Raw genomic sequence first — 53,486 nt, 5'->3', positions numbered from 1 at the left:
GAAGAAGAAGGTGATAACCATTTAACTTCATAAGCTATTAATTTGGAGACAAAGATAACAATTTATATATTTAACCCTCAGGGTTATTCATTGATCCATCTTTATCTATCCTCAGCCGGATTCTGTCTTCCCGCTTTTGCCCAGCCAGATTAACAAATAAGTTAAAGTATAATTGACTAAAAGAAAGCTCGGAATGATCATAAGTTATATCAAATGTCCAGGTCCTGCGAAATGAATCAAAAGTAGCAAAAGACTGTTCCCCTCCTTTACACATAAAGACTTCCGGGAAAGACGCTGGCGGATAAGACTGGAATAAACCGGCCAGTTGAGCATAAACATAATCAATCATCCATTCATCGTCGGTTAAAGTTAACTCTCCCTTTAAACGAAGTTTAATGGCATAACTAGCAGTAGCATCTGCGGAAGTATAAACAGGAATCTGGCTTTCTACCGGATAATTACCGTCTTTGTAACCGAGGCTCATAGTCAATACGGATTTACCTACACCATTGAACTCTGCAACCTCCCGGGTTCCCGACTGATTTTTCAGATTAATCATAAACGTCAGCTTGCCAAGAGTCGGATCACCCGGATACTGCGCAAGCGTATCCAATACATAATCCTCTTCATTATAGCTCTCAGCCACCAAAATACTATTAGATCCTACTTCCAGAGCCGGACCGCCTTTTTCAATATCCACATTACCCACAGGATAATATATCGCATCATTATCCTTCACACAACTGCAAAAACAAAGCAGCAATACAGCCGCTCCTATAATTTTATTCATCATCGCCTACATCTTGATTTTAAGTACAAAGATACATCTTTTTTGTGCCACACTTGATTTATGTCAACCGTTTTTAGTATTTTTGCACACATCAAGACAAAAAAGAAATGGACACACTATTAAGAGAGACAGTAAACGCCGTTGTAAACTCCCGCTTTCCGGAGATGAGTATAGAGGGAAGAAGGCAGATCGAAAACATTCTCATTCGTGAAGAATATCCGAAAGGAGCAATAGCACTGAATGAAGGAGAAGTAGCCCATGAAATTGTTTTTGTCGGCAAGGGAATGCTTAGGCAGTATTACTATAAGAACGGAAAAGATGTTACCGAACATTTCTCTTACGAAGGATGTATCGTGATGTGTATTGAAAGTTTCCTGAAACAAGTACCGACAAAACTAATTGTAGAAACATTAGAGCCTGTTGTTCTTTACATGTTTCCGCGGGATATGCTATTTAAGTTAGCCAAAGAAAATTGGGAAATCAATATGTTTTATCAAAAAATACTGGAATACTCTTTAATCGTATCCCAAATCAAAGCGGACTCATGGCGCTTCGAATCGGCACGTGAACGTTATAACCTCCTGCTCGAAACGCATCCGGAAATCATCAAACGAGCTCCATTGGCACATATCGCCTCTTACCTACTGATGACGCCGGAAACACTAAGCCGGGTACGTTCCGGCGTCTTATAGTAAAAAACAACGCACAATGAAGACAAAACATATATGATAACAGAATATTCCGTTATCGGCTTTTGCGGTATTCTTTAGGAGACATACCGGTATAATGCTTAAAATATTTCCCGAAGAAAGACTGGTTTGCAAAATTGAGCCGGTCGGCAATCTCTTGTATATTCATACTCGAAGAATTCAGAAGCGCTTTTGCCTCCAGAATCACCAGCTCATCAATCCACTCCCCCACCGTTTTACCACTGACTTCTTTCACCACACCTGAGAGATGTTTCGGTGTCAGACACAACTGGTCGGCATAAAATTTCACACTACGTTCCGATTGATAAGATTCTATCAGAGATTCATAGAAACGCTCGAATATATACTCTTTCCGACTTTTATTCTTCACCGTAGCGGCGGCAGTCGGAGCATGGCTATTAAAGATATTGCAAAGTTCGAAGAAAAAACCTTGCATCAGTCCCATTACGACTTCTCTACGATACAAGTCCTCCTTATTCTTCAATCTTTTCCTGATAAAGCTATAATATTCCCGGATAATATCCTGTTCATGCGGCGTAAGGTCAAAACAAGGATAATCTTTCAAATAAAAGAACAGAGAAAGTACATTCCCCACTTTAGGCAATGCTTCCAGCAAATTCTTTGATACCGCAAAGAAAATAGCCTTGAAATCAGGACTAAACCACCTATGCTCGATAATCTGATTCGGCAAGACAATCACCATTCGTCCCGGAACTATTTCATACTCGCGTAAACTAATATTAAATTTACTACCACCTCCCAAACAGAGGGCCACTGTAACTACCTCCAGCTTACTAGGTCCGCTATACAAGGAAACAACGCTCTCCGTATCGAAGAGCGCTATATCATTGTCAACCACATCAATGCAGTCAGGATCTATATGCTTGGAATGAACTACCGAAGAAATACCTATTTTCGGAACACCTTGAATCTCCATACTCTCTCTCTTTTTTAGTGACAAATATACCAGCTATTAATCAGATATACAACCAAACAAAAAGATTATCTGACAAAATGAACAAAATTAGTTACTTATTGACCACCCCGAATAAATACTCATAATCATGTTTGGCGGCAGGGACTGTCCACTCTTCAGGAATAAATTTCCACTGGTTCAACGCCTTCGGGTCCATTATCCCTTTCTTCTCGATATAATTCATCAGATAGAAGCGAAGGTCCTTGTCCGTAGAGAAAATAATACGGTCTTTCAATTTCTCCTGTGGAATCCCGGAGCCTTTAGTCAGTAACTCGCCACCACCGTTACCGCGATAAGAGTTCAGAGCCACCTTATATACCTTGTTCATAAGGAAAGGAGAGCCATCGGCCATACTGGCAATCGTCACCTTCTCTCCTTGTGGTTTGGTGACATCCACCGTATAAATAATGCCTGATGCCGAATCAAAGTTAAAACTGTAATTCTGGAAAGAGGCCCTGTCCTCCGCACCTTCGCGACGCTTCTCCTTGAACCAGAGCAAATGATCGTCCGGTGATTTCATCCGATTTGTCCACATATAATAAGACATTTCCAAAAAATCTTTAATTTCTTTTCCCGACAATGTCATCACGTAAAGCATATTCTCGTACTTATACAGGTTGAACATATCACTGACAGACACATCCCCTTCCTTTATTTCCGCATCAAATGAAAGCGGAGCAGCGAAAGAAACATCCGCCCCCGTAATATCAAGCTGCAACGTATGTATCAAATCAATGAAAGCAGAAGGACCGAAGAAAGAAGGATGAGTAGAGATACTTTCAGTAAATGTACCTATCTTTTTGGATACAAACCTCTTCACGGTCTCATACTGAGAAGCGAAATGTTTCATAAAGTCCTCGCTGACTCCATAATCTTTCGTTTCAGTAAGTCTCCCCCTGATATCTTTATCCACCAATTTCCCGTCTTTCAATTTCAGAGTGACATCCACATTAGAGAGCACCACCCCGTTGCTGGCCGGGTCAATAATCAAGACCGAATCTCCGACAATATTCACCACCTTCTTACATTCACGGGCATGATCATGCCCCATTAATACCATATCAAATCCCGGTACATTCTTCGCCACATTCAGAGATGCGTTCTCATTATATTTGCCGGACATTTTGAACGCTTCCTGCCCCGCATGGAACAAGCCAATCACTAAGTCCGGATTCTCTTTTTCACGAATAATCTTCATCCATTTACGAGCCGTCTCCTCCATATCGTCAAAATGCAATCCCTTCCACAAATTTTCGGAAAGCCATGCAGGAATAGCCGGGGTAATCATTCCCAAGATAACTATTTTCACACCGTCACGCCTCAGTACCTTGTACGGTGGCAGATACGTTTCTCCGGTAGACGTATCTATGATGTTCGCTCCCAATATAGGGAAATCACAAGTCCCGATCCAACGGTCGAACACACTGCGTCCGGTTTCCACATCATGATTACCCATATTGCCGGCATCATATTTCATATAGTTCATCATCTCCGCACAAAGATGAGGAGATACCGTATCTATATAATTATAATAATAAGCTGTAGGTTGTCCCTGCAAGATATCGCCATTATCGAGTAAAATAAGATTCTCTTTATACTCCCGGCGCTCTTTCTGTACAAAAGAATGGATTCGCGCCAAGCTGCCTTTCCATTCCTGACGGGTTATAAAGTTATAAGGATAATAGTTGCCGTGCACATCACTTGTTTGTACAATCTTCAGCTTCACCACTTTTTCCTGCGCCGCAACGGACAGCACGAGGAAAAGAAGCCAAACATAAATCAATGTAAATCGTTTCATTCTTTTTCTATATTTAGCGGGTGAGAGAAAACAAACCGTGCCCCTCCTGTGTAATCAGGATCAATCCATATCTCTCCTTTCCATTTATACACAATCAATTTACAGATAGACAGTCCCAAACCTGTCCCCTGCGCATATTCATTCAGTTTTTCAAAACGCTCGAACACCAACGCCTGTTTCTCCTTCGGAATACCGCATCCCGTGTCCGTCACCGAAAAGACAGCCATTTGCGTCTCCTCATTCACCGAAAAATCCAACGTTATCTTTCCCTGTTTTGTAAACTTATCGGCATTGGACATCAAATTGATAATCACCTGCTGCATACGCTGCACGTCCGTCTCCATTCGGAAACTCTCGAAAGATGTATTGAATAGAAACTGATTATCCGACCGTCGCGAGAAACTGACAGAAGCCACCACCTGGTTGCATAACTGCACCACATCACACTCCTCCCAAGTCAGCGTCACCCGGTTCGCCTCCAGACGTGAAAGATCAAGAATATCGTTAATCAGGCGAAGTAACAAATCTGAGTTCGTCTTAATAATCTGATAATAGGACTGTTGTTCCTCCTCTGTGCTGCCGCCTACCGCCAGTACATCCGAAAAGCCGACAATAGAATTCAACGGCGTTCGTATCTCATGGCTCATATTAGCTAGAAAAGCACTTTTCAGACGATTCGATTCTTCCGCCCTATCCTTCGCTACACGCAGGTCCTTCTCCGATTTCAACAATTCATCCCTCAAACGTTTCGTGCGGAAATAATAAAACAGCGAAATACATAATCCGAGCACCAATATCACAAACAGCGCACAAGCGGACCAAATCTGATACGTATACTGCTGATAGAAAGAAACTGGCTGATTAATAAGCTGCACATCAAAAGGCAAGACTTTCGGATTCAATCCCCATTCCTTCACCTTTCGGCTATCCAATACAGCCTTACAACCAATCACGGAAAGATGTTTCGCCGTATCTCCCGGCTGACTATCCATTCGTACAGATTCCTGTGCCATTTCCTTTCCCACTTTCCGATAGTCAGGAAGCACACCGCCAATTGCCCAAGACCCCAAGCTCACCGAAGAAGGTGTAAAAGCCGGAATAGCGGGAGTCGCCTCCATCATGGCATAAGTGGCATTCCGCATGAAATACCCCTCATTCATATCCACACGCCAAGTCCCCACCATAATAACCGTATTTTCCGGCAAATGTCTCAACTCCTCCACAATCGTGTAGATAGTATGCTTACGCCCGTCCATAAGAATCAAATCCAAATCGGGGAACTTTTCCATTTCCTTCCGTACCAATGCCTGCATAGTCACACCGCCATACGTATTATCCGATATAAAAGCGATATGCTCCGTTTTTGGATAAAACGTCCGGAGCATACGTATATTCCCCTCTATGTCATACTGATTAATAAAGCCCGATTCGAGTTCCGGAATATCCATGTGGTCAGCAAAAATATCTACGGATTCGGGCATCCAGCTATCAAGATTCTTCACGGTATCCTTCGGTAATATTACGATATTACTACTCGCGAGGCTACACATGACCGGCACTTTTATCTGCATCGAATCCCTTTGTGACAAATAAGCCGCCCATGCTTCCTGACCCAATAAAATAATTTGTCCCGGATGCTTCTCTCCCTGGTATTTAGAAAGAATCTGCGTCATCATATCACTCCAGAGCGGAGCTTCCGAGAAACTTTTACAGTTCATGTTTTCAATGATAATGTCACGCTGCCCTCCCAGTTTGCCATATTCTTCCATATAATCGGAAATGGTGACCGAAGTCTGGTGCGCTGCCGGATTATAGGAGCAGATAATCAGAATGGGATTCTTATCTTTAGAGACAGCCCATGCCCCCATAGGCACGAACAGCCAAAGAATACAGACGAACAGGTATCCTACATATCTCGACATAATTGTGTTGTTTTAATCTGCGACCTTTTTTATTTTGCATGCAAATATAACAAAACTTGTCGGGTATAACAGATTTATATGTATTTTTGTCGCTCATTCATTTTCAAAAAACTGTTTATGGAATTATTTCACAAGATGATTTCCGGATCATTAGGCATACCGGAAAGACAAATCGCCAGCACCCTTCATCTTTTGGGTGAAGGTGCCACTATACCATTCATCAGCCGTTACCGTAAAGAAGCTACGGGTGGACTGGATGAAGTTCAAATAGAGCAGATCAAGGAGCGACACGATAAGCTGTGCGATATAGCCAAACGCAAGGAAACGATTCTCGGTACTATCACCGAACAAGGTAAACTGACCGCCGAGCTCGAGAAGCGCATCAACGACACCTGGAACCCTACGGAACTGGAAGATATCTATCTCCCCTACAAACCCAAACGGAAAACCCGTGCGGAAGCCGCCCGCCAAAAAGGACTCGAACCGCTTGCCACAATCCTCTTGCTACAACGGGAGAATAATCTTGCCGTCCGCGCCTCCTCCTTCGTCAAAGGTGACGTGAAAGACATAGACGATGCCCTAAAAGGTGCCCGTGACATCATCGCCGAACAAGTGAACGAAGACGAACATGCCCGCAACGCAGTGCGTAACCAGTTCGGACGACAGGCGGAGATCATCGCCAAAGTAGTGAAAGGCAAAGAGGATGAAGCTGCCAAATACCGGGATTACTTCGACTTCTCCGAGTCTCTGAAACGCTGCACCTCCCACCGTTTGCTGGCTATCCGCCGTGCAGAATCGGAAGGACTGTTGAAAGTCTCTATCACTCCGGATGATGAGACGTGTATCGAACGTTTGGAACGCCAATTCGTACGAGGCAATAACGAATGCAGCCATCAGGTAAGCGAAGCCACTGCCGATGCCTACAAACGTCTGCTCAAACCCTCCATTGAAACGGAATTTGCCGCCCAATCCAAAGAAAAAGCGGACGAAGAAGCCATACGCGTGTTCACGGAAAACCTCCGCCAGCTACTGCTTGCCGCTCCATTGGGACAGAAACGGGTGCTCGCAATTGATCCCGGATTCCGTACCGGATGCAAAGTAGTTTGCCTAGACGCACAAGGTAACCTGATACATAATGAAAATATCTATCCGCATCCCCCGGTCAACAAACCCGGCGAAGCCGCTTCCAAACTCCGCAAGATGATAGAAGCCTATCAGATAGAAGCAATCTCTATCGGCAACGGAACGGCCAGCCGCGAGACGGAAGACTTTATCAACCGTCAGACGTTTGACCGCCAAATTCCCGTATTCATGGTCAGTGAACAAGGAGCTTCTATCTATTCAGCTTCCAAGATCGCTCGCGATGAGTTTCCCGACTATGACGTTACAGTACGGGGAGCAGTCTCTATCGGCCGCCGTCTCATGGACCCATTGGCGGAACTGGTTAAAATCGATCCCAAATCTATCGGCGTAGGTCAATACCAACACGATGTGGACCAGACAAAGCTAAAGAAAGCACTCGACCAGACAGTAGAAAACTGTGTCAACCTCGTTGGTGTCAACCTGAACACAGCCAGTAGCCATTTGTTGACGTATATCTCCGGCCTGGGACCTCAACTGGCACAGAACATCGTAAACTATCGTGTAGAAAACGGAGCCTTCAACTCACGGAAAGAACTGATGAAAGTCCCACGCATGGGTGCCAAAGCCTTTGAGCAATGTGCCGGCTTTCTCCGTATCCCTGGAGCCAAAAATCCGTTGGACAACACTGCCGTACATCCGGAAAGCTACCACATCGTAGAGCAAATGGCCAAAGACCTGAAATGTACCGTCGACGAACTGATAGCTAACAAGGAACTCCGGCAGAAAATCAATATCTCCGACTATCTCACTCCCACCGTCGGACTGCCTACCTTACAGGACATCCTACAAGAACTCGACAAACCGGGACGTGACCCTCGTAAAACCATTAAGGTATTCGAATTTGATAAGAACGTACGTACGATCAACGACTTGCGCGAAGGAATGATACTTCCGGGCATTGTAGGCAACATCACTAATTTCGGTGCCTTCGTCGATATAGGTATCAAGGAGAATGGCCTTGTACACCTCTCCCAACTGGCCGAACGATATATTTCCGACCCTACGGAAATCGTATCCATTCACCAGCAAGTTATGGTCAAGATTATAAATGTGGATACCGACCGCAAACGAATCCAACTTAGCATGATTGGGGTACCGCAAGACTGATCGCCTCTCTCTTTTCCCCCCACCAAACAATCAGAATCGTCAATACAATCATAAGTACTGTGCAAATGAGCGAGCCTTCAAACCCGAAGGCTCCGCCATTCAGTACATTGTCCTCGGGCAGATGCAAAGTCAGCATAGAAGATATGAAATTGTTACCACTCACTTCGTAGCCCAACACCGGTCCCTGAATCCAGTTCCAGAAAAGATGAAGGGAGATAGGGAAACAAAGATTCTTTGTATACAAGTAAGAAGCTCCCAGCAGCATGCCAGCAAGTAGCAGATTGAGCATAGGCAAGAAATCTATTTCCGGATTGAAGATATGTAACAAGGCAAACAATGCTGATGATATAAATAGCGACAGGAATTTATTCATACGTGTATGAAGCAGCCGTCCGAGAATATAGCCGCGCATCAGAATCTCTTCAAACAACGCCACCAACAGAAAAAAGACCCACGAACCGAGCAAATTCACTGGTTCAAACTTAAAACCGGTCACTTCTATTTCTCCCAAAAGCAGAGACAGTCCGAAGCCAACCAGATAAAACAGAACAGCTATCAGCAATCCGTACCACAATCCTCGCGCATGTCCTTTGACAGACAAGCCCAAGTCTGAGAACGGACGCCGTTCAAAACGAAGCATGATAACAGCAGAAGTCAAAGCGGCCAAAAGCATACCCGTCTCTTGCAGAATATACCCCACTATTCCGGGGTGACGGGCCTCCACTCCAAGAACCAATGAAAGGAATCCTTGTATCAATGCACTATACAACAACATAAACACAAAAAACACCACTATAAACAGCAAAATACACGCCCATATAGGAAGTCCCTTCAGTTCTTTTTTATCCACAATGTTTTCTGCCTCCATTTTTACAATTTGTTAATCCGGCTACAAAATTAGATATAAAACATAAAAAAACACTATCTCTTACCTATTTTTCCTATATTTGCCTGAACAAATCTGCAAAATTATGAAAATTAAACTACTATTGATTAGTTTCATATTGGCTGCCAATGCATTAGGAGCAGTCGCCCAAGTGAGCAAGACTTATTTTGTAAGTAAACCCGGAACGCTGATTTCCATGATGACGGAGGATGAGGCCAACAGTATCACCCACCTCACTTTGACCGGTAAAATAAATGCCGAGGACTTCAGACATCTGCGTGATGAATTTCCCAACCTGAAAGTATTGGACATTTCGAATGCAGACATCAAGATGTACACCGGGAAAGCCGGTACCTATCCCAACGGAAAACTTTGCGTTTATATGCCGAACTTCATCCCTACTTACGCTTTCTCGAACATCGTAGACGGAGTGACTAAAGGTAAAGCCACCCTGGAGAAAATAATTCTCTCCGAGAAAATCAAGAACATCGAAGACGCCGCCTTCAAAGGGTGCGAGAACCTGAAAATCTGCCAGATCCGGAAAAAGACAGCTCCTAACCTGTTGCCGGAGGCATTGGCGGACAGCATTACCGCTATTTTCGTTCCGCTGGGCAGCAGCGATGAATACCGTTATAAGAATAGGTGGGAAAAGTTTGCTTTCATAGAGGGGGAACCGGTAGAAACCACTTTGCAAGTGGGAGCAATGGGCAAACTGGAAGAAGAAATCCTGAAATCCGGTCTGCAACCCAGAGACATCAACTTCCTCACCATAGAAGGCAAACTGGACAACGCCGACTTCAAACTTATCCGCGACTATATGCCGAACCTTGTTTCAGTGGATATTTCCAGAACAAACGCAACAGCTATCCCTGACTTTACTTTCTCACAAAAAAAATATTTATTGAGAATGAAATTACCTCATAATCTCAAATCGATCGGACAGCGTGTATTCAGTAACTGCGGACGTCTTTGCGGTACACTCGAACTTCCGGCCAGCGTGACTGCCATCGAGTTCGGCGCATTTATGGGATGTGACAATCTCCGCTATGTATTGGCTACGGGAAATAAGATCACAACATTGGGCGATAACCTGTTTGGAGACGGGGTGCCGAGTAAGTTGATTTATAAGAAATAAGTAAAGGAATAACCTTGATATATAGAGTATAGCCCTATATCAGAGTAAGACAACGGTTATAAACTAAGTCCGAGTTAACACATTTCTACCCCTCGTATTTAATAAATCAATCTTTGTTGTTGATAATTCTATTCGTCTGACAACAGTCAGACGAATAAAGTTATGTATAGCGAATGCTAATTCATAGTAGCTCCAAAGTTACTTGAATGACAAATTATCCCTAAAAAAGAGAGCGTATCAAAAACTAATGTCTTGATACGCTCTCTTTTTTATTATCAGTAATGTCCGGAGTCTTACTTATCTCCGTACATCTTCGTTCTCAATTCTTTAATGTGGTCTGACGTGATATATTCGTCGTATTCCATCATCTTGTCAATGATACCGTTCGGCGTCAGTTCGATGATACGGTTGGCAACGGTCTGAATAAATTCGTGGTCATGAGACGAAAACAGGATGTTTCCTCTATACGTTTTCAGGTTGTTGTTGAATGCCTGGATAGATTCCAAATCCAAGTGGTTGGTAGGAGTATCCAGAATGAGGCAGTTTGCCCCCCTGAGCTGCATACGGGCAATCATACAACGCATTTTTTCACCTCCGGAAAGTACGCTCACTTTCTTCAGTACTTCCTCACCGGAGAACAGCATACGCCCGAGAAAACTCTTCATATACACTTCGTTTCCTTCGCCAAACTGGCTCAACCAGTCCACCAAGTTCAGGTCCGTATTGAAGAAGTCGGTATTGTCCAAAGGCAAGTAAGCGGTGGTGATAGTCACCCCCCAGTTGAAGGTTCCCGAATCCGGTTTTATATTTCCGTTGATGATTTCAAAAAGTGCAGTCATGGCACGCGGGTTGCGTGACAGGAATACAATTTTGTCTCCCTTTTCTACATTGAAGTTGACATCGTTGAAAAGCACTACGCCTTCTTCCGTCTTCTTGCTCAATCCGGCAACTTCGAGAATCTGATTGCCCGGCTCGCGTTCGGGAGTGAAGATAATACCCGGATACTTGCGTGAAGAAGGTTTAATTTCTTCTACATTCAGTTTTTCCAGCATTTTCTTGCGGCTGGTGGTCTGCTTACTCTTCGCTACGTTGGCACTAAAACGGCGGATAAATTCTTCGAGCTCTTTCTTCTTCTCCTCAGCCTTCGCCTTCTGGTTCTGCTGCTGACGGAGGGCCAACTGGCTGGATTCGTACCAGAAACTGTAGTTACCGGCAAACATATTGATCTTTCCATAGTCAATATCGACTGTATGCGTACAGACGGAGTCGAGGAAGTGACGGTCGTGGCTCACAACAAGCACCGTATGTTCGAAGTTGGAAAGATATTCTTCCAGCCATGTCACTGTCTCCATATCCAAATCATTGGTAGGTTCGTCGAGAAGGAGGTTATCAGGATTTCCGTACAATGCCTGCGCTAGCATGACACGTACTTTCTCTTTACCACTCAATTCGCCCATCAGTGTGTAGTGCTTATCTTCTTTGATTCCCAAACCGCTCAACAACATGGCTGCGTCACTCTCGGCATTCCAGCCGTCCAGTTCAGCGAACCGTTCTTCCAGTTCGGACACTTTCAGTCCATCTTCGTCTGTAAAGTCTTCTTTAGCATAGAGTTCTTCGCGCTGTTTCATGATATCCCACAACACGGTATGCCCCATCATTACGGTATCCATAACGGTAAAAGCATCCCATTTGAAGTGGTCTTGACTCAACACGGAGAGGCGCTCGCCCGGTCCCAGAGCAATCGAACCGGTAGTCGGATCCAAATCTCCGTAAATCGTACGGAGGAATGTAGATTTTCCCGCACCGTTTGCGCCGATAATACCATAGCAGTTACCACTCGTAAATTTCAGGTTTACGTCATTAAACAACACTCTTTTACCAAACTGTACCGAAACGTTTGAAACTGTAATCATCTTACCTATTTACTATTTAACTATTTACACTTTTCAATTTGAGTGTGCAAAGGTAGACATTTAAAATGAATAATGAACTATCCCGTATGTGCCAATCTGACATAAAAGTATTACCTTTGCAGAGTTTTTTGGCAAAAACACCAACTTGGCAAAGTTTTTGCATGTGATTTTGATATTATGAATAAAAAACAGAAATAGATATGGACCCTAAAGAAAAAAAAGTGAAGGAAGAAGAACTCAACGTTGAGGAAACTCTGAATAACGCGGAAGAACAACCGCAGGACGAACAAGCGGAAAATGCCGCCCCGATGACTCACGAGGAGGAATTGGAAAAGGAACTGGAGACGGCTCAGGAGACCATTGAGGAGCAGAAGGATAAATATTTGCGTCTCTCCGCCGAGTTCGACAATTACCGGAAACGCACTATGAAGGAGAAAGCGGAACTGATCCTGAACGGTGGCGAAAAGAGCCTTAGCAGTATTCTTCCGGTGGTGGATGATTTCGAACGTGCCATCAAAACGATGGAAACGGCTACGGATGTCCAAGCTGTGAAAGAAGGTGTCGAACTGATTTATAATAAATTCATGGCTACCCTGGCACAAAACGGTGTGAAGGTGATCGAAACGAAAGACCAACCGCTGAATACTGATTATCACGAGGCTATCGCCGTAATTCCCGCACCGTCGGAAGCACAGAAAGGTAAAATCCTGGATTGCGTACAGACGGGATATACATTGAACGATAAAGTACTCCGTCACGCCAAAGTGGTAGTTGGAGAATAAGAAGAACTTGAATCAATAAAAGCATGGCAGAGAAAAGAGACTATTATGAAGTACTGGAGGTAACGAAGACAGCCACAGTAGAAGAAATTAAAAAAGCCTACCGCAAGAAAGCGATTCAATATCACCCCGACAAGAATCCGGGTGACAAGGAGGCAGAAGAAAAGTTCAAGGAAGCGGCCGAGGCGTATGATGTATTAAGTAACCCGGATAAGCGCTCGCGTTACGACCAGTTCGGCCACGCAGGAGTGAGCGGTGCGGCAGGTAACGGTGGTCCGTTCGGCGGTTTCGGTGGCGAAGGTATGTCTATGGATGATATTTTCTCCATGTTCGGTGACATCTTCGGAGGTCGCGGAGGAGGATTCGGTGGTTTCAGCGGATTCGGCGGCGGAGGAGGTTCGCAGCAGCGACGGTATCGCGGAAGTGACCTGCGCGTAAAGGTGAAACTGACGTTGAAAGAAATCTCTACCGGAGTGGAGAAAAAGTTCAAGCTCAAGAAATATGTGCCGTGTGACCAGTGCCACGGTAGTGGTGCCGAAGGGGACGGCGGTTCGGAAACGTGTCCAACTTGTAAAGGTAGTGGTACGGTGATCCGTAACCAGCAGACTATTTTAGGGACGATGCAAACGCGTGCCACCTGCTCTACTTGTAACGGTGAGGGTAAAATCATCAAGAACAAGTGTAAGAAGTGTAGTGGCGATGGAATCGTTTACGGTGAGGAAGTAGTGACAGTGCAGATACCTGCCGGAGTGGCAGAAGGCATGCAACTTTCTATGAGTGGCAAAGGAAATGCCGGCAAGCATAACGGCGTGCCGGGAGATTTACTGATTCTCGTAGAAGAAGAACCGCATCCAGACTTGATTCGTGACGAGAATGATCTGATTTATAACTTGTTGTTGAGTTTTCCCACTGCCGCTTTGGGTGGGGCTGTGGAGATCCCGACCATCGACGGAAAGGTGAAGGTAAAGATTGACTCAGGTACTCAACCGGGAAAGGTACTTCGTCTACGCGGTAAAGGATTGCCGAACGTGAATGGATACGGAACAGGGGATTTGCTCGTGAATGTCAGTATCTATGTGCCGGAAGCTCTCAACAAGGAGGAAAAGAGTGCGCTTGAAAAAATGGAAGATTCGGATAATTTCAAGCCGAGTACGTCAGTGAAGGAAAAGATCTTCAAGAAGTTCAAAAGTTTCTTCGATTAAGACTTACATAAAAATTTCTTCCTATTAATAATTAAACGCTCCATGAATGCCTGGTGACACATGGAGCGTTTGTTATTTAAAACCCACTCAATACCCCGGATTCTGTACTAGCTTTGTATTCATCACCCGTATTTTCTCGGGAATAGGGAATACGGTAGTATAACCGGTTTCCTCGTTTGGTAATTGAGGACGGCTGTTGTATGCACGAGTAAACATTCCGAAGCGGATAAGGTCCTGACGCCTCCAACCCTCCCAAGCCAATTCAAGCTGGCGTTCGGAAAGTATATTCTCCAAAGTAGCGGGACGGCGAGCGGCCTTTACCCGGCTCCGGACTTGATTTAGCTCGACGTCTCCGTTTTCACCGTTGCGTACTTTAGCTTCGCTCTTCATCAGTAAAGCGTCCGCGTAGCGGAACAGGACAATGTCATTCTCCATTAATTTTCCGTCTTTTGTGGCGGTGGGGTCTACTTCATACTTTTTCATACGGGCACCTGCCGTTTGCTCATACGGGGTGTCGGTGATATCCAATGCTACTTCCCAAGGGAAATATACCAAGACAGTACCGTCGTCCAGCTTGATAATGTCTCCTTTCAAGTCATACATTTCTCCTGCAAAATAACAGATGTCGAAGCGAGGATCTTGGGCAGCTGTCCCATAACCGAAAGTTTCGAGTGCTTCAATCGTTGCACTGGGACCATTCTCACCGCTTAGCCCGTAAGCTTTGGCATGGTTGTAATGACGGGAACGAAAAAGGTATTGCATCTGATTGGTATACAATGTTTTATTCATCGGGATCGTGAATATATTCTCTACGGACGGTTCATTGAAGATAGAGAAGTTAGTCTCGTATTCCGGTTCCAGTTTATAATTCATAACTTTCAGTTGGTCGCAGTAGTATATGACCGTCTCCCAGGCATTGAGTTCATTACCGTCTACCATGAACTTGGTATTTTTTCCGTCGGGACGTTCGTTGTCCGTCCAGTCGTTATCGGTATAAACTTCGGCATTCAGTGCCAGTTTTGCCAACAAGAAAGTAACCACCGGACGAGTGATACGCCCATAATAAGGCCCGGACTGATTGCTGTGTACCTCCGAAAGTAATGGAGCCACTTCCTGTAATTCCTTGAATATAAATTCGAATACTGTCTTCCGCTCGCTTTGAACGACGTCTTTCATCGCAGGAGAAGAAGACTGCACCAAAGGCACACGGCCAAACAAATCCAGCAGATAATAGTAGTACATCGCACGCATAGCACGCACTTCCGCTCGATAAGCCGGGAGTTCCGCATCAGAATGGGTTTCTGCGAATTTGTCGATTCGTTCGAGCGACTTATTACTAAGCATTACGACTTTATAAAGATACTCCCATGTAGCTTGAATGGCATCATTCTCAATACCCCAATCATGGAGAAATAATCCCTGCCAAAAGCCACCGTCGTACCAGTCGCCACCGCGCGTAGGGATAATAGCTTCATCAGTAGTGAAAGTATTGAGGTCATAGACACCTCTGCCCGTTCCCTGCAATCCCTGGCTATCGCTGTAACCGCCCACATAAGTATAGAGCGAAGCAACAGCATTGAGATAGACTTCCGAAATGGAATTACACACATCATCTTCGGGCAACTTATCTTTCGGATTTTCTTCCAGAAATTTATCGCAGGAAAACAGGAACGTACACGTAGCAAGCACCAAACTAATCTTTTTCAAATATTCTTTCATCTTCTCATCCTCCGTTAAAAGTTAATACTCAATCCCAATGTATAGATACGTGCCAACGGGTAGTTACGTTTATCATCCACCCCCAAAGTAGAGTTTACCGTAGAACTGTTAATCATCGGTGATAGCCCTGAATAGCCGGAAATCGTCGCCAGGTTGTTGACCGTGAAGGCAAGACGCAAAGAACGGACGTACTTCTTGAGTTTCTGCACCTTCTCGATTGGTACATTCCAACCAAGCGTCACGTAGTCAAAGTTTACGTAATTGCCTTTTTCCAGCCAATAGTCAGTGGCAGTCTGGTCCTTAATGTTCTGCTTCGGCGCGGATTTCATCACATTGTAGTCAGGGAAGATATTCATGTTCATATACGTCAGTGATGTTCCGTTATAGATTTTATGGCCGAAAGCTCCGTTGATCTGCACCGAAAGATCGAAGTGTTTGTAACGGAAGCTGATGTTCGAACCCAGAATTGTTTTGGGCACGGCTTGCCCTGCCACATAGCGGTCTTCGCCGTCTTCAAGATTGACACCACCACCGTTCAAGTCCGCAATACCATAGGTGTATCCACCGTTCCCGTCGGACACCAGTCCGGTGCTATGAGGCAAATAAAAAACACCTAACGGTTGACCGACCATTTGATAGACGATATGGTTGTAGCCACCGTGGAAGCCGGCTCCGTCGAGACTGGCAAGGCTCTTGTATTCAGGCGCGGAAATCATTTCGCCGTTGTACATTCCGCTTAATGAGAGAAGTTTGTTACGTTGGAAGGTGACATTGGCATTAATGTTCAATTCCATATCTTTTGTTTTCAGAGGAGTGATACCAATAGCTATTTCCGTACCCCAGTTACGCATGGAGCCGATATTAGCCAGTAAAGTGTTGTAAGTGAAAGGCGGTACACTCACATTATACAGATAAAGCATATCCGTTGTTCGGGAATTGTAGTAGTTAGCGGAAAGTAACAGACGGTTACCAAACAAAGCTACGTCAAAACCTGTATTGAAAGTGTGTTTCACTTCCCACTTCAAGTCGGGGTTCGTATTCCTCAAATCACCCAATGAGACAACGGCAGAGTTGCCTACCGGAACAACTCCGTTCGGCTTTACCAGATTCAGTGTAGTATACGAGTCAATTCCACTCTGGTTACCCGCCAGACCGTAACCGATACGAAATTTCAAATTATCAACCACTGGCAAACGTTTCATAAACTTTTCCTCACTGACTACCCATGCGGCAGATATGGAGGGAAAGAAGCCCCACTTATGATTTGCTCCAAACTTGGAGGAAGCGTCCGTACGGGCATTCAGCGTCAGGACATAACGATCGGCATACGTATAGTTGAAACGTCCCATAAAAGATGCGAGACGGGGTTGTTCGTAGTACGAATTTGTCCCCTCCCACAGACGGACTGCACCGGCTTGCAAATTGTTGTAGCCGAACTTATCCGTGCTGAAATTGCTGACTGTGGTATAATATCCCGTGTACGTCTCTTTCTGGAGTTCGGCTAATGCCAGGACGTCGAAGAAGTGCTTTTTCCAGCCTTTTTTATAAGTCAGCATCATATTTCCGAGGAGAGACTCCATTTTCTTTGTTCCTTTATAAGCCTGCCCGTTCGCCCAAACAGAGGTGGGGAGATATTGCGAATTTTCAACTATATTATAGGTATAGGCACCGAACAGTACCAATTTCAATTCTTTCATCAAATTGAAGGTAAAACGGGCGTGTGTACTGATATGCGAAGTAGCGTCGTCATCGTCCACCTGCATCCATGCCAACGGGTTTGTTATCTGACTGGCGGTAGTGATGCCGTCCCACGAGTTAGTAACGGGATCTTTATGGTTAGGATACGTCGGGTTAAAGGTTGCCGCCGAATAGAAGGTTTTCTGATAGTCAACCAGATTATGATTTTTCAGGATAGAACCGAACATCCCCAGTTCGCAGTCGAAGAAGCCATCGAACATCTTTTGGTTCATGTTCATATTGGAAGTGAAATTCTTCATATCTTCATTCAAAATCACCCCCTGACGATCCATAAAACCAAGTGATACACGGTAGCTCGACGTGCTGGAGCCTCCATAGAAAGCGACGTGATGATTCTGTTGCAGACCTGTCTGTTGTATTTCTTTCTGGAAGTTAGTATTATTACCTTTATCTAAAATAGAGATACCGCGTTCGGAAGCTACGCTACGGAACTCGTCTCCCGACAACATTTTAAGATTCTTGTAGACAGTAGAAATGCCGAAACTACCGTTGTAGGCTACCTGCGTCCTACCCTGCATTCCTTTTTTAGTGGTGACTTCAATCACACCGGAAGCACCACGTGAACCGTATTGTGCCGTTTCGGAAGCATCTTTCAGAATCGTGAAACTTTCGATATCTGTGGGGTAAATGGAAGTCAGCATACTAAGGTCGCCAAACACTCCATCGACAATAATCAGAGGATCGTTACCACTAGTCAGTGAAGTGGTTCCACGCAGGCGCACTGCATCCAGAGCTGCGGGTCCATTCGTACCCCGTTGAATAGTCAAACCCGGTACCCTACCCCGAATCGCTTCCAAAGGATTGGTTACCTGGTCTTTGTTCATTTGTTTCTCCGTAATTTTCTCCACAGAACCGGAGAGAGTTTTCAGACTTCCGGTAGCATAGCCTATCGTTATCAAGGAATCCAAGTCCAGAGGAATGACAGGAATCTTCTGTGCAAATGTATTTCCGCACGAAACTACCAGAAGAAAGCTAAGAAAAGTTAGTTTACCGTGTTGTCGTATCATAACTATCAGTTTTTAAGGTAATAATACAAATATAACAAAAAAAGAAGGAATCTGGTTGAGTAGATTCCTTCTTTTATTGATATTAATAGCCGCAATATGACTCTTTTTTTCGAGTTTTACCGAGGGATTTGCTTACTTCACTATGATTTCATCAGTAAATATCCAGCCACCCAGTTCTTTGCCGGCACGCGCCTGATAACGTACATAGCGTCCCTTGACGGTTCCTTCCCACGAAACATCGGAAAACTTGATTGCTTCTTCCTTGTTAACAACAAAGTCCTGATGCTTCAGTTCCGTAAAATTGACTCCGTCATCGGAAACTGAAATAACCACAGACGCAGGCAAGAATACTTCAGCTCCCACTACCTGCATGAAAGCTGCTGTGACTGAATGAATAGTGGTCTCGTTTTCCATATCAACGGTTACATCGAGGCGGTTCTTCGAGATAAATCCCTGCCATGCACCGTCACCGTAAGTCCAGTCGCCACGGATACCGTCGGTCAAAGTCACATCACCTTGTGCTGCATAAGAGGAGTTGTAAGGAGCGTTATAGATCACTTTCTTTCCCAATGCCAGATGCGTAAGGGGTTGTAAAGATTCCGGCCGACTTCCGATCTCACTCTTCAAATCGAAAGTGTGATAGCCTTTCGCCTGCAAATCCGTTACCGCTTTCAGGGCACGTGCATGGAAGTCCGGCCATGACTTACGTTCCGGAGCCGACCAGGCAACTTCCGCCAATGCCAGCGTACGTGGATATAGCATATATTCCACGTGTTCGGGAGTCGGGACATATTCAGTAAAGAGATTAACTTGCGCACCATACACAAGTTTCGCTTGTTCCGCCGACAATGAAGTAGAAACCGGATTGTAAGAATAGACTTTTTTCAATGGCAAGTATCCACCAATCGCTTCCGGCTGAGAGTACGGAGCGTCCTGATAACTATCCAGATAACAGTAGCCACCCGGCGTCATGATAGCCCGGTGTCCGGAAGTTACAGCTGTAATACCGCCTTCTTCTCCCCGCCATGACATTACAGTCGCGTTAGGAGCCAGTCCTCCTTTCAATATCTCGTCCCAGCCGAGCAGACGTCGACCATGATCGTTCAGGAACTTCTCAATACGATGAATCAGATAACTTTGCAGTTCGTCCACGTGAGAGAGATGTTCGTCTTTCATTCTCTTTTGGCATTTCGGGCAAGTTTTCCACGCTGCCATACCGGCTTCGTCACCTCCTATGTGAATGTATTCGGAAGGGAAAAGCGCCATGACCTCGGTCAGCACATTTTCCAAAAAGGTGAACGTTTCTTCGTTTCCGATACAGAAGTCCGCGTTCTTGTAAGGCTCACCCGCGCAAGAGAGTTGCGGATAAGCTGCCAGCACTTCTTCCGAGTGGGCAGGCATTTCAATCTCCGGAATAATCGTGATGAAATGCTGACGAGCATATTCTACGATTTCGCGAATATCATCCTGTGTATAGTAACCTCCGGAAGCTCCAGGCTCGTCGAAACGGAGGTACTTACGTCCGCCGTTCCACCACGTCTTCCAATTGGCGTCAGTACGCCAGGCTGCAAATTCTGTAAGCAAAGGATATTTCTTGATTTCAATTCGCCAGCCTGCCGCATCTGTAAGGTGCAGATGCAGGCGGTTGATCTTATAGAATGCCAATGCGTCTATCTGTTTCTTCACAAATTCTTTAGAAAAGAAATGACGGGATACATCCAGCATTAAGCCGCGATAAGCGAAACGAGGACTATCCTGCACTTCAACAGAAGCAATGGAATAGCCTGTTCCCGAAGGCTGAGATAATTGCAACAGTGTCTGGATTCCGTAGAACAATCCCGCTCCCGATGTTGCACGGATAAGGATTCGTTCCGGAGTGACGGACAGGGTATAACTTTCGGGAGAAGGCAACTGTTCGCTCTTTTCGGTTATCAACAGAGAAAGTACGTTCTGCGTATCTTTTTTCTTTCCTTTCTTTAGATGAACCGGTAATGCTTGCAGATAGCTTTCCAGAAGTCGAGCTTCTCCACCTTGAATGTTTGTATAAAGTTTTGTTTTCTCTGAGAGTAAAAAAGAGCCCGTACCCTGCTCTATTTTCAGAGGGACAGGGATTACGGACTGTGCATGAAGAGGATGTGCCGCAAAGCACATCCCCAATACCCATAAGAAAAGACAAACTTTAGTGCATCTATTTCTTATATTCATTAATCTACTGTGATTTCATCTACAAACAAGAAAGCAGGATTTCCTTTGCCTCCATGCCATTCCGGTATTTTACTTTCAGACAAGGCAACCACCTTTACATACTGAGTTTTCACCGGAGTGAATGACAATTTATGTTCGTAGATACCATTCTTATCACTTTGTTCCATAGCAGGGTATTCTTCGGAAGCTACTTTGGTAAAGTTCTTACCGTCGTCTGATACTTCTACGGAAAATCCTCTTGCATCAAACACCCAGTCTCCCTTCTCTACGCAAGTAGAAATAGCAACGCTCGAAATCTCGGTAGGTTGCTGAAGGTCGATAGTCATATCCATATCGTTTTTATAGAATGCAATCCAACGACCGGTCTTATAGTTGCCATTTCCTTTCAGTCCGTCTACTAGTGTAGATTCACCTTTAAACATATATTGTTTGTTGACCGGTTGATTAGCTACAATCGGCTTCATGCTGGACTTACTGAAATTGATCTTCTCTGAAATCACACGGCTGTTTCCGGTAGGACGAACAGCGATAGCGGAGAAGTCTGCATTTTCCTTGATTTTCAGGACACCTTCATAAAGCGGAGAAGCGGCAGTAGGTTCCGTACCGTCCAATGTATAGTGGATAGGGGCATTGTCAATGGTAGACAACGTGATGTCCAATGTACCGTCTGCCGGGTTCGGCGTATATTCGGCTGTTACGTTAAACACATGTTTTGCATAATTGTATCCTTCTGCATCATACCACTTAATCAGTTGCGGCAAACGAGACAGGAAGTCTTCATAGTTCTTCTTGTCGGGAGTAGACCACTGGATTTCACACAATGCAGCCCAACGAGGCAATACCATATATTGCGCATGAGAGAAAGTAGGAATATATTCAGTCCAGAGATTAGCTTGCACACCCTTAATATATTTTTGTTCTTCCGGAGTAAGGGAAGTCGGCATCGGTTCGTAGCTATATACTCTTTCAAGCGGCAGATAACCACCAATTCCGAGAGGTTCGTTTTCCGTATCTTTCGTCTGATAATAGTCGAAATACAAATAGGTATTCGGTGTCATAATCACATCGTGTTTCTGTTTGGCAGCTTCGATACCACCTCTTTCTCCACGCCATGACATTACAGTCGCGTTAGGAGCCAGTCCGCCTTCGAGAATTTCATCCCAACCAATAATCTGACGTCCGTGGTCGTTCAGGAATTTCTCAATGTGATTGATTACGAAACTCTGCAAACGTTCTTCCTTACTATGTTTATCATCCGATTTTAACCCCAATGCCTTGATACGTGCCTGACATTTCGGGCATTTCTCCCAGCGTACTTTCGGGCATTCGTCACCACCCACATGGATATATTCTGACGGGAAGATCTCAATCAATTCAGCATATACGTCTTCGAGGAATTTCAATACCTGATCGTTTCCGGCACAAAGCACATCTTCAGATACACCCCATTGTCTCCAAACTTCATACGGACCGCCAGTACAACCTAATTCGGGATAAGCGGCAAGAGCAGCCTGCATATGTCCCGGAAGGTCAATCTCGGGGATAACCGTGATATAACGTTCGGCAGCATACGCTACTATTTCCTTAGCCTCTTCCTGCGTATAGAAACCACCATAAGGTTTGCCGTCATATTCACCGGAGTTACGTCCGATAACTGTTTCCGTTCTCTTAGAACCTATTTCCGTCAGTTTCGGGTATTTCTTGATTTCCAGACGCCAACCTTGGTCTTCAGTAATATGCCAATGGAAACGATTCATATTATGCAAAGCCATCATATCAATATAAGTCTTCACTTCATCTACAGTAAAGAAATGACGACTCGTATCAAAATGTGCGCCACGATAAGCGAAACGGGGAGCATCCTTTATCTCTACTGCAGGCAAAGCAATCTCCGCACCTATTGCGACAGGCAATGACTTACGCAATGATTGAATTCCGTAAAATACTCCGGCCTCTGTAGGAGCAGTGATTGTAATTCCGTCACCGGTAACTTTCAATTGGTAAGATTCCGGATTTTCGGATTCTGTCCCAAGTGCCAATACAATTGCATTCTCTCCTTCTGTCCCGGCTTCGATAACAAAATCTTTTCCGGTAGCTGTTTTCAAGTAGTCTGCCAGAAATTTCGCGTTACGTTGCATATTCTCATTACCTTCCGGATAGAGAATCTTCACACTACTCTTCAGAATGAAGGGGTTTCCCGAGGCTGTTACAATTTCCTGAGGCATGGGAATAATCTGGTAATCAGCTTCTTGCTGAGCCGATTGACAAGAGGCAAAAAGCCCTGCTACCGCCAGACATCCCGTTAATTTTAAGAGTTGTTTCATAAACTAAAAAATTAGGTGTTAAGTTATTAATAGAATTATTTAATTATAGGTCTCACGAATATGCTTCACAGTCAGAGGCAGTTCCTCCCCTTTCTTTATTTGAGGAGAAGTAATGAGAATCGTTTTACGTTCTCCGGGCAGAAGATCGAAAAAGTTGTCACTAAAACGGGCACCCTGTAATGGAACTTCGATAAAGACGTCTTTTGCCAAAACAGGAGAAAGAAGTGTCAGTTCGCATTCGCCATCTGTCTGCTTCATTTTATAGGAAATAGTCGTTTCGGGCAAAAGCAGGTCTTTGGTCTTTGCAAAGAAATAAACCGTTTCATCTACCACATGTCCGGATTTGTCTTTCAAGGTAAGCAGCATGAAGCAGTGGAGGAGTTCTTCCGAAAGCGGGCGTTTTGTCGAAGACAGTAAGACGTCAAGTTTTGTCCGATATACACATTGAGAGGTATTTGCAGGAACCGACAAAGATTTCAATAGCATCGGTTTACTGATCTTTTTTCCCTCAAAGTCTATGACTTTCATTTCTAATGTCATTTTCTCCAACGTATCAAGGCGATCGGAAAGAAGGTAGACACATAAGCTGTCATTCCGCTGAATAGGGTTGATATGAATAGGAGCAAAAGCACGTTTCGCCTGATAATGCAAAGCTTTCCAGTTACCATAATAGTCGATACTCGACCATGAAACGACGGGCCAGCTATCGTTCAACTGCCAGTATAGAGTACCCATGCAATAAGGACGGTTACGACGGTGAGCTTCCAAGCCATGACGCATTCCCTGGCCTTGCAAAACCAGTCCGACATATACAAAGTCCTCAAATTTCTCAGGTACGATATAGTCACGTTCCATGTAAGTACGGATCAAAGCATTGCCAATACTACTCTTTTGGTGGGCATTCATCACTTCCGATTCGATTTGATAATCTTCAGGAGCTGCGAATGTAGCAATAGTTTTCATCTCAGGGAAGGATTGGAAACCAAATTCGCTCATGAAACGTGGCAAGTCGGTATCCAATGATTCAAAAGGTTTCTGTCCGTACCAAACACCCCAATTATGGCTATCGCCTATTCCCCATGATTCGGGACGTCCCCAGTTGGCTAGATAAGGGGAGCTATGGATATAAAAGCGGTCAGCATCGAGTTCTTTCACCTTGGCGGGAAGTAGTTCACGGAAGAGTTTGTCGTAACCGGACATCATTTCCTGATAGATTTCCGGAGTGTATTTTTTCTGATACCCCCAATATTTCAAGGCTTCCAATATCTCATTGTTGCCACACCACATAGCCAGCGAAGGGTGGTTGCGAAGACGGCGGATGTTGTAGCAAGCTTCCTCCTCTACCCGCTTCAAGAATGTAGGGTCAGACGGATAAGGGGTACAAGCGAACATAAAGTCCTGCCAAACCAAGATGCCGTTTTCATCCGCCAAATCATAGAAACGATCGTCTTCATACGTTCCTCCACCCCATATACGGACTACATTCATGTTGGCCTCTTTGATATCACGGAACAATGTCTGATAGCGTTCGGTAGTCACAGAGGGCAATAGAGCGTCCTGTGGTATATAGTTGGCACCTTTGGCGAACATCGGAATGCCATTCACTTCAAAATAGAAAGATTCTCCGTCCGCATCTTTCTCGTTCACCAACCGGACGGTACGTAAACCGATACGGTGGGATTGCTCGGCTACCACTTTACCGTCAAAGACAACTTGAGCAGAAAAATCATACAAAGCCGGTTTGCCCCAACCATTCGGCATCCAGCGTACCGGAGACAGGACTTCGGAAGGGATATGGATAGAGTTGAGTCCGGGTTGCAAAGTGACAGAACGGCTAATTACAGTTTCTTCTCCTTTTTCAAATGAATAATTAATCCGTATTTCTGCTTGAATCGATTGAGGAAGTATATTGTTTATTTCCAGTTCATTAGATAGTTCGGCAGAGTGTTCTGTCAGCGACAGTTGCTTGATATGATAATCATTAATGGAAGCGGCGTCATAAAAACGAATTTTTACCGGACGCCAAATACCACTAGTTACCATACGGATTCCCCAATCCCAACCGTAACTGTAAGGAGCTTTACGGGAGAACACACTCAGATGTTTCTCATGGTGGTCATTATCCGCCGGATAGTTGAATCCGTTGGAGGCATATTGAGGAAGAGTTTGCCGGATAGGTGAATGGAAATATATATGGAGTAAGTTTTCCCCTAGACGAAGTTGTGGCTTTACAGGTAACGAATAACCGACAAACATATTATCGGACTTTAACAGTAAGGAACCGTTGAGATAAACATCTGCATAGGTATCAAGACCTTCAAAGATGAGCTGGGCATCATCCCGCTCCAATTGTTCCATTGTAACGGTAAAAGAAGTGCGGTATTCCCAATCTTCGTTTTCCACCCATTGAATCTTCTGTTCATTCATTCCATAAAAAGGAGAAGGAAGTAATTTGTGGTGAATAAGGTCCTGATGTACTGTACCGGGCACTTCTGCCGTTCGCCATAGTTCTGTTCCTGCTTGAGAAAATTCCCAGCCTGTGTGTAGAAGTACAACTTCTGAATTGTCATTACTCTGTGCATACGCCATGCTACAACAACATAGTAGTCCGCATGCTATCTGAGCCTTTTTTCCTGTCAAATTCAATATCATAGTGGGGGTATTAGATATTAACGGAGTCAAAGATATTACTTTTTTGTCAATTTTCCCCCATTATTCGACCGTTATTTTTATAATTTCCGGAGTACGGACACCGGGCTTCAATTCTCCATTAATATTATAATATGTTTTATCCCACCCCACTAACGCAGCTCCGGCACGCGCTACCAGCGATGTACGGGCAACTTCCTGCCAGATGTCCAGATTGATATTATAGACCAATATACGGTCATTAAACTTATACCATTCTACCGGATGAAGGAGGTAATCTTTTTCAGGACACCGTAGAGCCGCTAGAAATATGTCTTTGTTTACTCCACCTGTACATAATACCAAGCTATCATTTAATGCAACGGCAGCTCCCCCCCCTAAAGATACAACCTCTCCGTCACTTCCTTTCGGAGTAGCTACAGGCATCCATTGCCGAGATACGGAAGAATAACAGTAACCACTTGTGGAAAGTGTTGCCGGTTTTCCTTCCGTAGAAGGAGCAAATCCTCCCCATAAATAGAAACGGTAGTCGTCTCCCCTACGCTGGCCGGCACAAACGGCTTGTGTACGTGCATCTCCGGGATATTCCGGTAACTCATGCCAGCCTACAGAAAGATTAGTTAAATCGAGTCGGAGGAAGGAATTGGATGGCTTTCCGTTTCTATTTCCTCCGGCTATGAATAGTTGTTCCCCAATTAGCGTCCCACACATATTATCTAGAGCATAAGGTAAAGCCGGTAATGTTTCGATGACGACTTTCCCTTTCTTCTTATTTTTCCCATTCTTTTCGCTTTTCTCATCCCAGCGGATTTTATAAACAGAAGTTAGTGCATCCTGACCGTCAGTTCCTCCTATACAGATGATTCCATCCGAACAGGATACAGAAACGCCATAAGCGGCAGAAACGGGAAGTTCTCCAACTTTATTCCAGACAAACACTGTATCTGGATTCATCTCTGCTACATAAATCCCCTGATAGTATTTCTTTTTTCCTCCTTCATCGGCGGGGATTCCGGGAAAATTACAACCTCCTGCCAACAGCAGTTTCCCATTCAGCATTCCTGCATAACAGGCAGAGACTCCTGATTTAAGTCCTTTCTCCGACTTAGGAAATCCCTCCATTCTTTGTAAATGGAGATCGGCAACAAAAGATTCGGGCGCTTCCGCACGAAAAGTTGACGCGGGCAAACCTGCCTCATTCACCAAATTTGCACGTGTGAAAGGTTGCCAGCCATAACGGATATATCGCGGACGTTTCACTTGTTCGCTATATACTTTTATCTGACCGTTTATTATTTCGGCAACTGCGGGATAATAAACGCCGTCTGTCTCGGCAACTTCAAACGTACGCAAAGGACCACCGTCCGAACTCTTCAACCCCTTGCCGTAATCAAAAGTAACATATACGACATCTTCACAAAAATCGGCCCGACAAAATAAGGGTCCGGAAGGCAACACATCATGCATTCCATAAGTTTTATTCAATGCCCAGCGAGCCAAGCGTTCTCCAACCGGTTTTTTATTTCTAGGATGTACATCCAACGAATCACCATAATCACTTGATACTGCCATACCGGTATTCGGAATTTCAGCCATCATTCTACGCTGGCTGTCACGGAACCACGGCCACGAAGGACGAGCTATACTGGAAAGCTGTACATAATAGAATGGCAAATCCTCATTCTTCCAGTTCTTACGCCAACTACCGACTAAGAGTTTAAAGAGCTTCTCATGAGCTTCGCAATTATGAGCGTTTGATTCCCCCTGATACCAGATCACACCTCTGACGGGATATTGCTCCAACGGCCGAATACCGGACTCGTATAAATAACAAGGTTCATAAGGGTGGCGCTGAAACTTCTCCTTCGAGAGTTTAACATTCAATGCAGCTCTTCCACGTACCCAGTCCTGTATAAAGTCATTACGCGTCCAATCTTTTAATATAGCCGGGAATTGATATTCCAACGTATTCCGGTCAATCCATGATTCGGTGGGTGAACCGCCGATAGCATTACAGATCAACCCCACCGGAACCTTCAAGCTATCCCGCAACATCTGACCGAAATAATAAGCGATTGCAGAGAAATGGGCAGCATTGGCAGGAGTACAAATTTCCCATTCGGTCTCCTTATAATATTGAAGATGATTCAAGGAATCGAGAACGGAAGCGTCCCATTGCACTGCGTCCGTGCGCCAGCGCGCTTTCATGTCATACAAACGTAACTGTTCGTCGGCAGCTTGAGGAATGTCTTTTTTGCCGGTAATAGTCTGCCGTAACATAAATTCCATATTCGACTGACCGGAGCATAACCAAACCTCTCCTATCAAGACATTTGTATATTTCAAGATTCTATGAGGGGTAGAAATTGTTAGCGTATAAGGTCCTCCCGCTTTCAACGGTGATAATTTCACGGACCATTTACCGTCCGGTGCAGCCTTTGTAATCCACTGCTGGCGGTCTATGCAAACTGTTACTTGCTCTCCTGCATTGGCTATCCCATGAACCTTCAAAGGAGTATCGCGCTGAAGAATCATATTATCCGTATAAAGCGGAGATAATTTCAAGCCTCCATAATCTCCGGTGATAGCCGAGTAAACTGTTCTCGCCATTATCGCAGCCCCTTCAGCAGCAGGATGAACAGCGTCCGGCAAAAGATAAGGATATGGATAAAGCGGTTCGTGGAAATCGATTAACTGTACCCCGGCATAGCGTGCCACCGTTTCAATAGCCGTTTGTATCTCTCCATGCCAATCACGGGTTCCCGACAAAAAACGGGTATGGCGGTCGGCAATCGGAGTCATTCGTGCAATGATAATCCGTACAGCGGGATTGGCCTCACGGAATGTATCAATCAGCTTCAAATAATCTTTCACAAAAAAATCACGGTAGTTAGGCCAATTGCGAGGGTCGGTATCATTGATACCCAAATGAATGACAACAATATCTCCTGCAAAATCCAATGCTTTCCGATATTCTTCCTGTCGGGTATAAGGGCGATGTCCCTGATTAAGCAGGGTAGCGCCAGGTTTCCCGAAGTTCTCGACTTCATAACGTTCTCCCAGCAGCTTTTGCAACTTCACAGGATAAGATTGTGTTGCACGGTCAGATAATCCTGTACCATAGGTAATACTGTTTCCTACACATGCAACCTTTATCCGTTGCTGGGCAGACAACATCCAACAAACGAACAGACAGACGAATAATAGTAAAATCTTTTTCATTTATTTCTTCCCAATGTAAGGTTTCACAATCTCTACCCATTTCAAGTAACCTTTCCCCAGAAGATGCAAACCATCATTTGTATAGGTAGTGTTCATCTTTCCGGTTTGTTTGTCTATAAAATGGGAGTACAAATCTATATAGGTCGCTCCTTCTTTTTCTGCCAAGCCGACTAACCCTTTATTGATTTCAGGGATAACCTGCCAACGGGAAGTATGTCCCTTGAACATATTGTAATGGTCGGTGACCGGAAGAACACTTTGCAGATATAGCTTTGTTTTAGGCGAATCTGCCTTTATCTTCCTGACAATCATCTCAATACGGGATACAATAGTATCGGCGGGAGTTCCCCTACTCACATCATTAATACCAATCAAAAGAAATATTTTAGCGGGCTTTCCCTTCAGGATAGCATCAAGACGGTCATATACTCCCATACAAATGTCGCCGCTGATTCCACGGTTTTTGACATGTTTGTTCTTGAATAGTTCCGCCCATTCGGCACCGTTTGTGATACTGTTTCCCAGAAAAATAATGTCACTGGAAGTAACAGGCAGTTCTTCAAACAATGTAGCACGCTGGTAGTAAAACGTAGAATATTTGCGTTCTTGTGCGCGGCATAACAAAGACAGGGTCAATATGACCACTAAAAAAAAGATCTTTTTCATGACTATTCTTTTTATTTACTCATTAGCATATCCGTTTTTCATTATAGCATATCTGAGTTTCATTATAACATATTCAAATCTGCTCATAGCATATTTATAAATAGTTCTCTCTCTATAATCGATATGTCACTCTAGTGTTTTATTTGGTGAGTAAATGAGTCCTTCTACCGCTTTCTGTCCGTCAAGAGTAACAAAGACAGTAGTAAACATCCATTTTACTAGCCGGACTTCCGGGCTAACAAACTTCCCTACCGGTAATTTCAAAAGTACTTTATTCCAGCCTTTTTGCAGATGAACTTCCAAAGGCGGGCGTGCCACACAATTTTCGTTGCCCAAAGCTATTTCATTGCTTTTGGTGCGGTGAGTAGCTGTCCAGACAGGCGGTAATATTTCCTGTTCATTTATCCAGATACGGCTTTCCTTATAATCCCATTTTCCCGGCAGAGGAGGAAGATCGGCTTCGGAGCGTCCGTAATTCTGAAATTCAGCCCACAAACCAACGTTTTGTTCTTTCGGCGAATAGACATAGGTGTAGGCGTAGGCCGTATGGTTTTCTTTCGGTTCTTTATAAAATCCGGGAATAAGCGTCCCCCACACGTGGCGTAAATAGATTCCGGCACCAATAGCAGGACGCACATTGTATGTTTTTCCTCCATAGCTGTAACTATCCTGCAAAGTTTCTTCCGGAGGAAAAGCCTTTGCCAGATTTCCTTCGTTCGGGAAAGCATCTGTAATATTCCATTTCACATTTGTCTGACGGACATACGCAAACGGATAACCGTCAAAAGTATGTTCTTTATGCCACAACAAACGACGTTCAAAATCGGCAAAACTTCTGAATAGTTCCGAATGCTCGTCGGTTGGAAGTATTGTTCCGTTCTTATCGAAATATTCCGTCCCACCACCTTTCCAGGCACGTTCCGCCATAGCCAGCATATTAGGATAGAAATTATTTTCGATAATCATCCCCCACTCGGTACTGACTAACCTGTCATTCCAGATAGCCAGGATTGTCCCTGCTAAATCTTCGCTTCCTTGTTCCTTATTATAAATACGACTGTTGTACAATGCTATGATATCACCAAAGGTGTCAAAATGATTCAGATAATGAAAACGTGAGTCAATGGCGGGAATCCCTTTCTGCGCCTTTCCACGATAACTCCAAAGTTGAGTCATGTCAATCTCCCCGGGTTTGTAGTGCCAACCCGGATTCCATGAAATTACTTTCTTACCTTTGGAACGTACATAGGACACCATTTCCGGCACAAAACGGGGATTGGTAAACTGCACTTCATCCGTACCGATATGCAAATAAGGCACATCAAACGTTTCACAGACTTCATCCATCAACAATTTCAAAATTTTCATCCCTTCAGGACTTTGCATATCATGGCGGAAAGTACGTATAAATGCAGCGCTATGTCCGGGCATATCTATTTCGGGAATCAGCGTCATGTGATGTGCTTTACAGAATGCAACCAACTCCTTGGCTTCTTCCAGCGTATAATATTTGCCGGGCATGCGGGTGGTATTCGCACTATCGTTCAGCATCGGAAAAATCTTACTTTCCAGACGCCAGGATTGATTCTCGGTCAAATGCCAGTGAAAAACATTGATTTTGAATTTGGCAAGCGCGGCGATTTCACGCTTAAGTTCATCCAGTGAAATGTAGCTTCTTCCAACATCCTGCATAAATCCGCGAACCCGGAAAGCAGGCCAGTCGATGATCTCAGCTCCTTGAATATGCGTTTTTGAATTCCTTTTTTCTGCCAGCTGCCTTAAAGTTTGCATAGCCCAATAAACACCGCGTTCGGTTACAGCCTCAACAATTATCCGCTTCTTTGTGATGCTCAGTCGGTAGGCTTCATCCTGGTTCATCGGTATTTCGGGGAGGGTCGGCAGTAATTTAACTTCAATAGTACCGGTTGCCTTGGGGGAGACGGTTCCTCCCATTTCGGAGATAAGAGTTTCCCACTCCTGTTGAAGCACAGGAGTGGAAAGCTGTACCTTATTCACCTGAAAGTTTAAATGAGAGGGGGTAAACTTTTGCGGCTGGGGGAGCAGGTGATAATCACCTGCTTTTACCACTGAAATTGTGCATAAGTTAATTATAATATATATAAATAATATGAGTCTGTTTTTCATGATTACAGGTCGTATGATAATTCCTATTGTATTATATCTCTCAGCCGGATTGCCTGAAAAGTCATATGAGCGACACTGCTTTCATATAATATGCCGACTGTCTCTTTATCAATCATTGTCAAACAAGAATATCCCCAACCGTCACCTTCATCCAGCATCACTTGATGTTCGGGTAGCCAGGTGATACCTCCATCCAGACTGGCCTTGATCGTGATATGATGACGACCTTTTACCGTATTCGGATTGGAGAATAAAAGAATATCCTTATTTAATGTGTTGTCTGCCGCTTTCACGCTGATTAAACTTGCCATACACACCGGTTCCTGTAAAGCTTTACGGGAAGAAGGATGTTCTGTCCAAGTCTTACCGAGATCCTTGGTAGTAGCGACAGCACGACTGCCTCCACGGTTATCTCTCATATTTAACATCAGTACGCCAGGCTCCACTTCCGCTACCTGAGCTTCTGTTGTATTGGTGCGCGCATAGTTATGGATTTTCCATGTTTCGCCACGGTCTTTGCTATACATAATTCCCGCATTCGGAACACGGGTAGAATCGATAAACTGAATCGGGAATACCAATGTGCCGTCTTGCATGGTGATACCTCGTCCCGGTCCTTGCAAAAGGAAATACCAGGATGGATCTTTCACCTGATCTGTTATATTAATAGGCTCCGACCACGTTTTACCATCGTCCGTACTCTTTGACAATACCAACTGGGCCGTATGATTCATATCCATTCCCGGATAAGAACTCCACCAAGCACGCTGATTACCCATTCCATGTGTCCAAGCCGCCACCACCCATGTTGTGTTGGTCTTGGTATCCACTAAGATCGAAGGGTCGCCAACACCGTTCTGCGCAGCAGGCAAACCGCCAGTTTCACCAAAAGCTAAAGGTAAACGCATCTTCTCCCATGTTTTACCACCGTCTACACTACGGCTCAAACCGACGTCCACATGTTCCTGCAAATCAACACTGCTATTATAACGTACATCATAAACTCCCAGCAATGTTCCTTTATTAGTAGTTGCCAATCCCGGAATACGGAAGGCAGCCGAACCATCGTCACCGGCATGGCGTACCCCTACTCCTACCCTATGAGCTATATTCTCCGGTGAAACCGTATGCATAAGTGCTTCTTTATTATCAACCTTAACAGTAACAATCTTAGCTGACACTTTATCCAGCAAAGAGGCGCCCGGTTTCATTTGCAGACTGATCCAGAAATAATTGATTCCGGGAAAAAGTTTCTGATTAGCATTCAGTATCACTTTCCGCCCGGGATTATTTACCTGTGATTTATTAATCGAATAAGAAGGATTCGCAGCCAATGTCTTCCCCGGCGTATGGCTGGAAATATAAGATACGGGAGTAAAGAATTTCTTACCATAGTTTTGTCTGGCCTCCGTACCACTATAATATAACTTAACGGACTGTATATCCGCCATATTCACATCTTTGCCAAAATTCAAAACTACTTCATCCAAACTACGACTCTCTTTTGCATTCAAACGCAACATAAACAACACGTTATCCTGTCGTTCAATCAAAATTGGAATCTGAGTTTCACGCACAAATACAGTATCCGATGCAACAGCCTGCAAAGTCCCACAGACAGATAAAAAAAGGATAGATAATAATAAAAGTAGGTTTCTTTTCATGGTATTATTAATTGTTTGGGCACAAAGATATAAATTTATCATATTACCAGCAAATAATTAAATATTTTATTATATACAAGAATATTAATAAACTAGCATTAGTGTGCCATTTCTTTCTTTAAAAGGAAGAAAAAGATAAAAAGCGAGATAGATAAATTAGTCCCTATCCCGCTTTTTATCACAATGTACTAACTTTTATTCCGGCTGCTTTTTATAAGTGTCATATCCCGGAGTTTGTTCCAGTAATGGATTGATATTCATCGTGCTAATATCCAATGGCCATAAAAGTTTATGCTTTTCACTCGTACTAATCAAAGGAGAAGTAGACGGATAATTGGCTGCTGCCGAAAACGCCAACGAATTATGAGAAGCATCCTGCATACGTACAACATCAAACCAACGTTTACCTTCCCAGACAAATTCCTTATCGCGTTCGTGCAATATAGCCAATTCGTTTGCTTCAAAACTACCGTCAGCGTATTCGTGCCCGGCATAGTCATCGCCATAAGCACGCTTACGTACATCATTAACATAAGTACTGCATGATTCACCTAATCCGTTTGCCACTTCGGCCATCATAAGCAAAGCGTCCGCATAGCGATAGATAATAATATCCGTATCATAAATACGATTGTTATTAGAGTTAATTGAACCTATGCCTTTTTTCATAACGCAGCCAAAACTTGCAGGATCTTTATCTTCTTGAGTATAATATTCCAAAAAGGTTACATCACGACGAGTATCTTTTTCATCATAGGCAGACCAGAAATCATAGGTATATTCATGCCTGAATACACCGCCAGTCCCTTTCAGATTCAAAGTGTCGGTTTCTATCCGCTTGCTGTCACGTCCATACACCTGTCCGATAAATACTGCATCCTGATATAAAAATTGCCCAGCCCAGTTGGTTGCTTCGCCGTCGGCAAAGTGTAATGTGAAAATAATCTCTTTATTATTACGATTGGAAGTACTGAAAACATTTTCAAAATCGGACAGTAATTCAAACTTACCTATAATCTGATTCAAAGCTGCTTGAGCAACCTTCAAATCAGTTGTTCCGGTAGCAGTATGTCCGGTAATGGTCACTTTAGCAGCCCACATATATATTTCCGCTTTCAACATCAGGGTAGCAGCTTTGGACCATATTGTTTTATCGTAACTATTTGTCACTGTAATATCTGCATAATTATTCTCTGATTTTTGAATATCACCTTTTATAAATTCAAGCGTTGCTTCCGCTGTCGCACGTTCCACATAAAATTTGTCCGCAGTCACCTTGCCATTCAAGAGTTCAACTTCAGTGACAATAGGCACTCCCCCATACGTCTTATAAAGCATGAAATAATATAATGCCCTCAATCCATACGCTTGAGCCAAATAGTGTTTTCTGTTTGTATCATCCAGGAAACTGCATTCATTCTCTACTTGCTGAATAAAATGATTGACTTGCATGATTGGAGAATAAAGACCGTACCAATTACTAATACCCGGCCTGTCTTGATCGATTACATTGGAACGGAGATTAGCATAGTTCAAACTAGTATTTTCAGATGAAGTTCCTACACGTTGCGTTCCACCACGAACTTCTCCTAGAACATAGAACATATCATAATAACTTCTCAGTTGAGAATGCATACCTGTCATATATCCATCAACTTGAGCTTCATTATTCCAATAGTTTCCACTTCCGAAATAATCCTCGGGAGTCAAATCCAAAGCATCGCATGATGTATAGAGGACAGAGGATACAAATAAAGAAATGATGTATATTATTTTTTTCATAATCTGTCTTTTTTATATGTTAGAAAGAAACGTTGATACCAAAAATTACAGTGCGAGGCAATGGATATCCACCGTTGTTATCCGCCTTTTCAGGTGAGAACAAGTGCTTCGCTTCTGTCAGATAACCTAAGTTTTGTCCTGTCACAGATAATTCCACGTTACTCAATTTAGCTTTTTGCACCCATATCGACGGTAACCGATAAGTTAGCGACAGTTCACGAAGTGCCAGATAATTACCATTATACACAAACATGGAAGAACTACGGCAATAGTTTCTCTTTCCCAACTGATCCGCCCAAACATATGTAGGATATTTAGCGTTCGGATTGTCCGGTGTCCAAGTATCCTTAGTTTCCTGGATAGTATTATATGTACCTTGCGCGCAAGCCATAATCCACATTGATTTCCAGTCTACCGCTTTGAACCCTAAAGCATAGTCGAAACGCGCCGATAACGTCAAGTCTTTCCAGCTCACCGTAGTATTGAAACCGCCTGTCCACTTCGGTACCGTATTTCCTACCTTTACCATATCATAATTATCAATCACGCCGTCCCCATTGACATCTTTCCATTTTACGTCACCTGGCTGAATAGGTAGTGCGTTTTCTTTTTGGCTGTCGGACAATTTATTATAACCTTCTGCCCCTCCATATAAAGGTCTGCCGGTCGATCCATTATTACCGGACGTAATATCAATCAAACCAGCCGGTATCTCATCCTGTGATTTATAGATACCGTCAGCGATAAACATATACAAGTCACCCGGACGTTGTCCTTCCTGATAGCCTCCTACCCACATTTTAGCGTCACCATAGCCGGTATATACCTGATATGCATCTTGTCGATTACGTTCCAGCCCGTTATCCGGCAACGCTACGACCTTATTTTTGTTCAGTGCTCCATTCCAGTTCAGATTCCATTTCCAGTCTTTCCGGTCAATAATACGGAAAGCCAGTTCAAACTCAAATCCTTGATTCTGGAACTTACCGTTATTGGAAACCACAGAACCTACTCCAGACGTGGAAGGTACGGTGATATTAGCATATTTATCACTAGTCAGACGATTATAATAGGTCAAATTAGCATTAATACGATTTTCGAGAAAGCCTAAGTCAAGACCGATTTCAAAAGTTCTGGATTTCTCCCACATCAGATAAGGATTAGGAATACTTCCCAAAAGAAATCCCGTAGCGCCATTGTAAGTATTACTACCGTATGACCCCTGTACGGTATAATTGCCTACAAAGTTCTTGTTGACATTACCGTTCAGACCGAAACTTGCACGTAATTTACCAAATGAAAGTATATCGCTTGTGTTTGCCATAAATTTCTCTTTGCTGAAAACCCACCCGGTCGAAACACCCGGAAATACTCCCCAACGGTTTTCTTTTGCCAGTTTAGAATAACCGTCTTTTCTAAGTACCAGTGACAAGAGATATTTTGATTGATAATCATAATTTACACGTCCGAAGAAAGACATGATACGTTGACGTGAATGCCAAGAGTCAATAGAGCGTTTTCCCTCTTCTTTTGACGTATACTGTAAATCCATAAAGTCGTCGGTCGGGGCTCCCGAACCGGATGCATTGAAACCTTTATTATAAGAATCATAATATTCGAAACCAGCCATCGCATCCAGATAATGATCTTTGTTTATCTGATAATTATAATTTAATACAGCATTATAGGTCTGATCCAGTGTGCGGTCATAATAAGCAGAGGTGCTGCGTGAAGTAACCTTATTTCCCGGAGAACTTAAATAATCCTTATTAAAGCTTTCGTCCTTTTCTTCCTGATAATACCAGATTGCACCAAGCTTTAACGAAAGTCCTTTCATGAAGTTTACAGTGAAAGATTGATTCATTGTAAACTTATCAGTGTTCTGATCCCGGACAAACTTATCAAAATTATACTGCTGATTACCATCCCCGGAGTTAGGGCCTAACAGCATCTCTCCATCTGCATTGTAACCGCGGAAAGTAGGAGGCAATGACAAACAACGAGAAAAATAATTAGCCTCTGCTGTCTGAGTTGCAGGCAACCCGTTCCAAGTAGCGTCCGCAAAATTAAAACTGGAACTGGAAGTTAACCATTCTTTCAGCTTATAATCAGCATTGAAGGTAAAGGTTATACGCTTATACCAGTTGCCGTATGCCGTACCGTCACTCTTATTATAACCTAACCCGGCATAGTAGTTCCCTTTTTCATTTCCGCCACTTACACTTAAATTATAATCCTGTGAAAATGCTGGAGTTTGGACGTTGAAATCTGCGATGTCTGTGTTTTTATAAATAAGTTTATCCCCATAGATAGGGTCGATCATTGTTTGCCAACCCTGATCCAACAAAAAAGCCAGATTATCAGTATATTTCATTGTACTCCAAATAGCAGAACTCGTTTTGTTTCCATCCAGAGGGGTCACCCCGTCACTCGCAAAATAAGCATTACCTGTACCGTAAGGAGTAGCACTAGTCAATGAACTAAGTGAAGACCATGCCTTCACAGCGCTTCCGTCCGGATGTTTCATATCTCCCATATAAGCATTCTTATATCCCATACGCATCCAATAAATATAATCTCCGGCATCAAGAAACTCATAGGAATTTTTGAAATAGTTTAACCCGAACTTTGCTTTCAGGTTCACTTCTGCTCTTCCGCTTTTTCCGCGCTTGGTTGTAACAAGGATTACACCATCATTGGCACGTGCACCATAGATTGCAGTAGCACCGGCATCTTTCAATACTTCCATTGATTCAATATCATCCGGATTGATATCACTCAAAGAAGAACGTACCTGTCCATCAATCAGAATCAGAGGAGAGCCAGAACCATCAAAGTTAGTACCTCCACGAAGGACCAGCGTCGGTGTACTGCCCGGATTACCGGAAGTCTGGCTAACGGACAAACCTGCAACAGCTCCGGATAATGCCTGACCGGGATTTGAATACAATCCCTGCTTCAATGTTTCTTCTTTTACCTTGGAAATTGAGTTGGTAACTTTAGTACGCAACTGTTTACCGCCATAACCGGTTACTACCACTTCTTCCAGCATCTCAGAATCTTCTTTCATCTGAATCCGGAAAGAAGTCTTTCCTTTAAGATCAATTGTTTGTACTTGATATCCGATATACGAAACTCTGATTTTTCCGTCCGGATTCATGTTTAATACAAATTTACCATCGATGTCAGTAATGGTACCATTTGTTGTACCCACTTCGACAACACTCGCTCCGATGATTGGTTCACCAGCAGCATCGCTTACCACACCGGTAATTGTTTTTGTCTGTGCCATAGCCCCTATGGAGCAGAAAAGACACAACATAAGCAAAAGGATGTCTTTTTTCATTAGTATTACTTTTAGTTAATAATTGAAATAATTTTAGATACTTATCTAAGTCCAATTAGAACTAATCTTCCGGTAATACCTCATCTCCCTACGTCAGATTCCTCTTTAGAATTTTAATCGGAGCAAAAACATATTCGCAAAATCGACCTGTTTTCTACCTATTTAAGATATAACTCTTCCCTTTTATTCATGACTTTAATAATGCATATTTTTATATTTAATAGCATATATAAGAAAATAATTTATTAAATACTTTGCAGATATTAATAATATAAATATATTTGCAGCGATTTTAGATATACATATCGGTGATTTATATCTAAATCCTCTATAAGATAGAAGAAAATATGAATAAATAACTCAACTAAGTTCTAATTGAACTTATGCATTCACTTGTAACCACTATCTATTCATTCACCAATAATACTTATAAAAACAGGCATTTATTTATTGACAACACCACACTTATTCAATTCTCTAGGGGTTGTTGTAGAACCAAAATCAATTACCGGTATAATGACAGATTGCATAAGCAAAACAGAGTCATCTATATAAGTGTAACAGCAACAGGTATCACAAATGGTACGGATTCTTTAAGTCCCCGACAATTATTGAGCCCCAGGACGATTACTTCAAACGTTTGCTCATGTTTGTTAACTACAACTCCAATAAATTTGTTCAGACCTCCTTCACCATACCTATATATCACATCGTTTTGAGAAATCTAAAGCAATGCTTTAGGAGGTGTAAAGCATTGCTTTTGCCTACTTAAAGCAGTGCTTTATAAAATCCTAGAAGTTTGTTTCAACTACAAGAAGGAAAAATATACGCGATGAGTATTATTTATGCTATAAGCATATTCAGATTTACTATAATGAAATAAAGACTTGCTATAATGAAAAATGGAAGTGAACTCCTCGCACCCCATCCTTTATCCACTAACACAGACAAACAGGGAAAAGTGAAGAAATGAATGTTTTTCAAAAAAAGAAAACCTTACCAGTGGTGAATCCAAAATAAGGGGTTGAATTCAGCACTGGCGGTTTCTTGTCAAATTCTGCGTAACTGACAACACCTGAACATCATCTGCGTTACGCTTCATATATACTTGCAGACTTTTATCTTGCCGGCTTCTCTACGTGCTTTACTAAATAAAAGTATCTTTAACTATCAACAGTGATATCTCAAAGAAGCTCTTTACAAAGCATATAACCACGAATCATCATACGAGGTATATGGAAAGGTCCTTTAAAAAGATTCCCCTTAGCGGGTTGGGCCACAGTACCGTCGCGATGAAGATAACCATACCATTCCCCATATTCCTTATCCGGGAAATGAGCATACGCCCAATCACTCACCTGTTGATGCATCTGAAGATATTTTTCATCTCCGGTAGCCTGATAAGCATATAAAGTGGCAATAATAGCTTCTGTTTGCGGCCACCAGAATTTCATATCCTGAGAATAGTCCTGAACAGGAAGATTCCGACAGTCACGGAAATTGATAATTCCTCCGAATTCCTTGTCCCATCCCCACTCCCAAGACCAATCAAGAATCTGAAGAGCCAACTGAAGTAAGTCCTTATCCCAATTACGATATTTAGCTTCTTCCATGATAAACCACGCAGTTTCAATACAGTGCCCCGGGTTTATAACGCGCCCGTTACAAGTATCTATGAATTCACCGTCAGGTCCCACCATTTCAAGCAAAGCTTTAAACTCCGGATGAATAAAATATTTACGTAACGCTGCAATCGAAGTATCTATCTGCTCTGTCAACGACGGATCATCAATAACCATACGGATACGAGAAGCCGTGTTAATCAAGATCATTGTTATAGAATGACCTCTTGAAGGCAGAGTAGGCAAATATTTTGGCTCAAGAAATCCCGGAGTATTCAGGAAATGCAAGGTACGTTTAAATATATCCAAAGCTTTTTTCGCATATTCTTTTTCACCTGTTGCTAATGCATACTCAGCCATTGCTATTGCAGCAAAACCTTCAGAAAACACATAACGGCGTTTACGCAAGGGCTTTCCGTCTTCTGTAACTTCAAAAAACATATGTCCGTCCGTATCAAAACAATGTGCTTCGATAAAATCAATACAACTTTTTGAGGCTGCCAGCCATTGAGGATTCTTTTCTATATTATTATATGCATATGCAGCTATAAATCCAAAACGTCCCTGAAACCAAACCGACTTGGTAGTATCTATCAAACTACCGTCACGATTAACGCATGTATACACCCCTCCATGTTCTCTATCTAACCCATACTTCATCCAAAACGGCATAATATTATTTATTATATCGTCTTTATATGATATAGCCCACTTACTCAAATATTCTGTTGTATTCATGCTATGCGTTTTTAAAATTTATTGCATCGGTCAAAAAAATGAATAGCTTCAAGTTCCGCTTTCATCTGCGCTTCTTCCTCATCTGTCATATTCTGAAACGGAGTACGGTTCTTGCCCAAATCAAGCCCTATCAACTTCATGATACGTTTTCCGCCGACAATATTCCCACGGAAATGACAAATCACGTTTATTACTTCTTGTGAGAAGTTTTGGCGTTCGCGAGCAGTTTCTATATCACCTGCCTCCCAAGCCTCAATAATACCGACCAATTCTTTACCGTTATAATTAGTTGTTCCTCCAATGCCACCTTGAGCGCCTCCCATAGCCAGACAAGGAAGAATTGTCTCATCCTGTCCATGCAGCATATCGAATTTTCCATTTTTATATAAACGACATTGGTTATATTCATACATACTCTCAAAAGTATATTTAATACCTGCAAAATTGGGAACACGACCGTCTACCGCTTCCAATAGCTTAACCATTGGTAAAAAAGCACCATTGAACGCTGGAATATGATAATAATAGAAAGGCAGTTCGGGTGCCCCGGCTGCTATTTCTTCGATATATTTTACCAGTTCCTCAATACGACCAATCTTCGGAAAAGGAGGAGCCATAGCACCAATCCCCCATGCGCCTATTTTTTGTGCATGCTCTGCCAACATACGGCTAGCCTTTACACAGCAGCTACCAACATGCACTATAACCTTAAAACCCTCAGGAGCAACAGAAACCCAACGTTCGGCCAATCGCATACGTTCTTCTTCTGTCAACATATAGCCTTCACCGGAAGAACCATTGATAAACACTCCTTGCAGTCCATTCTTTACCAGCATCTTAGCATATGCTTCAATTGGTTCTAAATTCACTTCACCATTCTCATAAAAAGGAGTAAACGGTGCGTCAATAAGTCCTTTAATTCGTTCCATTATTTTATTTTTTATAAAGTTATATATACTCTTAATCTACCATATTATCTGTCTTCGGCCTTAAGAAATAGATTTGAAGTACCAATGCCACAGCCACTACAATGCTCAACATTGCAAATCCCTGTCCCAAGCTTCCTCCATCCGTCCATTTCCCTAACACTTCTGTCACAGCAGCTCCGGCAAACACACCGGTCATATTCATAATACCATAAGCCGTTGCACGATGTTTCGCCGATACAAACTGACATAAAATAGGCATATTATTAGCGTCAAATATTCCAAATCCAATTCCGAAGAGTAAGCCTGCACCAATCACGCTAACAAAACTATGTCCAAAACCCAGCAGAAGTAAAGCCGGTATAGTCATTCCCAAACCGATAGCTCCGGTATAGACCCGTCCACGAATATTTTTTTGTACCCAACGGTCTGACAAGATGCCACCTAAAATAACGCCGATAAAAGAAGAAACTGCAATCGTTATGGTAGATATCGGGCCGGCTTCGGACATCGGAATGTTCAAACTATCTGCAAATAAGGTCGGAAGCCAATTCTTTGTTGCCCACCCCGGAAGACTGGGAGCAGCAAAATAGAAAAGAATAATCCAAAATGCCCAGTTAGTAAACAGTAAGGAAAGCCCACTTATTATAGAAGGTTTCTTTTCTCCAGGAACATTATCTATTTTCTTGCTAGAAACATTATGAATAGGATTTTCTTTCAAAAATAATATGAGTACCAAAGAATAGACAATCCCCACGATACCAAACCAATGAAAAGTAGCCTGCCAGGAGAAAGCCGCAGCAGCCGTAGCTCCAAAACCACCAATAGCCTGCCCTACATATAAACCGGTCATGTGTACTCCCACTGCCAAAGAACGTGACTTCCCTTCGTGCCAGTCAGCAATTAACGACAAAGCCGAAGGAATATACAATGCTTCACTGACTCCCATTATAGCACGCAGCCAATAAAGTTCATGAAAATCATGGGCATACCCCATCAAGAAAGTGACAGCGGACCAAACAAAAAGACTACCGACAACTAGCCACTTACGATTTACCCTATCCGCTATAATCCCGGCAACGGGACTCATAAAACCATAGATCCACAAAAATATAGCCATTAAAGCCCCAAAAGCTTCTGCTTTATTCAGTTCTACAATATCTACTTTCATAGCTTCTTGCATAGTAGAAAGCATTTGGCGGTCCATATAATTAAGAAGTGCCACTATCCACAATAAACCGACTACTACCCAAGGATAAATACTTTTGTTTTTCATATAAAGCAATTTTTATGTTTCACTCGCATTAAATTATTGCAAACATAATACTATTTTTATTATAAGCCAAATATTTAATTAAATATTTTATTATATATTCGAGGATTACTAAATGGACTAGAGTCTATAACACTTTATGCATGAAAAAGGTAGTGCCTTCTGCTATGGACGACACTACCTTTTCCATATAAAAACAACAATAATTCAGAGCTTCACTTTGGCTATCAGTTTACGTATTTTACCACTACCAATAACCGGAGCATGAGGATCTTCCGGATATACAATCACAAACTGCCCCGGAAGCAAACTAACATAGGTAGTAGGACGATCTGAATACAGAGCACAATCTTCTTCTTTTGAATATGCCTTAGTCTCGTTTTGCAAATCTTCTAAAGCTTTCCAACCAATCATTTCCTCACCCTCCAACAAGATATGTACATCAATATAGTCATGATGCAATTCTAAAACCTGCTGATCAGAAGTTACGCACTCCGGATTCACATTATTAATAAATAGATGATCACCATCAACCTCAATACGCCCCAAATCGGCATGAAGCAAATCATGTGTTTTCACATAGTCAAACAAAGACTTAAACAAAGGGTGAAGTCCTTCAATCCGCTGACTATTTTGCAGATTAGATACAATCATATTTTTCCTTTCATTTATAATTAAACAATAATCGCACAAATATAAGTCTTATATTTAATATTCGGTTTATTATTAATAAAAATATTTATTATATTAAACCTGACACTCAAAAGCCCTTTATTATTATTCCCGACGAAAAAATATCAGAAATTGAGAATATAATAAATTCAAAGACAAGAAATCTCTATTAATAAATAAATTTATTATCTTTGCGAGAAAGAATAAAGAAGAACTAAGATGAAACAACATTTACTGAAAGAAATAGAAGTAGGGACTAAAAACGCTCTTCTTAAGAAGAAGATTATCACACATTATATATATAATGGTAGTTCAACTATTACGGATTTAGCAAAGGAGCTAGATCTTAGTGTCCCAACTGTCACAAAATTCATTAGTGAAATGTGTGAGGAGGGCTATATAAATGATTACGGCAAACTGGAAACGAGTGGAGGGCGCTATCCTAGCTTATACGGCCTAAATCCCGAATCAGGATACTTCATTGGAGTAGATATCAAGAAATTTGCAATTAACATAGGCCTGATCAACTTTAAAGGTGATATGGTAGAGTTAAAGATGAATATCCCTTTCAAATCAGAAAATACGTCGGAAGCACTTGAAGAATTATGTAAACTTATCTTGCAATTTATAAAGAAAGTAGATATTGATAATGATAAAATATTAAATATCAATATAAATGTTTCCGGCAGAGTCAATCCGGAATCCGGATATAGTTTCAGCCAGTTCAATTTCGAAGAAAGACCGCTGGCGGAGGTGTTGACTGAAAAAATCGGATTTCGAGTAACAATTGACAATGATACACGCGCCATGACATACGGAGAATATATGAAAGGGTGCGTAAAAGGAGAAAAAGATATTATTTTTGTAAATGTCAGCTGGGGGCTGGGTATCGGCATTATTATTGACGGGAAAATATATACCGGCAAATCGGGATTTTCCGGAGAATTCGGGCACACAAATGTTTTCGATAATGAAATCATCTGCCATTGTGGGAAAAAAGGTTGTCTGGAGACTGAAGCATCAGGCTCTGCTCTTCATCGAATATTAATAGAACGTATCCAGAACGGAGAAAGTTCTATTTTATCCAACAGGATTTTGTCAAAAGACAATGTTTTGACTTTAGATGAAATTATCGCTTCTGTAAATAAAGAAGATCTGCTTTGTATTGAAATCGTAGAAGAAATAGGCCAAAAACTAGGAAAACAGATTGCCGGATTAATTAATATCTTTAATCCGGAACTAGTTATAATAGGCGGAACCTTATCACTGACAGGCGACTATATTACTCAGCCTATCAAAACAGCAGTACGTAAATACTCGCTCAACCTGGTAAATAAGGATTCTGCTATTATGACCTCCAAATTAAAAGACAAAGCCGGTATTGTCGGAGCCTGTATGCTGGCACGCAGTAGAATGTTTGAAAGTTAAATTATTGTTTCAAGCTCTACAATAAAGGCTAATCTGAGAGATTTAAAATTTAAGGCTAAAAAATTGTCGGATTCTTTTTGTTTTCTCAAATAAAGCTGTAATTTTGCACGCCGTAAACGAGAGACAAACCGCCGCTATAGCTCAGTTGGTAGAGCAACGCATTCGTAACGCGTAGGTCGCCAGTTCAAGTCTGGCTAGCGGCTCTTGATAATAAAGCGTTAACTATCATCATAGTTAACGCTTTTTTCATAATATTGAACTGCATCTGATGAAACGAAATCAAAACAGGAAATTATTCAAAAAGAAATCACGTTCTAATTATAAATTAGGATGTATTATCACTATTGTTATACTTATACCTGTTCTTTATGGTGTCTATTTGTATTGCCAACAGTTTAATACCCAAACGCAAAAAAGCAACGAACCACAAGTTAATACATCTTCTCAAATTCCTTCCGGCAGAAATTTGGAGATCCCTGTCTCATTAGCTCCCAAACAAGAGCAAATCATTCGACATACAGGATATACCGTTTCTTATAATAAAGATTTAAAACTTCCGAATTGGGTATCCTATGAACTTACCCGACAAGAAACCAAAGGAAAAGAAAAAAGAAGTAACCGTTTCATTGCCGATCCATTAGCAATAGGGACTATTGCAACAAATGCGGATTATACACGTTCAGGATATGATAAAGGACACATGGCGCCGGCTGCAGATATGAAATGGAGTCCGAAAGCGATGAAAGAGTCGTTCTATTTTAGCAATATGTGCCCACAACATCCGCAATTAAATAGAAGAGGCTGGAAAAATCTGGAAGAAAAGATCCGGGACTGGGCTATTGCAGACAGCGCTGTCATCGTTATTTGCGGACCTATCATAGAAAGAGAATCGAAAACAATCGGAAAAAATAAAGTTGCAGTACCCCAACAGTTTTTCAAAGTAGTCCTCTCTCCTTTTGTCAAACCCATGCGAGCCATTGGTTTCTTATTCAATAATGAACAAGCAACAGATCCTCTTCACTCATATGTAGTTACCATAGACAGTATCGAACGACTTACACACATGGATTTCTTTGCAACTCTACCTGATGAAATTGAAAACAAAATAGAAGCCGAAGCCAATTATCACCAGTGGCCGAATTAACTATCTGTTTGGTAAACAGCAAGTAACCCATATATCTTTTCTTATTAGTTCCACATGTGGCACTAATAAGAAATTGCAATTCAACCAAAACAATCTGCCGATCCGGCTCTTTAAATATAAAGAAAAACTAAATAAATTCTATTCCTTTTCAGCGATTCATCACAGAAAGAAATCACTCCTATCCAAATTCTTCCTATCTTTGGCACAGCAAAAAAATAACGTCTCATAAGATGAAGAAAAGAAAGATTTTATTGACAATTCTGGTCGGAGCCATTTTCCTATGCGCCATTGCAGGAGGCACTGTTTATTACTATCTGTTTGCTCCTCAGTTCCACCCCTCCAGAACCGTGTATATTTATGTAGATCGGGACGACACGGCCGACTCCATATTTAATAAAATAAAACGTTCAGGACATATAAAGAACTTCACCGGCTTCTATTGGATGTCTAAATACAAGAATTTCAATCAGAATATACATACAGGACGCTATGCTATTCGCCCGAATGACAATGTATACCATGTGTATAGCCGTTTCTCCAGAGGCTATCAAGAGCCTATGAATCTCACTATTGGAAGTGTACGGACTATAGACCGCCTTGCACGGAGTATAGGTAAACAACTTATGATAGATTCTATCGAAATAGCTCGTCAACTATTCGACTCTACCTTTCAGTCCAAGTTGGGATATGACAGTAAAACGATTCCATGTCTTTTTATTCCGGAAACTTACCAGGTATATTGGGATATGAGCGTAGACGATTTTTTTCAGCGCATGCAAAAAGAGCATGAACGCTTCTGGAATAACGAACGGCTAGCTCGGGCTACGGCAATCGGAATGACTCCGGAAGAAGTCTGCACACTCGCTTCGATCGTAGAAGAAGAGACCAATAATAATGAAGAAAAACCGTTGGTAGCAGGTCTCTATATCAACCGTTTACAAAAAGATATGCCTCTACAGGCAGATCCTACCATAAAATTCGCCTTGCAAGATTTCGCCTTAAGACGTATCACTAACGAGAATCTTAAAGTAAATTCACCGTATAATACTTATACAAATACCGGATTACCCCCCGGTCCCATCCGCATTCCTACTAAAAAAGGAATAGACAGCGTATTAAACTATACAAAACATAACTATATATATATGTGCGCGAAAGAAGATTTCTCAGGAACTCATAATTTTGCCTCCAATTATGCCGACCACATGGCAAATGCAAGAAAATACTGGAAAGCACTGAATGAAAGAAAGATTTTCAAGTAATTCTGTGATAAAACGAACTGAAAAGGCTATCTTTGCGCGATATAATAACAAACTGTGATCAACACTAATAAAAGAAATATATGAGCAAGCAACTCTTACTTGGCGACGAAGCCATTGCACAAGCTGCACTGGATGCCGGACTTTCAGGTGTTTACGCCTACCCCGGTACTCCTTCAACTGAGATTACGGAATATATTCAAATGGCCCCTATAACGACCGAACAGAATATACACAACCGTTGGTGTACCAATGAAAAAACAGCTATGGAAGCTGCGTTGGGTATGTCTTTCGTTGGTAAACGGGCATTAGTTTGTATGAAGCACGTAGGTATGAACGTAGCTGCCGACTGTTTTGTCAACTCTGCTATTACAGGCGTGAAAGGCGGACTGATTGTAGTAGCAGCCGACGACCCAAGCATGCATTCTTCTCAGAACGAACAAGATAGCCGTTTTTATGGGGACTTCTCCCTTATACCGATGTATGAGCCCAGCAACCAGCAGGAAGCATACGATATGGTATATGACGGATTTGAATTTTCAGAGAAACTAGGCGAACCGGTTTTAATGCGTATGGTAACCCGCTTGGCGCACTCTCGCTCCGGAGTAGAGCGCAAAGAACAAAAACCACAGAACGGTATATCTTTCAGTGACGATCCCCGTCAATTTATCTTATTACCGGGAAACGCACGCAAACGTTATAAAGTTCTGCTCGCACGCCAGGATGAATTCATCAAAGCTTCCGAAGAATCACCTTACAATAAATACACAGACGGCCCTAACAAGAAATTAGGAATCATCGCCTGTGGCATCGGTTACAATTACTTAATGGAGAATTATCCTGAAGGCTGTGAGTACCCTGTACTTAAAATTGGTCAGTACCCATTACCTAAAAAACAAATCCTTCAGTTGGTTGAATCTTGCGATGAGATTCTTGTTCTGGAAGACGGACAGCCGTTTGTAGAAAAACAGTTGAAAGGTTATCTGGGTATTGGAATTAAAGTAAAAGGACGCTTGGACGGCACATTGTCTCAGGACGGAGAACTGAATCCTGACTCCGTAGCACGTGCAGTAGGAAAAGAAAATAAATCAGAATTCGGCATTCCTTCTGTTGTAGAAATGCGCCCGCCCGCACTTTGCGAAGGTTGCGGACATCGCGATATGTACATCACATTAACCGAAGTTCTCAAAGAAGAATACCCGTCTCACAAAGTATTCAGCGATATCGGCTGCTATACATTAGGGGCTAATGCACCATTCAATGCGATTAATTCATGTGTAGACATGGGGGCATCCATTACTATGGCGAAAGGTGCTGCCGACGGAGGACTCTATCCGGCTGTAGCTGTAATCGGAGACTCTACATTCACTCATTCAGGAATGACGGGATTATTGGACTGCGTGAATGAAAATGCCAATGTCACGATTGTCATCTCTGACAATGAAACAACCGCTATGACAGGCGGCCAGGATTCCGCCGGAACCGGACGTATCGAAGCGATATGTGCAGGTCTCGGAGTAGATCCGGCTCATATCCGTGTAGTGGTTCCATTGAAAAAGAATTATGAAGAAATGAAACGTATCATACGTGAAGAAATCGAATATCGTGGTGTATCCGTCATTATTCCACGTAGAGAGTGTATCCAGACATTAGCACGCAAAAAAAGAAGTAAGTAAGCCATGAAAAAAGATATTATATTATCAGGAGTAGGTGGACAGGGTATTCTGTCTATCGCCACAGTAATCGGCAAGGCCGCCTTAAAAGAGGGTCTGTACATGAAACAGGCAGAAGTACACGGAATGAGTCAGCGCGGTGGAGATGTTCAATCCAATCTCCGTATTAGCGACCAACCGATTGCTTCGGATTTAATTCCTTCCGGAAAATGTGATCTCATCATTTCACTGGAGCCAATGGAAGGGTTGCGTTATCTCCCCTATCTCAGCCCCGAAGGCTGGTTGGTTACCAATGAAACTCCGTTTGTCAACATTCCCAATTATCCGGAGGAAGATAAAGTAATGGCAGAAATCAACAAACTGCCACATAAGATTGTGTTGAACGTTGACAAAGTAGCCAAAGAAGTAGGTTCCGCCCGCGTTGCCAACATTGTCTTACTGGGAGCAACAATTCCATTCCTCGGCATTGATTACGAGAAAGTGCAAGACAGCATTCGTGAAATCTTTCTGCGCAAAGGAGAAGCAATTGTAGAAATGAATCTTAAAGCATTGGCTGCCGGCAAGGAAATTGCAGAAAAACTAATGTAATAATTGTCACTACCATGAATACACAGTACTGGGAAGAAGAAATAGAAACCATGAGCCGCGAGAAGTTGCAGGAACTGCAACTTCAACGGCTCAAGAAAACAATCAACATAGCCGCTAACGCACCTTATTATAAGGAAGTTTTTAGCAAGCATAACATTACTGCTGACAATATACAGTCCTTGGATGATATCCGTAAAATTCCTTTTACTACAAAAGCAGATATGCGCGCTAACTATCCTTTTGGGTTAGTAGCCGGTGATATGCAGAATGACGGTGTACGTATCCACTCTTCCAGTGGTACAACCGGAAATCCAACCGTCATTGTTCATTCACAGCACGATCTTGATTCGTGGGCTAATTTGGTAGCCCGCTGTCTATATACCGTAGGAATTCGTAAAACAGATGTCTTCCAGAACAGTTCAGGATATGGTATGTTCACAGGCGGACTAGGTTTCCAATATGGCGCCGAACGACTCGGATGTCTAACAGTCCCTGCGGCAGCCGGAAATAGCAAACGCCAGATCAAGTTCATCAACGACTTCAAGACTACTGCCCTGCATGCAATCCCCAGCTATGCAATCCGCTTGGCTGAAGTCTTTCAAGAAGAAGGACTCGACCCCAAGGGAACAACATTGAAAACACTCGTTATCGGCGCCGAACCCCACACTGATGAACAGCGTCGTAAAATAGAACGAATGTTAGGTGTGAAAGCATACAACAGTTTCGGCATGACAGAGATGAACGGTCCCGGTGTCGCTTTCGAATGCCAGGAACAAAACGGAATGCACTTTTGGGAAGATTGCTACCTGGTAGAAATCATTGACCCCGAAACCTGCGAGCCTGTCCCTGAAGGAGAAATCGGCGAACTGGTACTTACAACCCTTGATCGTGAGATGATGCCGTTAATTCGCTATCGCACACGGGATTTAACGCGGATTCTTCCCGGCAAGTGTCCGTGCGGCCGTACACACATTCGTATCGACCGTATCAAAGGACGTAGTGACGATATGTTTATCATTAAGGGAGTTAATATCTTCCCGATGCAAGTCGAGAAAATTCTGGTACGGTTCCCCGAATTAGGTAGCAATTATCTGATTACGCTTGAAACCGTAAACAATCAGGATGAAATGATTGTCGAAGTTGAACTAAGTGATCTTTCGACAGATAACTATATAGAACTGGAAAAAATCCGCAAGGATATTACCCGTCAGTTGAAAGACGAAATACTAGTGACGCCCAAAGTGAAACTAGTGAAAAAAGGCTCCCTTCCGCAAAGTGAAGGAAAAGCCGTCCGGGTGAAAGACTTAAGAGACAATAAGTAACTATTTAAACTGTATATGTGCTAATATACCACTACCGCTTTCTTTATCATGCGGAATGGAATATTAGCACATTATTAATTAACATCATATATAGTATGCAATTACTTAAAAAAAGAATCCTGCAAGACGGAAAATGCTACGAAGGAGGTATCCTTAAAGTAGACGGTTTCATCAATCACCAAATGGACCCCGTCCTGATGAAATCAATCGGGGTTGAGTTTGTCCGCCGTTTTGCAGCTACAAACGTAAATAAAATCATGACAATTGAAGCCAGCGGTATCGCCCCGGCTATTATGACAGGTTATCTAATGGACTTGCCAGTCGTGTTTGCCAAAAAGAAATCACCCAAAACAATCCAGAATGCATTAAGCACAATTGTACATTCATTCACTAAAGACCGTGATTATGAAGTCGTTATCAGTTCTGATTTTCTCACTCCCGATGACAATGTTCTCTTCGTAGATGACTTCCTCGCATACGGGAACGCCGCATTGGGTATTCTCGACCTCATCAAACAATCCGGAGCAAATCTAGTAGGAATGGGCTTTATTATCGAAAAAGCCTTTCAAAACGGCCGTAAAGTACTGGAAGAACAAGGCGTTAGAGTAGAAAGCCTGGCTATCATCGAGGACTTGTCAAACTGTTGCATTAAAATCAAAGACGAATAGATTTATCAGGGTTAAAATATTGCCCTTTGTTTCTCGTTCTTTTCCCATATTGCACCGCTTGCTGAGGGCAAACGTGATAACACGCCAAGCAAGAGGTGCAATTCTTTCCCCAAACAGGTCTCCCCTTCCGAAGTTTCACATTATCTACCGGACAAACCTTCTCGCAACGCTTACATGAGATACAACTATCTGTTGCATAAAAATGTTTAGGAGACATTTGAAAACGATTAAACAAAGGATTTATAATTCTCGTTTTTAGAAAAGGCAGGCTTCCTTCGTGACAAGAAAAAATCTTCTCTCTCCTGCTTATCAATGCATTTATTTCAGTAAGCCGTGGAACTGCATTTGCCAACTTAATCCTCTCCAACTCCTTAGTATCCACATCAAAACCGGGAAGCAACACATAATTATTGGGCATAGTAACAGAAAAACCGGCATGACACAGCAACCCCTTATCATTCAACGCTTTCACCAACACTTGTTGAGTAAGTCCCGTATCATCCCCACAAGAACAAACAAAAAACAAATACTGATTCTGGTATTCTTTCAAAGAAATTCGATTGATAAAGCGCAGTACAATTTCAGGAGGAGCCCATGAGTAAATCGGAAACACAAAACCAATCTTTTCATCTTTCTGCAAATCGAACTCCAGCGCCTCATTTTTCAACGCCTCAGGGATAAAGACCAAATCTTCATTTTGTCCTTTAGAGAGCTGATTTGCAATCCATTCAGAGTTACCTGTACCGGAGAAATAAAATATCATAGGAGAGTATATAAAAAAGCCGTACCGACGATGTGATGAAACTCTGATAGAACAAGATTTGAGTGCCCGTCCCCTTTGTAATCCACCGGCTTAAAGCTGTCCCGAAGGATGTGGCCCGCCATTGAAGATCGAAGCTTTCTCGGTATATCAGATTAATTTGAAGAGTTTCCCGATCCAGTCGATACGGCTAATATTTTTGTATCACAAATATAATAAGAATCCCGGAGAATAGCAAGAAAAAAAAGGATTTTGTTTGCCTACTAACATTTTTTTCATTCCCTTTTATCTGCCTAACAAAAGAAAAATGTCAGTTACCGGTTAAGTAACTGACATTTTGTAAATCATAAACTGTTGAAACTTAAGCAGCTTTTGCTTTTGCAACTACAGCTTTGAAAGCTTCCGGGTGATTCATCGCTAAATCAGCCAAAACCTTACGGTTTATTTCGATACCGGCTTTGTGCAGACCGCCCATCAATTTAGAATAAGACATTCCTTCAAGACGTGCAGCAGCGTTGATACGTTGTATCCAAAGAGCGCGGAAGTTTCTTTTCTTATTTCTACG

Annotated in this window: 35 protein-coding genes and 1 tRNA gene; 13 read left to right on the top strand and 23 right to left on the bottom strand. The window is 42.6% G+C overall.

The features are described 5' to 3' along the window. Window positions 1-70 precede the first annotated feature (70 nt). Window positions 71-790, bottom strand: coding sequence for a DUF3845 domain-containing protein (locus BHV72_RS19530; RefSeq protein ID WP_286857773.1), 720 nt, complete (start codon window positions 788-790; stop codon window positions 71-73). Between the two features lie 107 nt (window positions 791-897). On the opposite strand from BHV72_RS19530, the gene BHV72_RS19525 reads away from it, so the two are divergent. Further along, window positions 898-1,482 (top strand): Crp/Fnr family transcriptional regulator, encoded by a 585-nt coding sequence (locus tag BHV72_RS19525; RefSeq protein ID WP_005676434.1) that lies wholly within the window; start codon window positions 898-900, stop codon window positions 1,480-1,482. Between the two features lie 52 nt (window positions 1,483-1,534). Here BHV72_RS19525 and BHV72_RS19520 read toward each other — a convergent pair whose 3' ends face one another. From BHV72_RS19520 to BHV72_RS19510, 3 genes are all read right to left on the bottom strand, one after another. Continuing rightward, entirely contained in the window at window positions 1,535-2,437 is a 903-nt protein-coding gene (locus BHV72_RS19520; RefSeq protein WP_286857764.1) for a helix-turn-helix domain-containing protein, read from the bottom strand. A gap of 91 nt (window positions 2,438-2,528) precedes the next feature. Then, entirely contained in the window at window positions 2,529-4,274 is a 1,746-nt protein-coding gene (locus tag BHV72_RS19515) for a bifunctional metallophosphatase/5'-nucleotidase (protein ID WP_286857761.1), read from the bottom strand. Then, window positions 4,271-6,196, bottom strand: coding sequence for a sensor histidine kinase (locus BHV72_RS19510; protein WP_022042099.1), 1,926 nt, complete (start codon window positions 6,194-6,196; stop codon window positions 4,271-4,273). The genes BHV72_RS19515 and BHV72_RS19510 overlap by 4 nt, the downstream gene beginning before the upstream one ends. Before the next feature lie 117 nt (window positions 6,197-6,313). On the opposite strand from BHV72_RS19510, the gene BHV72_RS19505 reads away from it, so the two are divergent. After that, a complete protein-coding gene (locus BHV72_RS19505) occupies window positions 6,314-8,446 on the top strand; it encodes a Tex family protein (RefSeq protein ID WP_122295993.1) in 2,133 nt (710 codons plus the stop codon). Here the strand turns inward: BHV72_RS19505 and BHV72_RS19500 are convergent. Continuing rightward, complete coding sequence (locus BHV72_RS19500) at window positions 8,418-9,314, bottom strand: CPBP family intramembrane glutamic endopeptidase (protein WP_122118528.1); 897 nt, start codon at window positions 9,312-9,314, stop codon at window positions 8,418-8,420. The genes BHV72_RS19505 and BHV72_RS19500 overlap by 29 nt on opposite strands. A gap of 103 nt (window positions 9,315-9,417) precedes the next feature. Between BHV72_RS19500 and BHV72_RS19495 the strand changes: the two genes are divergently transcribed. Next, complete coding sequence (locus BHV72_RS19495) at window positions 9,418-10,467, top strand: leucine-rich repeat protein (protein WP_005676440.1); 1,050 nt, start codon at window positions 9,418-9,420, stop codon at window positions 10,465-10,467. Window positions 10,468-10,760: 293 nt separating this feature from the next. Here BHV72_RS19495 and BHV72_RS19490 read toward each other — a convergent pair whose 3' ends face one another. After that, window positions 10,761-12,380 (bottom strand): ABC-F family ATP-binding cassette domain-containing protein, encoded by a 1,620-nt coding sequence (locus BHV72_RS19490; RefSeq protein WP_286857753.1) that lies wholly within the window; start codon window positions 12,378-12,380, stop codon window positions 10,761-10,763. 200 nt (window positions 12,381-12,580) lie between these two features. On the opposite strand from BHV72_RS19490, the gene BHV72_RS19485 reads away from it, so the two are divergent. Both BHV72_RS19485 and dnaJ read left to right on the top strand, forming a co-directional pair. Continuing rightward, window positions 12,581-13,162, top strand: coding sequence for a nucleotide exchange factor GrpE (locus BHV72_RS19485; RefSeq protein ID WP_005676442.1), 582 nt, complete (start codon window positions 12,581-12,583; stop codon window positions 13,160-13,162). Between the two features lie 23 nt (window positions 13,163-13,185). Next, complete coding sequence (gene dnaJ, locus BHV72_RS19480) at window positions 13,186-14,361, top strand: molecular chaperone DnaJ (RefSeq protein ID WP_005676444.1); 1,176 nt, start codon at window positions 13,186-13,188, stop codon at window positions 14,359-14,361. An 87-nt stretch (window positions 14,362-14,448) separates the two neighbouring features. Here the strand turns inward: dnaJ and BHV72_RS19475 are convergent, their stop codons facing one another. The 15 genes from BHV72_RS19475 to BHV72_RS19405 all read right to left on the bottom strand — a co-directional run bounded on the left by BHV72_RS19475 (window position 14,449) and on the right by BHV72_RS19405 (window position 44,061). Continuing rightward, window positions 14,449-16,080 (bottom strand): RagB/SusD family nutrient uptake outer membrane protein, encoded by a 1,632-nt coding sequence (locus BHV72_RS19475; protein ID WP_286857747.1) that lies wholly within the window; start codon window positions 16,078-16,080, stop codon window positions 14,449-14,451. Between the two features lie 14 nt (window positions 16,081-16,094). Next, window positions 16,095-18,845, bottom strand: a complete 2,751-nt coding sequence (locus BHV72_RS19470; RefSeq protein WP_502691125.1) for a SusC/RagA family TonB-linked outer membrane protein — start codon at window positions 18,843-18,845, stop codon at window positions 16,095-16,097. Between the two features lie 132 nt (window positions 18,846-18,977). Then, the gene (locus BHV72_RS19465; protein WP_022042092.1) at window positions 18,978-21,050 is read right to left on the bottom strand and encodes a glycoside hydrolase family 20 protein; all 2,073 of its coding nucleotides are present in this window, start codon (window positions 21,048-21,050) and stop codon (window positions 18,978-18,980) included. Further along, a complete protein-coding gene (locus BHV72_RS19460; protein WP_022042091.1) occupies window positions 21,050-23,374 on the bottom strand; it encodes a glycoside hydrolase family 20 protein in 2,325 nt (774 codons plus the stop codon). Before BHV72_RS19460 ends, BHV72_RS19465 begins: the two co-directional genes overlap by 1 nt. A 39-nt stretch (window positions 23,375-23,413) precedes the next feature. After that, a complete protein-coding gene (locus tag BHV72_RS19455; RefSeq protein ID WP_005680658.1) occupies window positions 23,414-26,026 on the bottom strand; it encodes a beta-mannosidase in 2,613 nt (870 codons plus the stop codon). A 60-nt stretch (window positions 26,027-26,086) separates the two neighbouring features. Then, window positions 26,087-29,245 carry a cyclically-permuted mutarotase family protein gene (locus tag BHV72_RS19450; protein WP_286857740.1) on the bottom strand — a complete coding sequence of 1,053 codons (3,159 nt, stop codon included), beginning with the start codon at window positions 29,243-29,245 and terminating at the stop codon, window positions 26,087-26,089. Further along, on the bottom strand, window positions 29,246-29,911 hold the full coding sequence (locus BHV72_RS19445; RefSeq protein WP_005676452.1) for an SGNH/GDSL hydrolase family protein: 666 nt from the start codon (window positions 29,909-29,911) through the stop codon (window positions 29,246-29,248). It abuts the gene before it with no gap. 126 nt (window positions 29,912-30,037) lie between these two features. Next, window positions 30,038-32,056 carry a family 20 glycosylhydrolase gene (locus tag BHV72_RS19440; RefSeq protein ID WP_005676454.1) on the bottom strand — a complete coding sequence of 673 codons (2,019 nt, stop codon included), beginning with the start codon at window positions 32,054-32,056 and terminating at the stop codon, window positions 30,038-30,040. Window positions 32,057-32,079: 23 nt separating this feature from the next. After that, window positions 32,080-33,720 carry a sialidase family protein gene (locus tag BHV72_RS19435; protein ID WP_032838044.1) on the bottom strand — a complete coding sequence of 547 codons (1,641 nt, stop codon included), beginning with the start codon at window positions 33,718-33,720 and terminating at the stop codon, window positions 32,080-32,082. Window positions 33,721-33,915: 195 nt separating this feature from the next. Then, entirely contained in the window at window positions 33,916-35,502 is a 1,587-nt protein-coding gene (locus tag BHV72_RS19430) for a RagB/SusD family nutrient uptake outer membrane protein (RefSeq protein WP_122264138.1), read from the bottom strand. A gap of 19 nt (window positions 35,503-35,521) precedes the next feature. Next, a complete protein-coding gene (locus BHV72_RS19425; protein WP_055170459.1) occupies window positions 35,522-38,848 on the bottom strand; it encodes a SusC/RagA family TonB-linked outer membrane protein in 3,327 nt (1,108 codons plus the stop codon). A 1,184-nt stretch (window positions 38,849-40,032) separates the two neighbouring features. Further along, window positions 40,033-41,208 carry an AGE family epimerase/isomerase gene (locus tag BHV72_RS19420; RefSeq protein ID WP_005676458.1) on the bottom strand — a complete coding sequence of 392 codons (1,176 nt, stop codon included), beginning with the start codon at window positions 41,206-41,208 and terminating at the stop codon, window positions 40,033-40,035. 11 nt (window positions 41,209-41,219) lie between these two features. Next, window positions 41,220-42,137 (bottom strand): dihydrodipicolinate synthase family protein, encoded by a 918-nt coding sequence (locus BHV72_RS19415; RefSeq protein WP_005680650.1) that lies wholly within the window; start codon window positions 42,135-42,137, stop codon window positions 41,220-41,222. Between the two features lie 31 nt (window positions 42,138-42,168). Next, window positions 42,169-43,410, bottom strand: a complete 1,242-nt coding sequence (locus BHV72_RS19410; protein ID WP_005676460.1) for an MFS transporter — start codon at window positions 43,408-43,410, stop codon at window positions 42,169-42,171. Window positions 43,411-43,614: 204 nt separating this feature from the next. Next, window positions 43,615-44,061 carry a NanQ anomerase/TabA/YiaL family protein gene (locus BHV72_RS19405; protein WP_005676461.1) on the bottom strand — a complete coding sequence of 149 codons (447 nt, stop codon included), beginning with the start codon at window positions 44,059-44,061 and terminating at the stop codon, window positions 43,615-43,617. A gap of 237 nt (window positions 44,062-44,298) precedes the next feature. Here BHV72_RS19405 and BHV72_RS19400 point away from each other — a divergent pair, with 237 nt between their 5' ends. The 8 genes from BHV72_RS19400 to xpt all read left to right on the top strand — a co-directional run bounded on the left by BHV72_RS19400 (window position 44,299) and on the right by xpt (window position 52,161). Continuing rightward, a complete protein-coding gene (locus BHV72_RS19400; RefSeq protein WP_005676463.1) occupies window positions 44,299-45,507 on the top strand; it encodes an ROK family transcriptional regulator in 1,209 nt (402 codons plus the stop codon). A gap of 130 nt (window positions 45,508-45,637) precedes the next feature. Next, window positions 45,638-45,710, top strand: a tRNA-Thr gene (locus tag BHV72_RS19395). Window positions 45,711-45,775: 65 nt separating this feature from the next. Further along, the gene (locus BHV72_RS19390; RefSeq protein WP_005680649.1) at window positions 45,776-46,651 is read left to right on the top strand and encodes a DNA/RNA non-specific endonuclease; all 876 of its coding nucleotides are present in this window, start codon (window positions 45,776-45,778) and stop codon (window positions 46,649-46,651) included. Between the two features lie 230 nt (window positions 46,652-46,881). Then, complete coding sequence (mltG, locus tag BHV72_RS19385; protein ID WP_005677906.1) at window positions 46,882-47,913, top strand: endolytic transglycosylase MltG; 1,032 nt, start codon at window positions 46,882-46,884, stop codon at window positions 47,911-47,913. Window positions 47,914-47,993: 80 nt separating this feature from the next. Next, entirely contained in the window at window positions 47,994-49,586 is a 1,593-nt protein-coding gene (locus BHV72_RS19380; protein ID WP_005677905.1) for a thiamine pyrophosphate-dependent enzyme, read from the top strand. A gap of 3 nt (window positions 49,587-49,589) precedes the next feature. After that, window positions 49,590-50,171 carry an indolepyruvate oxidoreductase subunit beta gene (locus tag BHV72_RS19375; RefSeq protein ID WP_005677904.1) on the top strand — a complete coding sequence of 194 codons (582 nt, stop codon included), beginning with the start codon at window positions 49,590-49,592 and terminating at the stop codon, window positions 50,169-50,171. 14 nt (window positions 50,172-50,185) lie between these two features. Next, a complete protein-coding gene (locus BHV72_RS19370) occupies window positions 50,186-51,493 on the top strand; it encodes a phenylacetate--CoA ligase (RefSeq protein WP_005677903.1) in 1,308 nt (435 codons plus the stop codon). A 95-nt stretch (window positions 51,494-51,588) separates the two neighbouring features. Next, window positions 51,589-52,161, top strand: a complete 573-nt coding sequence (gene xpt, locus BHV72_RS19365) for a xanthine phosphoribosyltransferase (protein ID WP_005677902.1) — start codon at window positions 51,589-51,591, stop codon at window positions 52,159-52,161. Here the strand turns inward: xpt and BHV72_RS19360 are convergent. Together BHV72_RS19360 and rplT are read right to left on the bottom strand one after the other, a co-directional pair. Further along, entirely contained in the window at window positions 52,148-52,924 is a 777-nt protein-coding gene (locus BHV72_RS19360; RefSeq protein ID WP_286857686.1) for an EFR1 family ferrodoxin, read from the bottom strand. The genes xpt and BHV72_RS19360 overlap by 14 nt on opposite strands. A gap of 358 nt (window positions 52,925-53,282) precedes the next feature. Next, the coding region (rplT, locus tag BHV72_RS19355) for a 50S ribosomal protein L20 (protein WP_286857684.1) at window positions 53,283-53,486 on the bottom strand (204 nt) is incomplete at its 5' end.

The organism is Bacteroides sp. 43_46, assembly GCF_001915455.1.
In the GTDB taxonomy this organism is placed as follows: domain Bacteria; phylum Bacteroidota; class Bacteroidia; order Bacteroidales; family Bacteroidaceae; genus Bacteroides; species Bacteroides caccae.
The sequence above is the reverse complement of the archived record's forward strand: the minus strand, read 5'-3'. Positions and strand labels throughout refer to the sequence as shown.

Excerpts from the sequence above, each read along its gene's own strand:
- mltG (WP_005677906.1), top strand. The coding sequence starts at position 46,882 with ATGAAGAAAAGAAAGATTTTATTGACAATTCTGGTCGGAGCCATTTTC.
- BHV72_RS19530 (WP_286857773.1), bottom strand. The coding sequence starts at position 790 with ATGAATAAAATTATAGGAGCGGCTGTATTGCTGCTTTGTTTTTGCAGT.
- BHV72_RS19490 (WP_286857753.1), bottom strand. The coding sequence starts at position 12,380 with ATGATTACAGTTTCAAACGTTTCGGTACAGTTTGGTAAAAGAGTGTTG.
- BHV72_RS19450 (WP_286857740.1), bottom strand. The coding sequence starts at position 29,245 with ATGAAAAAGATTTTACTATTATTCGTCTGTCTGTTCGTTTGTTGGATG.
- BHV72_RS19455 (WP_005680658.1), bottom strand. The coding sequence starts at position 26,026 with ATGATATTGAATTTGACAGGAAAAAAGGCTCAGATAGCATGCGGACTA.
- BHV72_RS19515 (WP_286857761.1), bottom strand. The coding sequence starts at position 4,274 with ATGAAACGATTTACATTGATTTATGTTTGGCTTCTTTTCCTCGTGCTG.
- BHV72_RS19520 (WP_286857764.1), bottom strand. The coding sequence starts at position 2,437 with ATGGAGATTCAAGGTGTTCCGAAAATAGGTATTTCTTCGGTAGTTCAT.
- BHV72_RS19420 (WP_005676458.1), bottom strand. The coding sequence starts at position 41,208 with ATGAATACAACAGAATATTTGAGTAAGTGGGCTATATCATATAAAGAC.
- BHV72_RS19500 (WP_122118528.1), bottom strand. The coding sequence starts at position 9,314 with ATGGAGGCAGAAAACATTGTGGATAAAAAAGAACTGAAGGGACTTCCT.
- BHV72_RS19380 (WP_005677905.1), top strand. The coding sequence starts at position 47,994 with ATGAGCAAGCAACTCTTACTTGGCGACGAAGCCATTGCACAAGCTGCA.
- BHV72_RS19375 (WP_005677904.1), top strand. The coding sequence starts at position 49,590 with ATGAAAAAAGATATTATATTATCAGGAGTAGGTGGACAGGGTATTCTG.
- BHV72_RS19440 (WP_005676454.1), bottom strand. The coding sequence starts at position 32,056 with ATGAAAAACAGACTCATATTATTTATATATATTATAATTAACTTATGC.
- BHV72_RS19415 (WP_005680650.1), bottom strand. The coding sequence starts at position 42,137 with ATGGAACGAATTAAAGGACTTATTGACGCACCGTTTACTCCTTTTTAT.
- xpt (WP_005677902.1), top strand. The coding sequence starts at position 51,589 with ATGCAATTACTTAAAAAAAGAATCCTGCAAGACGGAAAATGCTACGAA.
- BHV72_RS19370 (WP_005677903.1), top strand. The coding sequence starts at position 50,186 with ATGAATACACAGTACTGGGAAGAAGAAATAGAAACCATGAGCCGCGAG.
- BHV72_RS19465 (WP_022042092.1), bottom strand. The coding sequence starts at position 21,050 with ATGAATATAAGAAATAGATGCACTAAAGTTTGTCTTTTCTTATGGGTA.
- BHV72_RS19445 (WP_005676452.1), bottom strand. The coding sequence starts at position 29,911 with ATGAAAAAGATCTTTTTTTTAGTGGTCATATTGACCCTGTCTTTGTTA.
- BHV72_RS19460 (WP_022042091.1), bottom strand. The coding sequence starts at position 23,374 with ATGAAACAACTCTTAAAATTAACGGGATGTCTGGCGGTAGCAGGGCTT.
- BHV72_RS19470 (WP_502691125.1), bottom strand. The coding sequence starts at position 18,845 with ATGATACGACAACACGGTAAACTAACTTTTCTTAGCTTTCTTCTGGTA.
- dnaJ (WP_005676444.1), top strand. The coding sequence starts at position 13,186 with ATGGCAGAGAAAAGAGACTATTATGAAGTACTGGAGGTAACGAAGACA.
- BHV72_RS19425 (WP_055170459.1), bottom strand. The coding sequence starts at position 38,848 with ATGAAAAAAGACATCCTTTTGCTTATGTTGTGTCTTTTCTGCTCCATA.
- BHV72_RS19390 (WP_005680649.1), top strand. The coding sequence starts at position 45,776 with ATGAAACGAAATCAAAACAGGAAATTATTCAAAAAGAAATCACGTTCT.
- BHV72_RS19430 (WP_122264138.1), bottom strand. The coding sequence starts at position 35,502 with ATGAAAAAAATAATATACATCATTTCTTTATTTGTATCCTCTGTCCTC.
- BHV72_RS19485 (WP_005676442.1), top strand. The coding sequence starts at position 12,581 with ATGGACCCTAAAGAAAAAAAAGTGAAGGAAGAAGAACTCAACGTTGAG.
- BHV72_RS19410 (WP_005676460.1), bottom strand. The coding sequence starts at position 43,410 with ATGAAAAACAAAAGTATTTATCCTTGGGTAGTAGTCGGTTTATTGTGG.
- BHV72_RS19405 (WP_005676461.1), bottom strand. The coding sequence starts at position 44,061 with ATGATTGTATCTAATCTGCAAAATAGTCAGCGGATTGAAGGACTTCAC.
- BHV72_RS19475 (WP_286857747.1), bottom strand. The coding sequence starts at position 16,080 with ATGAAAGAATATTTGAAAAAGATTAGTTTGGTGCTTGCTACGTGTACG.
- BHV72_RS19495 (WP_005676440.1), top strand. The coding sequence starts at position 9,418 with ATGAAAATTAAACTACTATTGATTAGTTTCATATTGGCTGCCAATGCA.
- BHV72_RS19360 (WP_286857686.1), bottom strand. The coding sequence starts at position 52,924 with ATGATATTTTATTTCTCCGGTACAGGTAACTCTGAATGGATTGCAAAT.
- BHV72_RS19525 (WP_005676434.1), top strand. The coding sequence starts at position 898 with ATGGACACACTATTAAGAGAGACAGTAAACGCCGTTGTAAACTCCCGC.
- BHV72_RS19510 (WP_022042099.1), bottom strand. The coding sequence starts at position 6,196 with ATGTCGAGATATGTAGGATACCTGTTCGTCTGTATTCTTTGGCTGTTC.
- BHV72_RS19435 (WP_032838044.1), bottom strand. The coding sequence starts at position 33,720 with ATGAAAAGAAACCTACTTTTATTATTATCTATCCTTTTTTTATCTGTC.
- BHV72_RS19400 (WP_005676463.1), top strand. The coding sequence starts at position 44,299 with ATGAAACAACATTTACTGAAAGAAATAGAAGTAGGGACTAAAAACGCT.
- BHV72_RS19505 (WP_122295993.1), top strand. The coding sequence starts at position 6,314 with ATGGAATTATTTCACAAGATGATTTCCGGATCATTAGGCATACCGGAA.